Source organism: Loigolactobacillus iwatensis (assembly GCF_003950295.1).
Classification (GTDB): domain Bacteria; phylum Bacillota; class Bacilli; order Lactobacillales; family Lactobacillaceae; genus Loigolactobacillus; species Loigolactobacillus iwatensis.
In genome coordinates this window covers 1-57,671 of the sequence record NZ_RHNP01000008.1, presented here as the reverse complement: position 1 = coordinate 57,671, position 57,671 = coordinate 1, and the positions used below count along the sequence as shown (strand labels likewise).

Sequence of the window (57,671 nt, the reverse complement as noted above, 5' to 3'; positions counted from 1 at the left end):
CTTATTAGTTCCATTTCTTGAAGATGATTTCACCTTAGCGGATTATCTAAAATTAGATGATGGGGTGCTAACGACTTATTTTATTCATTGGCAGGATTCCAGTGACCCAATTCTCAGTGATTTAGCCTACCGCTTTTTAAATCGGCGCCCATTAAAATCGGCACAGGTAACTGAAGACACCAAGGATTTAGTACCAATTTTGCAAAAAAAGGTTGCCGCCGTCGGCTATGACGCTAATTATTACACTGCAATCAATAATAGTTTTGACCTGCCTTATGATGCGTACAATCCCAAAGCAACTAATCCAAAAACTCAAATTGAGATTAGCCAGCCAGATGGGAGTCTGATTGAATTATCAACCCTAAGTGATATTGTTGCGGCAATCAGCGGTAAATTTACTGGTGATGAACGCTTCTTCTTTCCTAAAGAAATGTTGGCGGAAACAACTGATAATCTATTTGCCGAAACCTATGATAGCTTTCAGCAACATATCTTAAATGGTACCTTAATTCACACTTCAAATTAGAACATGTCCTAGAAATTAGTTTTGGGGCCGCTGAAGCCACTGCTTAACTGCCCAACGATGAGTTGGTCGTTTTAGCTTTTGCTGAGCCTCTTTAACTGGCATCCAAGAAATCTGGTTAAAGTCGCCTTCCAATGGTTCCTGAATTTTTGAAAACTCTTTGCCGGAATAAAAGTGAGCCGGATGATAATAGCCACTGTGTCGAAAAGTTGAATAAAAGTATTCGCTAGCCGCGCCCAGATAACAATTGATGGTGATAGTTCCACCAACTTCTTCAATGAGTTCCCGCAAGATAGTTGTGGTATCATCTTCGCCGGCCTCAATACCGCCGCCAGGAAGTAAAAATGTTTTATTCGGTGGTGATACGACAAGAATGTTTTCTTCGCTTAAATCGGGGATGACAATATACGCACCAATTCGTTTTTTATACTGAATTGCTGGGTCTTTTTTACCAAAAACAATCTCCGGTGCCATGGTCAAGCCTCCTTAATATTCTAGTGTTCGTTTTTATGTTGCTAAAGCTATTTAATTGTTTTCATTATAACTAACTCGCTGCTGCTTGGGAAGATTACTAACCCAATTGATAACCATTAATTAAGAAGTATTTTAAAAAGCGTGGTAAGACTGAACAACTATTAATTGTTCAGTCTTACCACGCTTTTTACTTGATTGATAATCTTATTTTTAGATCACGTTTACTTTAATTGTTTAATGGCCAGCATTAATTCTGGACTATAATCATTTCTGATCACCGTATTAATGCCTTGCTTCTTTAAAACATCAAAGAAGGCTAATTGACGATTTCGTGAACTAGCTGCGTAACGGCTATCATCCTCAAGTGCTTGATAAGGAATCAAATTAACGTAAGCCAAATGATGAATATCTTTCAATAAGTTAACTAGCTGTAAAGCATCTTCCGGCTGATCGTTGACGTCCTTCAGCATTACATATTGGAACGTAATTCGCCGATTAGTCCGATCAACGTAAAAGTGAACCGCATTGAATAACTTATCCAAACTCCAGTCACGGTTGGTTGGTACCAAGCGACTGCGCAAATCATTACTAGGTGCATTTAAAGTAATCGCCAAGTTAACTTGAAGGTCAACATTAGCAAACCTTTGAATCTTATCAGCTAGGCCGTTAGTCGTCACCGTCATGTGGCGGGCACCAATTTCAAGACCCGCTTGATCATTAACGATTTTTAGAAAACCTAATACGCTCGTAAGATCTGCCAGTGGTTCTTGACCGATCACCATAATATGGCTAATTCGTTCATCGGTCCCTTTTTCATCCAAATAACGTTGCAAAGTTACCACCTGAGCAACTAATTCACCTGTGGACAAATTACGTTCATCATCGTCATCGGCCTGACTAGCAACATAAGCAGACAAACCGTAATCATGATGCATCAAAGTCGTTGTAATATTGGCACCATCTGCCAACTGAAATGAATAGTCAGTTGCTGCCTGTTGTTCCTTTTCTTTTACTAGTGTTAGTGGATTGAACGAAAAGCTCTCCGTTAATTTAGCTATTGTCGCCTTTGATAAATTTGTCATGGCCGCAAAACTAGCGGCCCGTTTATTATAGAGCCAATCCCAGGTTTGGGTTGCCCGGAACTTTTTTTCACCGGCATCAAGGAACCACTGAAGAAGTTCTTTCTTACTTAAGCCGTAAATGGTCGTTTTTATCATTTTTATATTTTCCTCACTTTTTAAGAGTCTACGCTTCATACTAATCTATGTTGGGTTAGCTTTCAAGCCAACCTCTGTTGAACAACAGAAATCACTACTGAAATTAAGCAAAAATTTTGTGCTGCTGTTATCTATTTGTATAATAGAGATAGATTCCATATAAGATAAGTGTTATCCAAGGAGGGCAAGTATGTTAAAAGAATTTCGTGATTTTATTATGCGCGGTAACATAATGGACTTAGCAGTCGGGGTTATTATAGGTGGTGCCTTTACTACCATTGTCAAATCATTGACAACTAACCTGATCAACCCAATTTTGGCATTAGTCATTGGTAAGGTTGATTTATCCAGTTGGGTTGTTAACGTTGGCCAAACTGAATTCAAGGTTGGTTCATTTTTAAACGATGTTATTAATTTCATCATCATCGCTTTTATCGTTTTCTTATTAATAAAAGCCCTGAAACGTGTACAAACGATGTCCGGCCATGAAGAACAAGAAGAGACGCCAGAACCAACCCAAGAAGAACTTTATTTGAAAGAGATTCGTGATCTTTTGGCCAACGAAACAACAACTAGTGGCACGCCCGGTGTCACACCAGACAAAACTGAATGATGTAGCAAAATCGTTAAATCGCAGGAAGTATAAAGTGTCATAGAGTGTTTGAAAAGGTGCTTCCACTAAATTGGCCGAAGAGAAACTAGTTAAGGCTTTTTCCAAACACGACCGAGACCCAATACAAAAGTTATCGTAACGAGGCTGGGACAAAAGTCCTGGTCTCTTACTATTTCCGAGCATTACCCTAGAACATGCGTCAAAAGCGACTTTTATCTCACGCCTGTGCTACCAGCTTTTTTGATCCTAATTATTGTTACCTAAGCAAAAATCCACCAATAATAACCAATGAAAAACTAATGGCCAAATGCCACCAACGATACATGGCAACTAAGGCAATGTATTCCCGCAAAGTTCCCCACAACAGATAATTAGGTGGTGTAGGTGCGCTAACTAATTGACAAGAAATGTGTAGCCGACGAGCGTAGAGTCCAGTTCGAAAAATATGAAAATTACTAGTTATTATCGTTAAATCATCAGAAATTAATTGCTTAGTGTAGCTAAGGTTTTCAAATGTTGACGTTGCTTTTGTCTCTTGAATAATTCGATCTCCCGGAATTTTTTGATTCCGCAAATATTCAGCCATGGCCGCAGCCTCTGTACGGGGTTCGTCGCTACCTTGTCCCCCGGAAACAATAATTTTAGGCTTGCTTGCCAGTTGCCGGTATAGCCGAACTGTCCGATCTAAGCGCCACTGTAAAACTTGCGAAACAGAGCCATCGCGGCGCAACCCTGATCCCAGAACTAATAGGTATGGGGTTGCCCGCCGTTTAAACGAAATGATATCCAGTAACGTCCCCACAATGTAAGCCACAAAACCAACAGCAAAATAGCCAATAATTAACCACGATAGCCTTACGCCCACTGAATTGGTAAAACTAAAAATAATCGTTATAATTAACCAACAACCGGCAATAAATAGTAAGCAACGTTGAAGTTTGCTTAAACGTAAATGGTAACTTAAAAATAGCATGCCCCAACCAATTGCGCCAACACTTAAATAACTGACTACCTGAATCAATATTAGACCAATATTTTTTAAAAGGAGCGGACTAGCCCCGTACCCCATCCAGAGTAAACAAACACAAATTAAAACCACAAGATAGCCATTAAGTACGAAGCGGCGATCATAACGAGTTAGGCCAAGTAATAAGATAGTCGAAATAATTAAACACATTAGCAACATATTCTCTCCTCCTTGATCACTAACCCATCACCACCATATTAACGCTAAGAATACGATTTTATCGATTTAAATTTATTGTCAGAAAACGGAGTGGAACAAAGACCATATTTTTGTTCACTGTGTCAAGCGAGTTAATCCAATAACCGTACTGTGGTTATTGAATTAGCTGTAGTTAGTACGTAAGTCCAGATGCTTGGCGCACGTTCGGTAATAATATTCGGAAACAGTAAGAGGCTAGGACTTTTGTCCCAGCCTCTTACTGTTTCTTTTATTTAATTACTTAGAACGTACTTTCAAACAATTTTACACAGTATTTAAAATACGAACTCGGTTTTACCACAATTGCCAAACCAGGTCATGTATGCAAATTATTTGTGCCTGTATTTTGGAATGATTTGGCTAAACGTACTCAGAATCTGAATGTTTCTCCAAGTACTCGCTAAGCATCCTTATGAAATTTATTCTCAAATAATGGACTAACTGGCTTATTTTCGTGAATCCGTTTAATCGCATCACCCATCAATGGGCCAACCGAAATTTGGACAACCTTATCAATTAATTTTTCTTTTGGTAATTGAATTGAATCCGTCACAACTAATTGCTTAATTGCGGAATCAGAAATTCGTTGAATCGCGGGACCAGAAAGAACTGGGTGTGTGGCACTGGCATAAACTTCAGTTGCGCCAGCATCCATCAAAGCTTGGGCACCTAAAGTAATCGTGCCGGCCGTATCAATCATATCATCAATCAGGATACACTTCTTACCCTTAACGTCACCAATAATGTTCATTACTTCAGCAACGTTAGCCCGCGGACGACGTTTGTCAATAATTGCTAATGGCGCCTTTAAAAATTCAGCTAGCTTACGTGCCCGCGTTACGCCACCATGATCAGGTGAAACAACAACGGCATCCTTATCAACACCATGTGTTAAGAAGTAGTCAGCAATCAAGGGCGCTCCCATCAAATGATCAACTGGAATATTGAAAAATCCTTGAATCTGTGCCGCATGTAAATCTAAAGCTAAAATTCGCGTGGCTCCGGCCATTTCTAACATATTGGCAACAAGCTTAGCCGTAATTGGTTCCCGGGAACGTGTTTTACGATCCTGCCGAGCATAACCATAATAAGGAATAACAACATTGATTGAAGCAGCCGATGCGCGGCGTAATGCATCAATCATAATCATCAATTCCATTAGGTTATCATTAACTGGTGCCGATGTTGATTGTATAACGTAGACTTGATCACCACGAATACTTTCTTCAATGTTGATCCGAATCTCACCATCACTAAACTTAGTAACAGTTGTTTTGCCTAATTCAACACCAACTTCTTGCGCAATCTTCTCCGCTAATGGCTTATTAGAATTCAAAGCAAAGATTTTTAGCTTCGGATCAAAATAATGTTCTGACATAAGAGCCTCCATTTATAATTTTAGTGCGCTTCAACAAATCACCAAATAATTCACTGTTTATCGAGTAAAACACTCAGTTCCAATGATATTCAATTTACAACAACAAATCAAGCGTCAGTTAAAAAACTAATATTATTTTCATGAAAGCCTAATTTTCTGGCTCATGTGGTAATTTATCCCAGTAATTTGGTTTGTTCACCTGCCGCGCACGTGCAATGGCCATATCGTGAAAATCAACATTGGCCGTAATCGTTGATCCAGCCGCAATAAAGGCGTGATCGGCAACCTTAACCGGCGCCACAACATTAGCGTTACTACCAACAAACGCCCAATCACCAACGTCTGAATGGTGTTTATTCAAACCATCATAATTAACAAAGACAACCCCGCAACCAACGTTGATGTGTTGCCCTAAAGTTGCGTCACCAACATAAGTGAGGTGTCCAACCTTTGTGTAAGCGCCAATCTGAGCATTTTTAACTTCACAAAAGTTCCCAATATGAACGTATTCGCCAATCTCAGAGTTAGGCCGAAGATGACTCATTGGACCGATATTACTGTGCGCATGCATAACCGATTTTTCAATCGTTGAACTCGTTATCGTCACGTCAGCGTCAATCTTAGCATCGCGTAATTCAGAGTGTGAACCAACGTAGCAATCTTCACCAATTTCGGTTTGCCCTTTTAACAACACACCAGCCTCAATTGTTGTGTCGGCCCCAATCTTAACCCCAACATCGATCCGCGTCGTTGTTGGATCAATTAGCGTGACCCCATTGGCCATATGTTCGGCGTTGATCCGTCGTTGCATGACACGTGTTGCGTTAGCAAGTGCCCCACGAGTATTAACACCCATGGATTCTTCAAAATCTTTCATTTTAAAGGCTGAAACAATTTCACCTTTTTGTTTCAATATTCCAATAACATCGGTTAAATAATACTCACCTTGGGCGTTGTCATTACCAACCTCATGCAATGCAGCAAATAATGTTTTGTTATCAAAACAATAAACACCGGTATTAATTTCATTAATTGCCGCTTCTTCTTTACTAGCGTCCTTTTGTTCAACGATCTTTTCAACAACACCTAAATCATTACGAATAATTCGGCCATAGCCAGTTGGGTCATCCGCAACTGCGGTTAAAACAGTCGCCTTAGCACCCTTTTCTTTATGGTACTCAAAGAGTTGTTCAAACGTCTTGGCGGTGAGCAGCGGTGTATCACCACTGACGACTAAAGTCATACCGTCTAGATCACCTAACACTGGCTCTGCGCGCAATACGGCATCGCCAGAACCTTTTTGTTCTGCCTGTAAAACGTACTCAGTTCGTTTACCCAAAGCCGTTTCAACTTCATCGGCGCCGTGGCCGACAATCGTAACAACTTTGTCTGGATTAATCTGCTCAACTTGTGTTAAAACATGATCTACCATTGGCCGACCACAAACTGGGTGTAATACCTTAGCTAACTTAGATTTCATGCGGGTGCCCTGACCAGCCGCAAGAATTATTGTGTACCGAGACATCATTAAAAACGCTCCATTCTTATCCAATTCATTATTTTACCTCTTCATCATATCCTAGAAGAATTAAAGCAACAAGGTACTAGGCCAAACTTAATCGTTTTAATAGCTCGGTACCAAATTAATGTAAAGGTGCTTTGACGCCTTCAGTTTATCTTCCTCGGGAACAACCAGATTATAATGATTTGGTTGGTATTTTTGATCAAGGTATTTTTTGGTTGAAAAAATCAACTGATCAATTGCTGCCTTTTGCTTAGAACTTAGCTTAACAAAATTTTCAACGTGTGCTTTAGGAATAATTAGCATATCACCTTTTGCTCGCGGCTTATCAGCAAAAAAAGCGCCGGCTAATTCATTTTCTAAAACAAAATCTTCCCTCTGACAATACGCACAATCCATGGGCCTCAAACTCCCTTAATTTAATAATTAATCTATAACTCCTAATATAAACGTAAATTCAATTAAAACTAGCTTTGTTACACAAAAGTAATTTTAAAATACGATCAAGCGTGTGTTTGAAAATAAGCTTCAGATGAGAATGTTCTTCATTTCGTAGCGGAAGGCTCCTCCAGTCAGTTATAATAATTGACTGGAGGAGCCTTCAAGTACACGAAGCTCATACTAGGGAGTGTCCGAAAAAGCGCCCAGGGAATACCAATAATGGCTCAAGCTTACTTGGCAGCTACTGTGGACAACATTATCTACGGTTACGTTACTGATCCTCCGAAAATAGTCCGTAAAGATTGGGAGGTTATCGGCAGTGCAGAAAAAGACGCTAAGTTTAAAATGGCTACTATTAGGGTCGTTAATCACCAACACGGGGATTAGTTTTATTTGGCCACTAACAACAATTTACATGCATGAATACTTGCACGAAAGTCTAACTACGGCCGGAATTGTTTTATTTGCTGATTCATTATTTATGATCATTGGTAATTACCTTGGCGGCCTTTTATTTGATCGCTGGAATCGTTACTACACGACGCTTTGCGGTATTAGCCTGGCTACGATTGCCACTGGTTTTCTGATCTTTTTCCACGGTTGGCCCGCTTACCCACTCTTCTTAATTCTATCTGGTTTGGGTAACGGAATCGTGGCCACCTGTATTAATTCTTTTGCAACGGTTGTGGCCGGACGACCAGCCAGCTATGTCTTTAACCTTTTATATTTTACGAATAACTTAGGACTTGTCCTGGGAACACTGATAGTCGGTTTCATTTTGCCCTACGGAATTACTTACATTTTTGTCTTAGCATTCAGCTTATTCGCGCTATTTTTAATTGTTGCTGCCATTACCTACCGCGTTGATCCAATTAAGAATCCAATTAATAAGGCTAAGGCTGAAAATCAAGTGCTCAACAAACGTAGTCAACGCCAAATCTTTTTGCTATTATTCACCTTATTCGTTACTTGGGTGGCCTACGAACAGTGGCAAAGTAACATTGCCGCCTACATGGTTGCTCACCAAATGACCGTTAAAGATTACAGTCTTCTTTGGACGTTTAACGCCATCTTAATTGTTTTATTACAACCAATTTTAACTTATTTTGATCAGTTTTTACTAAAACATTTGCACGGCAGAATGTACCTTGGTTTTACACTTTTTGCGTCGTCTTTTGCCGTACTTCTAATCGCTAAATCATACCACCTTTTTATTTTGGCAATGGGTGTCCTAACGATTGGTGAAATACTAGCTCTGCCTGCCGTTTCCACCTACGTTGACCAACGTGTGACCTTAAGCCAAAAAGGACGTTACCAAGGTCTCGTCAACGTCTTTGCTTCGGCTGGCCGCGCCGTCGGTCCTTTAGTTGGCGCCACAATTATTGAATCCAGCTCCTACCAATTAGTCTTCATCCTTTGTGTGTGCAGTATATTACTGGTTACTGTGCTCTTTGCCTTTGGCAACCGAACAACGACTAAAGATGCTGCCAAGTAACCGATAATGGATGACGTGCGTGAACCCGGATCTTTGGCGCACATTCTAGAATAATGCTCGAAAATAATGGAAAAGGCCAGGACTCTTGTCCTAGCCTCTTCCATTATTTTTATCGATTCTGTCCTGTAACGGTACTAATTTGTTTAGTGTGACTTAATCGCTCATAAATTAATCGATCATTATGAAATAACATACTCACCAAAACGTGAACACAAAAGACAGCAGCTAAGATAGCCGTTACCAAAGTTAGTAATAAATAAAAATCGACTTGGCGGTAAGGTGCGTGTAATGCCGCCCTAGCCATTCTTGGAAACCAGTAAACAAATACCGGTAAAATTCCCAGATAAAGAACGCTTTGCCGGACTAACAATTGACCTGCCGTAATACTCGTTGCTTTGGCCTTATTACTCACCATTTGAATCCGGACAAACCATTTTCCAATTGTCATTCCATTAGTAAGCAACGGAATTAAGACGAAATAACCAAGAACCATCACAATGTAGATGCCAGTTAGATATTGTCTCAGTCCGAAAATACCCAACAACCGGTGAACAGCGACAACACCAGTAACTGTCGCCATTAAAACAATGCCCCAATCGATAATAAAGGCAATAAACCGACGAGTATAACTTACACGTTTTCCCTTTTTTGAATCAGCAATACTCATATCTGAATACGATGGGAATAACTTAATAAAAATTGGTGCCAAGAAATAGCCAAAGATACCACCTAATGTGTTTATTAATAAATCATCAACGTCAAATAGCCGATAAGGCCGTACGTACAAACCATATAAACCAGTTAACTGTGTGGTTTCAAAGAATAGCGTTAAACAAAAGGATAGTAAAATCGTCTGTTTTAACGAACGTTGAAAGTAATAACGCAGGTAAATGCCAAAGGGAATTGTTAATACAAGGTTAAAAAAAGGTTGTGTGAATCCTGGCTGCTTTAAGGCCGGTAAATAAGTACTTGGGTGTAATGGCTGTAATACTGTGTTGTCAAAGAATTGGCGAAACACCATTAATGGCTGTAAGTTATATTTTGGCGTGGTTAACAGCGCCACACTTGTCCGCGTTGGCAATGGTAAAATAATTAGAAAATAGGCCGACAATAAATAAAAGACAAATGTATACAGCACAAAAGCACGCCAAAAAGTTAACGCACCGTAACGCCGATACTGTAATACCAAGAACGGTATTGTAATAACCAACGCAAGCGGTGGAAAAACAAGTAAGGCCATTTTAATGGGAAATAAATAGCTGGCCACTCAATCACCCTCAAACTCTTTAATGTTTAAATGCGCGTTGTAAATAATTACCCGCCTTAACGTGGATAGTGTCGCTCTGACTGTTTACTTTATCAACTGATAATAATGCTGTGTAATCATCAATCGCCCGCGGACCATCAAAGGTTGATTCAGCAAATACTGTTATGCCGACTAATTCAGCCTCAAATTCAGTGATCAGGCTGCGCATACCATTAACGGTACCGCCACCCTTCATAAAGTCATCCACAACAAGTACTCGTGCACCACGAGGCAGACTACGCTTAGATAATTCCATTTTTTCAACACGTTCTGATGAACCAGAAACGTAGTTGACACTTACCGTCGATCCTTCCGTAATTTTGGAATCGCGCCGAACAATCACAAAAGGAACATTTAAGTACATTGAAACACTTTGGGCAATAGGTACGCCCTTAGTTGCAACCGTCATAACTGCATCAATCTTTTGATCAACGTACTGCGTGGCAATTAGACGTCCAACTTGACGCAATACTTCTGGTTGTCCCAGTAAATCGGACAAATAGACGTAGCCACCAGGTAATAAACGACTTTGTTCGGCCAAACGTGCTGTCATTTCAGTAATAAATTGTTTTGCTTCCTCTTCATTAATTGTCGGAATAAAACGGACACCACCTGCGGCCCCAGGCACGGTTTCAAGAATCCCCGTGCCCCGCGTTGCAAAGGTTCGTCGGACAATGCCCAAATCCTCACTTATCGATGATTTTGCAGATTCGTAGCGCTTTGCAAAGAAAGTTAGCGGAATCAACGTATGCGGTCTTTCCAGTAAATAATGAGTAATATCGATCAACCGTTCACTTCTTCTGATCTTCATAAGTACACCTCAATTTTCATTTTCAAAAGTTTGCTTACTCATTATAAAGATATTATTCTTAAAAAACTAGCGATTTACCCAAATTAGCCAAAATTGTTCGGAAATAATTAGAAATTAACCGAAATTTAACTTAAAAACAGGTAGTTAGTCTATTTAATCCCATCAATGATTTAATGTAAGGAGCGAACCAGATAAACCTCCTGGCAAAAGCCACGCATACTATTGTAAACGTGTTGGGCCCGGGATTGTTTATTACACAGGCCAAAAATGGTTGGACCACTGCCACTCATTTGAACAACATCGGCCCCAAATTGACGCATCTTAGCCGCTAAAGGCTGAACTTCTGGATGATGTTGACTCGTAATTGGTTCCAACACGTTACCCATCGTTGTTATCATCTTTTCATAATTATTCTGTTTAATTGCCTGCACTAATTGCTTAATTTCAGGATGATTGAGTTCTTCATTATAGGCAATAACGCGCAAAATACTTGGTGTGGAAACACTAACCCGGGGTTTAGCCAACACCACCCAAAATGGGGGTAATTCAGGAAGTAATTGAATTAAATCACCACGACCGCTAATGAAAGCCGTTTGCGAAAAAACACAATAGGGAACATCAGAATCAATTTTTAGCCCTAAATGTGCCAAGGTCGTTAAGGATAAATTAAGGTGCCACAACCGATTTAAACCGCGCAAAACGGCCGCTGCATCAGAACTACCGCCGCCCAAACCAGCCGCTACCGGAATCCTTTTTCTGATTCGAATCGTTGCACCTTGCGTAACCTGGTAGGTCTTTTGCAATAAGTAGGCCGCTTGATACGCAAGATTACGGTAATCTTCAGGCAAAAAACCACTATCTGTATTAACCCTAATTTGACTAGTTGCGGACAAAGTAAGATCAACGTAATCAGAAAGGTCAACGGAAGACATCACCATCTGCCACTCTTGATCGCCATTTTTGTATTGAAAGGGTGTATCTAGGCCTAAATTTATTTTGGCCGCTGCCTTCTCCGTAATCATTGCTTTACCCCCAGCCGTTTTTAATTTGTTTCTTATTATACTAATCTTTCAGTAATTAAAAAAGGCAAAAAAAAATAAGCAACAGCAGTTAATGGATCTAGGCCAAACAGCCTAACAAACTGCAATATCACTCACTTAAATTATTATTTACGATGCAACGTTTTGCTTGTCATCATCGAACTTAATTTCAATAGACTTTGTAAGAAGATCCGCATAGCTATATGAAACACGTTCAAAAGAATTTTCTTCTTGATCTAAATCTACAACAAATACTGCAGGATAAGTTTCGTGAAGAATTCCTTTTCGCTTAGTGATTTTCTTGCGTCCGGCTTGCGCAACGACCATCATTTTTTGTCCGACTTTGCTATCGAGATTTTCCTTAATGCTCGCTAGTGTAATTGGCATTCGTTTCACCTCTTCTTAAGATGATTACTAGTATAACACGATTTTATAAAATTTGCAATTATACCACAAGCCGTTTTTCGTTGCAACTTAAATATCCTAATAAATTCGCTAGTACCAGTTACAAATTTATTGCGTTTGCCAAACGAACAAAATCAGTAATACTTAATTGCTCGGCACGCTTCCCGGGACTAATGTCAACTGACTTTAAAGCCGCTGTCAAATGCTCACGGGTCGATTCATCCTTCCCGTAAAGCGCCAATAAATTATTCCACAGACTCTTGCGCCGTTTGGCAAAGCTTCCCTTAACTAGTCGCGAAAAGGCCTTAAAGTCATTGGCACTTTCCTCCCGAGCAGTTCGCTTGGTTAATGAAACAATCGCTGAATCAACATTAGGTTGTGGTACAAAAACTGTCTTTGGCACGATATGGGCAATATCAACCTGCATGCGGTACTGAACGGCAACCGTTAACGAGCCATAAATCTTGTTTCCCGAATCAGCGGCCAAGCGTTCCGCAACTTCCCGCTGCATCATTACCACAATTTGCGTGAAATCTAGATCACTATCTAATAACCGCAGTAAAATAGGCGTCGTGATGTAATACGGTAGATTAGCAACTACTTTAATCTGGTGCTTCCCATCCAAATGGTCACGAACAAGTGTCGCTAAATCACTTTTTAAGACATCTTGATTAATCACCGTTACATTTTTATAAGCAGCCAACGTATCGGCCAAAATTGGAATCAAGCGTTGATCAATTTCCAGCGCAAGAACCTCATGAGCACGTTGCGCTAGCTGTTCAGTTAGACTACCGATTCCTGGTCCGATTTCAATGACATCATCAGTCGTAGTTAAATCAGCCGTAGTAATAATTTCATTTAAAATTGCTGGTTCAGTTAAAAAGTTTTGGCCAAGACTTTTTTTAAACGATAAACCATAAGTGTCTAAAATTTCTCGCGTACGACTGCGAGTTCCGATCGGCCGTTCATCCTCTGCCATTATTGTCCTCCTAAATTCTATTTAGTCTATTTTGCATCAAACCGCAAAATCCTATTTTCGGAGGATATCCATTCTCCTAGCACAAAAACCGTGCAGTCGAAACATGGCCCTCCTAAATTCTATTTGGTCTATTTGCATCAAACCGCAAAATCTTATTCTCGGAGGATATCCATTCTCCTAGCACAAAAACCGTGCCCTGGAAACATGATCCTTCTAAATTTTATTTGGTCTATTTTTATTCATTTAGGCCGTTATCTTCTTGAATCTGTTTCATTGCGGTTGCAAATTCTGCCTCACTAATCTGAAATAACTGTAATCGTTTATATAGTTGTTTACTGTTAGTATAGCCAATTTGTAAAATATTCCCCAGTTGTTGTCGCCGGGCCTTCGCGTTCGGACCTGCCGTCAATCCCATTGCCTGTAAGACTTGCCGCGAAATAATGGGCTTAGCAGTGGGCATTTGCGTGTATAAATGCGCTAAGGCGTGCTTAATGGCCTTGTTGCCAGCATGTTCAACCCCTAAGCTACTTTTATGCTTTTCCGGCTGAGCTTGCCCTTGAGACAAAAAGGCGTGTTTGATACCGGGAACCTTAGCCGAAATTGTTTTACGAATTTTTTCTCCAGGTGAATCAGGATCGGTAAACACGATTACACCGCGCCGCTTTTGAGCCGTTGCAATGGCGGCCAACGTAGCATCACTTATTTCTGAGCCATTGGTTTCTATCGTATCAGCATTTACAACCTGCTGTAGGCGCCGCGTATCATCGCGTCCTTCAACCACAATAATCTCTTTAATCTTTTCCTCAACCATTGGCCACTACTCCAAAAAATTGGCTTGCGTTACGGTAACTTTGTGCTGCAACCGTAGCAACCTCCTCTTGCCGTAATTTAGCAATTGCCGCAACGACATAGCGCGTGTACCCTGGTTCATTTTGTTCGCCCCGGTGTGGTTCTGGTGTTAAATATGGGGCATCCGTTTCAACTAAAAAACGATCAGCCGGCACTAATTTTGCGGACTCGTGCACTTCAGGTGCATTTTTAAAACTAACAACGCCGCTAAAAGAAATCATTAAACCAAGATCCAGAAATTTTTGTAACCATTCGGCGTTACCATTAAAACTATGCATAACTCCGCCAATATCCCGAATATCGGCCGCTTTTAAAATCTGATAAGTATCTTCAAAGGCATCCCGTGTGTGGATTGAAATTGGTAAATGCAACGTCTTAGCAAGCTCAATTTGGCGAGTAAAAATTGCTCGTTGTTGTTCATGATGTTCCTTATCCCAATGGTAATCTAGGCCAATCTCACCTAGGGCGACCACTCTGTCATCCTGGAGTTGCGCCACTAACTGATCCTCAACTTGCTGATTATAAGTCAACGCCTCTTCTGGGTGCCAACCAATCACGGCGTATAAATTGGGATACTGATGTGCCAAATCAAGTGCTCCTTGATTCAAAGTTGCGTCAGAGCCGACAATTGCCATTTTTGTCACGCCTAGATCTTGAGCATGCTTGATATATTCTGGTACTTTCCCCGCAAACGCCGGATCATTTAAATGTGTATGTGAATCAAATATCTGCATTTTTTATCTCTCTTTCTAGATACGTTTCCGCTAAATAAAAAAAGAATAGCCGCCATTTTAAATAAGTTTTCTTCAGTATAAAAGCACTGACGTGGTTCTGCAAATTCTATTTCACAACCAAATCCAGTTTACTGATCACTCTTCAAAATAGCTACTATTCTTTCTGTCTAACTAATTAACGCACCTGCAGGAATCGAGTCGCTAACCGTTATTAGTTGGACCTTGCCTTCATGCTCGGCGGAAAGTAACATGCCCTGACTCAACTGACCACGCATTTTACGTGGTTTCAAGTTAGCAACGATTATCACGTGCTGCCCGACGAGCTTTTTAAATTCAGGATAATATTCAGCAATTCCCGATAAGATTTGCCGATCTTGATTATCACCTGCATCCAACCGGAATTGTAATAATTTATCAGCACCTTCAACTTTTTGGACTTGCTTAATTACCGCAACTTTAAGTTCATTTTTATCAAAATCATCAATTTTAATCCTGCCCTTGGTTAGATTCAATTCCGTTGTTGTGGGATCCCAAGTGGCGGTTTTTGCTACTGAACGATCTTTTTTGTTGGTACCGACCGTCTTTTTCATCTGTTCTTGAATATAGGCAACTTCAGCGTCCATATCCAATCGTGGAAAAATTGGTGTTCCCTTAGCAACAACCTTAGTGTTTGCTGGGAAATTGCCGTAAACTAACTTTTTCGCTGTATCATCGGCAAAATCTAAGCCTAATTGCTGGAACATTTCCTTTGGTGCGTGTGTCATAACCGGCTGCAATAGCAAAGCAACTATCCGTAAAGTTTCCGCCAAATGAACAAGAATACTATCTAAAGCAGGTTTCTGGGTTGGGTCCTTAGCTAATTTCCATGGCTCTGTTTCATCAATATATTTATTAGCCCGGCTAATTAAGCGCCAAACCTCATCTAGTGCGTCTGAAAAATGCAGCGCCGTCATGTTGTCATCGTATTTCTGCAACACTTCATTGGCAGTCTTAGTCAGATCGGCATCAAAATCAGTCCCGTTATCCACCCAAGCCGGAACCTGACCATCATCATACTTATTGATCATAGCAATCGTTCGGTTAAGTAAATTACCTAAATCATTAGCCAAATCATAATTAATTCGCGCAACAAAATCTTCCGGCGTGAAAACGCCGTCGTTGCCAAACGGAATTGCACGCATCAAATAATAACGCAAAGCATCAAGCCCATAACGTTCAACTAACATTTCTGGATAAACAACGTTACCCTTAGACTTAGACATTTTACCGTCCTTCATCATTAACCAACCATGGCCAAAAATTTTCTTTGGTAACGGTAAACCTAATGCCATCAAAATAATTGGCCAATAAATTGTGTGAAAACGAACAATTTCTTTACCAACTAATTGAACATCTGCCGGCCAATACTTTTTAAATAAGTGATCATCAGGCGTTCCGTAGCCTAAAGCCGTTATATAGTTTAATAAGGCGTCAACCCAAACATAAACCACGTGCTTATCATTACTCTTGATTGGTACTCCCCAATTAAAAGTTGTCCGTGACATTGCCAAGTCTTCCAGACCCGGTTCGATAAAGTTCTTCAACATTTCCTTTTTACGTGAAACTGGTTGAATAAAATCAGGATGCTCATCATAATACTTAACTAACCGATCAGCGTATTTACTCATTTTGAAGAAATAAGACTCTTCTTTAACTAGCTGAACTTCGTGGCCACTTGGTGCTTTACCACCAATAACCTTACCATCAGCATCCCGGTAAACTTCGGCCAACTGTGATTCCGTGAAGTATTCTTCATCGGAGACCGAATACCAGCCCACATATTCACCTAGATAAACATCGCCTTGCTTAATCAGTTGTTCAACAATGTTTTGAACAGCCTTAACGTGATAGTCATCTGTCGTTCGGATAAATTTATCATTAGAAATTTCTAGTAATTTCCACAATTTTTTAACGTCAGCCGCCATGCTGTCAACGTATTCTTGCGGACTAATATTCATTTCCTCTGCTTTTTGTTCAATTTTTAGACCATGTTCATCTGTGCCGGTTAAATAAAAGACATCATACCCCTGTAATCGCTTATAACGTGCTAAAACATCACACGCAATCGTTGTGTATGAATTACCAATATGCAGCCGACCGGATGGATAATAAATTGGTGATGTGATATAAAATGTTGGTTTCTTTTCTGTTGTTGCCATATAATCTAACTCCCTTAATTCAGTTTAATGAGCGTTGTGCACAAATGAGCGCAAGCCATACTAACCCGCCGTTTTAAACGTTAGGGCCTTTTCAAAAGTATACCATAAAAGACTCTGCGTCATCACGCTATCTTCGTGGTGTTACCTGACGAAAGGCGCAACCCATAACATGATCGTTAATCAGCCCAGCAGCCTGAATAAATGAATAAGTTGTTACTGGGCCCATAAATTTAAAGCCACGTTGCTTCAAGTCTTTAGCAATTTGCTGGGATAATTCATTTTTAGCCGGTAATTCTTTTGCATCAGTAATCTGATGTTCGATTGGTTGGTCGGCAACAAATTGCCAAAGATAACTAGCAAAACTGCCTTGTTGGCTTTGAATCGTTAAAAAAGATTGGGCATTGATTACAGTTGCCTCTAATTTGCGACGATTGCGAATAATTGCTGGATCAAGCATGGCCGAATCAATTTCTGCTAATGGCATTTGAGCAACAGCCTGCGGATCATAGTCATGAAAATACCGATGAAAGGCCGCTCGCTTTCGCAGCACAATTAACCAACTTAAACCAGCCTGGTACGTTTCCATACAAAGTAATTCAAAAAGCGTTCGGTCGTTATGGGTTGGTCGACACCACTCTTGATCATGATAGGCCTGCAACAAAGGATCAGCTTCTGCCCAAGTGCAACGTTGAATCGTCATACTCATTCTCCTTTTTTAATCTAAAATAAATCAATTTGCTGGGGATTGAGGCCCGTAAATTCTAGCCCTAATAGTTTCTTTAAGGCTAAGGCGTTTCCTGCAGCGTCGCCGCCAGAATTATTATTAAAAATAACACAAATTTCCTTGGTTGTGGCCGTCAAGCGTTGAATATCCGGCACTAGCGCTTGTAATTCACTTTCACGGTAACGATAAAGCGTCCGCTGGTTACGCCAATTACGATCCTGATTAGCCCAGCCACTAAAATTCCGACCGTGCAAACGAAAAATTGCTAAATCATCATTAGTTGCCACTGGGTAATACGGAACGCTTCCTGCCGGCGTCTGTGGTTCATCCACAATAACGTGGCTATAAGTAAGTTGCCTTAATAAATTTAAAGTTCGTTTTAAATAAATTTCTTCATACCAAGTTTTATTCCGAAATTCAACGGCTAAGGGCAAATCAGGTAAGAATTGACGAACTTGTTGTAAATACAAAATATTTTCTCTCGAAACCCCAAAGTACGGTGGAAATTGTAACAGGATCGTCTTGAGTTTTCCGGCTTCAACAAGCGGCCGACTATTATCCCTAAATTGTTGAAATACAGCCTCCACACTTGGCGCCCCTGTTTCTTGATAATCACGGTGGCGCGTCATGACCTGATTGGCCTTAATAATAAATTGAAACTGTTCCGGTGTCTCTTGTGTCCATTTAGCGAAAGAACTTTGCCGCGGAATTCCGTAAAATGGCGTATCTAATTCAACACAGGGTAGAAATTCACTATACTCTGGTAAAGTTAACTTACGTGCTTGATCGGCACCCACTAAGCTACCATGTTCCGTCCACGTTGTTAAACCGATCGTAATCACAGCAACACCCTCCAATTCCAAAACCATACTTTACAAAAAAAGAGTCTGGAAAATCCCCAAGCTCCAATTACTCATTTTACTATTTTAATCCTCATCCTACGATTTTAACAACGTTTGAATTGCTGAACAATCGCTGCTTCTTGCTGATTCAATGGTCCCAACATCGTGATTAATTGTTGGCCGCTAATACGATAATTACGGTGTATTTTATTCAGGGCAACCATGATAATCGCCGTTAAAAAAGCGACCAAAGATGCTCGATTACGCGTAAAAGAAACTGTGAATAACGTTGGGCTAGTCTGAAAGAAGATTTTAAGTACCACGTACACTGTAAGGATACCAACAAAATACTGCAATCGTTTGGTCCGCCGCATTCGAATCATCAATAACTGAAGCGCCAGTAACAGATCATCGTGCACCACTTTAATCCGTGCCTCCTTGATAAGGTAACCGCGCAATTTGCTTAAAGTAACCGTGTTGAGCAATATCCTGTTTTAAATCGGCCATCGTAAATTGATGGTAAAAGGCCCGGTAACCCGTGTCAGCAAGCGTAAATAAATCCGTCAACGTGGCCTCAATATTACGGCTAATATCGCTGCCCGCACCACTGGCCTCCGTATTGCCAGTCGTAAAACGAGCGTAACTAATTGTTGGCGGAATCGTTAAATCGTAGAGTTCTCCAACGTTAATCTCCGCAAGTGTCCGGTCGAGTTGATAACCACCGTTTTTCCCAACAACACCGCGAATATAATGTTGCTTATGTAAAACCGATAGAATATTTCGAATCATTACCGGGTTAGTCGTCATGGAAACGGCTAATTCACGGCTTGAAATAACGGCCGGCTGTTTTTGCTCCAAGTAAAGTAAGCTATGAACAGCAACAGAAAAATCTAATCTCATTTTTAATTTACACCTCCCATTTCTTTAGCAAAATTTCCACAGCAAAGTACTTCCTTGCAATTAATAAAATTGTGCGATCTATAATCTAGGGGGTAATTTGGAAAGACACCAAAAAAGCTGCTTTTTAAATACGCTTACACTAAATTAGTCAGATAAACACTATTAAAAGTATTTTCTAAACACACCTTAGATTGCAACTTTCTGTTTGCTTTTCTGAACGTTATAGTCAAACCAGGTTCTCTCAAGTAGCTCCTGTTGTTTAGTTACATTATCAGTGGTGTCACTTTAAAGTCAACTAATCGTTCATCAATAAAGTTCGTGTTGTAACGCTGCTTTCCCCCAGAAAGTGCCGGACGCAATATCCGTTGAAAATCTGCTACAACGCCTAAATTAGCAGATTGGGTTAACCAATCTAAAGGAAAAAAATTCAAAATTCCTTCACGCGTCATTTGTGGGTAGATTGGTGGTGCTGCTTTAGTTAGTGCGGCCAAGTAAACGTAAATACTATCAATGTAGCGCCCATCAATATGCCAATCAAGAATCCCGGCCAGCGCTAATTGATAGTCGTTAGGCCGAAATTGTGTTTCTTCCTGTATTTCACGCTGCATTGCCACATCTGCAGTTTCGTGTGGTTCAACCTTACCACCAACACCATTCCACTGCCCTGGATAGGGCTTTTTTAACCGATTGATTACCAAAATCTGTTCTTGTGCGTGAACAATCGCTAAAGTATATTTGTAGGTCATCTTATTGCCTCCGCTAGGGCCATTCTAGCATAATCCAGGTTGTGTTTGAAAAAGCAGATTCCTGCGGTTGCCATGCTTCAACTTGGCGGTTTTCGCCGTAGTTGAATGGACAACGTATAGAGTATCTAGATTATTAGCGTTTTGTGCTGCGATTCGGACTTCGGTCCACCTTAGTCCGATCGACAACGTCAGTAATCTGCATAAACGTGTTTGAAAAAGCAGATTCCTGCGGTTAGCTACAACAGCCAAATCATCTGTTTAAGCTAATCCTCAGAGCCATGCTTCTTGCGGCATGCACTTTGCCACAAGAATGGCCATCGCTCGTAGCATCAAGATTATTAGCGATCCTGGCTAATAATCCTCAATTGCGAAGTAGAATCTAACCGCTTTTTCAAACACTCTCTAGTCCTTACTATCGTAATCGTTTAATCACATTAGCCTGATACTGCTTAGACAGCAATATTGTGCTACGGTACCAGTCAGTTAAATAAGGTGCCAGCGTCTGGTCACTTAAGTTCTTAGTTTGTGCCTGAATAACTTCTGTCTCGCGAGTTGGATTGGTTAGTGACATTTTCTGTTGATGTTTAACCGTAGCAATTTTCTTAGATACGGCTAGTCGCTGCTCAAATAAGGCCGTTAACTGCCGATCAATTTCATCAATCTGTTTACGTTCTTCTTCTAACATATAGATGGCCCCTCTCCTTAATAAAAAAAGCAGCCAGAAGCCACTTTCCATCCGTTATTTTAAATTTATTTTACTGAATTTTCATTTTTAACACAAGTCATGCCGCTATAACTTGTCAAAGACGTCAATAGCGTTGGCCTGCACCATTGTAAACTTAAACGGTAAATCAAGCTTTTCTTCATTAATTGCTACAATTTCTGCATTAGGCCGAGCATAATTTGTCAGCATCGAAAACGGCGCCACTCGAAATGACGTTCCACAAATGACAATTAAATCAGCCTTAGCAACCGCATCAATTGCTGTGCTGACTGCTCGTTCATTTAAGCTTTCGCCATATAAAACAATTTTAGGCCGTAAAATACCGTCATCACTTTTATGGTGATAGTCCTGCAAATATTCCTGGTAAGGAACGGTTTGGTGACACCGCTGACAATAGACTTGGTACAAATTGCCATGAAATTCCACCACGTGCTCAGCTCCAGCCGCAGCGTGTAACCCGTCAACATTTTGCGTAACAATCATACCCTTAGCATTGCTAATGGCTGCCATTTTTTCGTGAATAATATTCGGTTTAGCAGCAGGATAATACATATTTTCCTTTACAAACTTATAAAAATCGGCGGGATGATCAATTAAATTATCGTGACTCAATAAATACTCCGGATTTTGCTGATTTGCGTACAGGCCATTCTTTGACCGGTAATCCGGAATTCCCGAAGGCACTGAAACACCTGCTCCAGTTAAAAAAGTGACGTAGCGCGCCTTTGTTATTGCTTGCTTTAAATCAAACATAAAAAAGCCCCCCTAAATTTTTAACGCAACGTAAAAGCCATATTAATTTTTTCCATTAATTCTTGAACCGATAGTGCGTAAAGCTTTTTAAAATAGGCCGCGCTATCCTTTTCATTCTTGGGTGGTGTTACCACAAATGTATTTTGCTGATCATTTTTGCCTAAGCCAATGTAAGCACGTTCGTTTGAGCCTTTCGTTGTTAATTCAGAATGAAAAACGTCAAAGACTTGTCGTACTTCCAGCCTTGACTGGCGATCAGAAAAGACACCGGCCAAGGTTGTAAATTGATCGTGGTGTGCTACTGGTAAACCGGCGCTTTCCAACCACTGATCAAAGGCCCGAAATAAATTAACTACCGTTCGCCGTAACGCAAACGGTGATGTAATTGGTTTGGCACTAACTACTTGGTATAGCTGTTTGGCAGCGGCGTACGCCACAGTGTAGCGTTGCGTAAATAAATCATCAAAAAACTCAGTCTCACCCTGATAAAAAACGAGCGCATCCAACAAACTAACTGCTCGGAAAACTAATAAGCGATCGGTTTTTTTAGGATCTTCAGGCGTGACAACATCGAGAATGCCCTTCAAATATTGGTGCTTAACCGTATCTGTCAGTAAATCATGCTTGCGCTGTTCATTGACAACGACAACGTGACAAACAGCATTATATAAATCAGTTGCCGTCGCCATTAATTGTTGGTCTAGTGCCTCATCGTTAGTTGTTAAATTAAAATAAATCTGCGGGTAGCCCTGCATCACCATCAATAAATGTAATAGTTCATGTGAGACAGTGTAATCAACATTAGTCGCATCGTTCACCAAAATAGCCAAACTACCATCTGGATTTAAAACTTGTTGGGCTTGATCATGCCGTAGATAGCCACTACTTTCATCACTTACTTGAACTTTAACCTCACCAGTAAAGCGTTGGCGAACTTCTGCTAATAAATCTAAAACTGGCTGTGAAAACTGATCTTCTGTCATAGCTGACTCCTTCGTTATCGTAGTTTATCTTCTTCATCATAGCAAAGCTTTTAGTGATTGTGAACTGGGAGTGTTTGAAAAAGCGTCTAAGTTCGGTAGATTGATCACAACAGCTAGATCACCTTTTATAAACGTGTTTACATCCGATTAGTCAGAGCAATACCATAAAAGTATCTTCCAAACACGCCACTAGTTTGACCATTAAATCACACTTTTTAAAGCGCTTTCGTGATATAATTGGTTCAATGAATTGGGGTACACTACCCTGATCCTAAATAAACGGGGTGATCATATGTCTGAACAGAACCGAAATGTTGTTTTATATTTGATCCAAAGTCTTGATGGTTACATTGCTGAAGAAGATGGCGACATGGCTTGGTTACAACAATTAGATACAACGGAAGCAGACAGCTCTTACCAAAGTTTTTACAGTACAATTGATACAGTTATTATGGGCCGTAAAACCTATTTACAAGCAAATAACTTAGCTGGCAGTTACCCTTACAGTGATAAACAAAATTACGTTTTTTCAACAACGCTTCATGATACTGAAGACCGAGCAACAGTTGTAGCGGGTAACGTTGCCCAATTTGTCCGCCAATTGAAGAATGAATTGGGCCAGGACATTTGGTTAGTTGGTGGTGCGGATCTTTTTTCTCAGTTACTTAAAGTACATCTAATCGATAAATTGGTTATTACAATTGCACCAGTCTTGCTGGGAAAGGGAATTCCACTACTCAATACAAATTTAAAGGATGTTCCACTGGCACTTCAAAAAGCACAAAAAATTGGTCAATTAGTTCAGCTAACTTATCAAATCGAACCACAATAACGCCAAATAAAATAGGGAGACCACTAAAACAAAGAATTGTTTTGGTGGTCTCCTTATTTTATTTCACTTTGTTTTAACACGATCGAATTTTTCAAGTACCGCACAGACCAAAATCAAAGTTAGAAAAACAAAATTATGAATAATAATGTGCCCGGCTCCTAACCAATATGCCGCTAGTGAAAAGGAACTAACCCAAAGTACGCAAAGTAACGTGATACTCACCCAAAAATGTAATTGACAGTAATTAATAATATGTCGCATTACAATCACTCCTTCTTAAAAAAACAAAACTATTTGCTTTTAAAGACAGCGCTTTCTTAATTAAGTATACGCGCTTTATACAGCGATAACCAGTGCGATTAGTCTACAAAGATGCTAAAAATAAATTTAGCCTAAAACCTAATCAAATGACGCCCTAAGCTAGATTGAAAAAAGTTATTTCCAAACGTTCTCTAATCACCTTTTAGAAACTACCATAATCGCCGCGTAAAAATAGCGTCAGTCGTTGTAAGTAACTGAAAAGCAGCGTTCCCACAATAACAATCAGCGTAATCAGTACTAACGAAACAGTATATGTATTCATTATTAAAAATAATAAGATTGCAACCAACATATTTTTACTATAGTAAGAACGTCGGTGCCAAAATTGTTGTAACCACATTTTATTCGCCTCCATAATTAGCCTATCAAGCTTCAAGCGGTCTGTCTTAGGGCTTAGGGCGGATTCACTAGCCATTAATAAGTTGGGTAATGGTCCCACCATCAAAAATAGACAATCGCTTTCTTTTTTCTTGCGTTATAATATGGTTGATATTAAGAAAGGTGTGGAAGTTAAAATGGCAACTAAAGTTTATACTGACTACTTCTTTGATGAACCTGCTTTTAATACTCACGATGGCGGTTATATTCCACTAGAGGTTTATGACGCCCCAGAAAAGCCACTAGCAGTTCCACCGCTCTTAAAGCCTGATAAAGAAACGGCAACGGATACGTACTACACCGTTGTTGCTCAAACGGGCGAATCACAGCTTGTTCCCGGTGCTAAAACTAAAACTTGGGGTTACAACGCACCATTATTAGGTAAAACCATCGTTTTTCAACGTGGCAAACATATTCACATTAATTTAAAAAATGAACTTCCTGAATTAACAACTTTCCATTGGCACGGCTTAGATGTTTCTGGACCCATTACTGATGGCGGTTGTCACGCTCCTGTTTATCCTGGTGAAACTAACCAAATTGATTTCACGCTTGAACAGCCCGCTTCATTATCATGGCTTCATGCTCACCCCTGTCCATCAACTGCAGTCCAAGTCTGGCACGGACTAGCGACTGGCGTCATTATTAAGGACGACGTTGAAGCCAAGCTACCTTTCCCACGAAATTATGGTGTTGACGATATTCCGTTAATTTTACAAGACCGTCGTTTCCACGAAAATAATCAGTGGGATTACAAGGCTGACTACGATCCAGATGGCGTTCAAGGTCCAACTGCCTTGATCAATGGCACTGTTAATCCATATTTTGACGTAACAACTCAGCGGTTACGTCTCCGTTTCTTAGACGGTGCTAATCGCCGTGAATGGCGCTTGCATTTCAGCGACGACCTTGAATTTACCCAAATTGCTTCTGATGGGGGTATTTTACCTGAGCCGGTTCACCTCACCAAGCTAATGTTGACTTGTGCCGAACGTGCGGAAGTTATCGTTGACTTTGGTAAATATAAGCCCGGTGATGAAGTCACACTCTACACAGATGACGTTCCTCTGGTTAAATTTAAGATTCATGATTTCAAGCCTGATAATACCAAATTACCAGACCACTTAGTGACGATTGACGACCCTGATCCAAGTCCGGATACACCAATTCGTAAAATTACGATGGATGGTATGGATGAAGAAGTTGCCTTAAACGGCAAGAAATTTGATATGTCACGAATTGATGCGCGTCAAGAAGTTGGTACCGCCCAATACTGGGACATCACCAATACTAATAGTACAAAAGATGGCATGGTCCATCCCTTCCACGTTCACGGTACGCAGTTCACAATTGTTTCGCGCAATGGCCACGAACCTTATCCAAACGAACATGGGCTAAAAGATACTGTTGGGGTTAACCCAAAGGAAACTGTCCGAATTAAAGTTCGTTTCAATTTAACCGGCGTTTACATGTACCATTGCCACATTATTGAACACGAAGATGGCGGTATGATGGCCCAAATTGAATCTTATGATCCGAAGCACCCACGTCAATATCATTTAATGGATATGGACACTTTGATGAACGCGTTTGCTAAAGAGCGCGGTGTTGATCGTAAAGATTTATGGATGCCTGGTATGTAAGCATTAATTGAGTTTGTTTCAAAATCTACTAAAAATAAAAGATAGACCAAAAGATAGTTAACTTCCAGTCAAGCACAATCACCAAATAGTTTAGTCCGCTAAATTATTCCGTAATTGTGCCTGACTGAAAACTACTGGCTTCTGGTCTATTTTTTGCACTATTTTTAATTGAAAATCATTTTGAAGCCACTTTTTCAACTAATTTGCATACGATTGGTTCAACCTGTCCTCAAACAAATTCCAGTTTTTTCTTAATGAACGTAACTTTGCCAGAAATTAAATAATAATTTTAGGCCGTAACCAATAATGATCACCCCACAAATTCGGTTTAGCAACAATAAAAAGGATGTTTTTAAATGTGTTCTAAAAATTATGATTAAGCCGGTTAAGCTAGTAAACCAAACCAGCGAGGCAGTCATTACACCACCAATAAAAAAGTCTCCTTTAGCACCTGGTAACGACGCGCGAAAAGCCCCTAATAACATGGTGCCATCAATTAGGGCCTGCGGATTCAGCCAGGCCACCGCAAAGGCCGTCCCCGTTGCCTGCCAATAGCTAAACGTTGGCCTAGTTGTTGCCGTATTTACTGTGACCTCCTGCGCCTTTAACAAAGTCAGACCAATATAAATAACAATTAGGCCACCTACTAACAAGATGGCCGCCTTTAACCAATGAAACATGGTCAATAATTGACCGATACCAAAAAAGCAGGCCAATGCAAGTGTGACGTCAAAGAAGGTCACAATTAATGCAACTCGAAAAGCACGTCCTTGCGGCTGGGTTAAGGCCGTATTAATCACGAACAGATTCTGCATTCCAATTGGTGCGATGTAGGCCACACCAAATAATAATCCTTGTAAATAAGTCATTTTAAAATTATCCCACCAAACTAAATTACTTTAAATTATGCCAAACATTTTCTAGGCCGTGTTTGAAAAATACTTTTATTTGTATTTTCCTGACCAAGTTGGTGTAAACCTGTTTGGAAAAACACTTCCTAGGTGTTTGACACAAACCTGAGTTTAAGTTATTTTCAATAAGAATTACCCAGCCAAATTAAATAATTAACCCAACCAAATTGAAAAACGAAGGTCTTAAAATGAAATTAACAATTAATTGGCAACCTGATCCGACTAAAAAAGCGCCCCTTTATCAGCAAATAACCGACTATTTTTTAAAACAAATCACAATGGGCAACTGGGTTGTTGGCGACCAATTACCTAATCAACGTCACCTAGCACGACAATTTAACATTAACCGCAGTACTTTAGCAACTGCAACCGCCATGCTGCATTCTTATGGCGTTATCAGCGCAACAACTGGCGGCGGAACAAAAATAAGTAGTAACACATGGTCACTACTAATGTCCCAGCCAGCACTCAACTGGCATAATTACACCTCTTCTGGACAATTTGTTCCCAACCAACCAACGATCCAAACGATTAACCAACTAGAAACAACTGATTTCACCAGATTAAGTACTGGCGAACTAGCCCCTAGTCTATTTCCCAAAAGATTAATGCGCCAAGCCTTGACCACCGTGACAGCTGAGCTTAACAGCCTCAATTACTTACCGCCGGAGGGCCTATATGAACTACGGGTGGCACTTGCCGATTATTTAAAACAGTGGCAAATTAAGGCCAATCCAGAAAACATCTTAGTTACTTCTGGCTCTTTACAAGCACTACAACTGATTTCGGTTGGTCTATTAACTCATGGTGCGACTATTTTTACCGAAAAGGTTAGCTATTTGAATTCATTAGAAGTTTTTCAATCGGTTAAAAGTCATTTGGTCGGACTACCGTTTGATAATGAAGGCGTTGCGTTTTGGCAAATTCCGCAATCTAACGCACAACAACTTCTCTACACCATCCCAAGTTACCAAAATCCAACAGGGCTCGTCATGTCGCTTAAGCGCCGCCAAGATCTACTTGCCTTTGCGGCCAAACGCCACCTGCCAATCATTGAAGACTCGGCGTACCAAGATCTTTGGTTCACTAAACAACCACCATTACCGCTAAAGAGTCTTGATACACACCAGACTGTTCTTTATTTAGGAACCGCCTCAAAATTTTTGGCACCAGGATTACGCCTCGGTTGGATTGTGGGACCGCAAGCCATTATCCGCCGTTTGAGTGACGTTAAAATGCAAACTGATTACGGTGCAAGTTCATTGGCTCAATTGACATTAACCAAGGTTTTACAAAGTTCCGCTTTCCCCACTTATTTGGATGATATTCGCGAACAATTGAAACAACGCTGCCTGCTGGCTCTAACTGCTCTACAGGATTATTTAACCCCTTACGCAACTTGGCGAAAACCAACGGGTGGTTTTTATATTTGGCTACAACTTAACGCAGAAATTTCCGTTAATAAATTATTTCATCAAGCCATTGGCAGTAAAATTCTGTTTAATCCGGGCAAAGTTTACGGCAATCAGGCAACCCAAATGATTCGCCTATCCTTTGCTTATACTGAGCCCATAATTTTTCGAAAAGCAATTTGCCAGCTTCAACAGTTGATTAAGCAACAGCTGGCGACCACGGACTGACAGATTGGGTTTTGAAAAAACTTTTTTACTATTTACCTGACCAATTTAGTTTAAGCGTGCCTGAGAACTACTACTTACGACTGATTTTTAGTCCCAATCCCGAAAAATACTTGACCGCGACGCCAGTGGTTACCTATACTATATTTAAATTAATACTATACGACGTATAATATAGTTAGGAGAATAGCTATGAAAATTCAAGTTAGCACGGAATTACTTGATGGCTGCGTGTTGGCATTGCTTGCCGAAAAAGATTATTACGGCTACGCAATCACACAACGAATTCAGCAAACAATCCCAATTTCTGAATCCACCCTTTATCCAGTACTACGCCGGCTGCATAAGGAAAGTTGGTTGGAAACTTATGATGAGTCATTTAAAGGCCGTAACCGTCGTTATTACCGCCTAACCAAAGCAGGAACTAAACAGTTAGGGGTAATTCGCAACGACTGGGAAAATTACAAACATAATATTGACTGGCTGTTGAAAGGAGATAACCATGGATAAAGAGACCTACTTAGAACAACTAAAACAACAACTGACGCCATTAAATGCGGACGAATGTGCTGATGTAATCGATTTTTATACCGAATATATTGAAGATGCCGAATTGACAACCATCGAAGAAATCACAGCAAAACTTGGTTCACCAAAACGGCTTGCTCGTAAGACTTTGGCCGACTACTCAATTCGCGCTACTGAAGAAGAACCAACTGTGACCACACCCAAACATAATGCACACTTAATTTGGTTGATCTTACTAGCCGTCATGGCTTCCCCAATTGCAATTCCTTTAGCATTGACCATCGCACTTTTTTTTGCGTTAGGAATCTTGATGTTCTTCCTTTGCTGTGGCCTTCTTTTAGTGATGACACTAGCGGCCGGCGTTGTTAGTGTTTTCAGTACTATCGCCGGCGTGAGTGTTTTATTTGGCTCTTTCGTTACGGGTATTTTTTATATTGGTGTTGGTTTGGCGGCCTTAGGAGCCACTATTTTAATTGGCCTTCTCAGCTACCTCATTCTCAAAGTCCTACTTCAGGCCGGCGCCACCTTCACCAAATTTTTATACCAAAAAATCCGCCAGCATTCACAAAGAAAGGTGGCAGCCAAATGAAACGACTTTTTAAATGGAGTGCGCTGCTCTTAATTACCGGTGTCATTTTAATTGTACTCGGCCTTCTTTTTGGCGCCCACAAAAACGTCGGTTACTATGATCATGGTTTTAGAATCATTGAAAAAACGACTAAAACTCGATCGTTGTCAAAAATTGATAACGTTAGGATTAATACCAGAGATGCCGATATTACCGTAAAGACGGGCAAGAACAGGCAACTTACCACAAGAACCATAAAAACTGGCCAACCACAGGTCACCGTTAAAGATGGCCATTTAACCGTCCGGGTAAAAAGAACGCCAGTAGCTAAGGCCAAATTAAATTTTGACGCAAATGATAAGCCAGTTGAGGTCATTCTAACGTTACCTAAAGATGAATTAAACCACCTTAAATTATCCACTACTAGCGGTAATATCTACGTTAAAGATCAGGCCAGTAAAAACTTAAGTGCAACCACGGACAACGGAAGTTTAGCCATGAAATCTGTTAAAGCTAAGCAGTCAAGTCAGCTACATTCGCGCAGTGGTGCAATCCGGTTTAACACGGTTCAACTAAAAAATAGTCATGTGACAGCCGAAAGTGGTGAACTCACCATTGTTAAAAGTGAGCTGACCGAAACTAATCTGGCCAGCGCTTCCGGTGATATTCACCTCCGGCACAGTAAAATTCACGGCCAAATAAATTTACACACCAATAAGGGCAGTATTGGCGTGCAGGCCACTCCAACCACTGGTTACGTTATTCACAGTAGTGATTCTAAATATAATGACTTTTTCGGTAAATCCTTCAAAAAGTCACTTGTTAAAAATCAAAATGCTAGAGACACCCTTAATCTAGAAACAAAAAATGGAATCGTTAAAGTTATTCGTTAAAAAATCGTGAAGTTAACTCCACGATTTTTTTGGCCAAATACGTTATACTGTAGTCAGTGTAATTCACAAAAAAGAAGGTATAGTCAATGTTTGAAAATAATCGGAATCGTTTTGCAACTTATGGTGTTATCGCTCAAATTCCTGGTGAATTAATTGATCAAGTTTGGTCGATTATCGATAATAATCTACAGGGTATTTTTCCACTTGGTCAAACACTTGCTTTTCAGTTAACCAATCATAACGGCACTATCAGTTACGATTACATTCAAGACAATGACGTAGTAGCAAGCTTTGACACTGACTTTCCGTCCGATCCTGGTTATCCAGATTTACTGCTGGCCTACGATGATGGTGAAAATCAAACGATTCTATTACCAGATGAAGCCAATAATAACTAAAAAATGCTAGTCGCAAGGTAAAAACCTGTTGACTAGCATTTTTAATTTTCCGAATTAAATAATGTCTCCGGAATAAATAAATTACCTAAAGTGGCTGCCATAATTGACTTAATCGCGTGTAATCGATTTTCAGCCTCTTGAAAAACTAATGATTGGGGACCGTTAAAAACATCATCCGTAATTTCTAACGCCGAAACGTTAAACTGCTCTTCTAATGATTTTCCAACCTCAGTTTGATCATCGTGGTACGCTGGCAAACAATGTAATAAAATCGTTGTTTTTTTACCCGTTGCGGCCAATAATTTGGCATTAACTTGGTATGGTAGCAGGGCCTTCACTCGAACAGCCACATCTATTTTTTCACCCATTGAAATCCAAACGTCCGTGTAAATAGCATCGGCACCATTAACTGCAGCCTCAGGATCAGTCGTCAAAGTAATGTTACTACCACTATCAGCGGCCGCCTGTTTGGCCAGTGCCACAACTTTCTGGTCTGGTTGTAATTCTTTTGGACTACCAATTTGAATATTAACCCCGAGTTTGGCTGCTGTAACCAACAACGAGTTTCCCATATTATTACGACCATCCCCAACGTAAGCCAAGGTTAAGCCTTTTAGCTGACCAAATTGTTCTTTCAACGTCATAAAATCAGCAATCATTTGCGTTGGATGCCAAGTATCAGTTAACCCATTCCAAACGGGAACGCCGCTATAAGCTGCCAACTGTTCAACCGTTTTTTGTGTAAAGCCACGGTATTCAATACCGTCAAACATACTGCCCAAAACTTTGGCCGTATCAATCGTGGATTCTTTTTTACCAAATTGAATATCATTTTTCCCTAAAAATTCTGGGTGCGCCCCTAAATCAGTGGCCGCAACAGTGAACGCCGACCGTGTCCGCGTGGAAGTCTTCTCAAACAACAGCGCAATATTCTTACCTTGCAAATAAGGGTGCGGGATGTGCTGCTTTTTTAATTGTTTCAAGTGGCAGCCAAAATCAATCAAGTAATTTAGCTCGGCGGTCGTGAAATCAATTTCTTTTAAAAAACTTTTATTTTGAAAATGGTTCATAGGACACCTTCCTTTGCTTTTGAGTTTTAGAACTTAAAACCTGTTCGATTTTTTGTAAACCAAGCATTAAATCAGCAGCATCCATCACTAATGGTGGTAGTAAACGCAAAGTATTATGTTTCGCCGAAAGTGTCAGCAAACCATTTTGTTGCAGTTCTTCAATAACATCACCGACGGCAACAGTTTCGTCTAAATGAATTCCAATCATTAGACCCAAGCCTGTAACACCAGTAACTACAGGTAAAGTTATAATTTCATTTTCTAAAGTCTGCCAAACTTGCGTCGCTTTAGTTTGTACACCTGCCAAAAATTCAGGTGTTAGTTGTTGTAAAACGGCCGTAGCAGACGCCAAGGCAATTTTATTGCCACCAAAGGTTGAGCCGTGACTACCCGGTCCAAACGCAACCGCCAAATTAGATTTACCAATCATTGCACCAATTGGCAAGCCGTTCCCCAATCCTTTAGCAACGGTCACAATGTCCGGGTCTAGCTCATAGTACTGGTAGGCAAACCGTTTGCCCGTTCGCCCAATACCCGTTTGCACTTCGTCAATGATCAATAATACTTGTTGCTCGTGACAGGCTTTGGCCACTGCCTTTAACCATTGAGCCTTGGCCGCGTATACGCCACCTTCACCTTGAATAACTTCTAAAATTACTGCTGCCAAATCTGGTTTAATCTGTTCAATCGCCGCAGGATCATTGTAGTTCGCAAAAGAAATTCCCGGTACTAACGGCGCAAATCCGGTTTGAATTGCTGGATTTCCGGTCAGTGACATTGCCCCGTATGTCCGCCCGTGAAAACTATTGTTAAAAGATAATACGGCACTTCTCCCAGTATATTTGCGCGCGAGTTTTAAGGCCGCCTCGTTGGCCTCAGTTCCTGAATTACAAAAATAGACCAGTCGATCCTCAGTTCCAACTAATTGGTGGGCCACCTCATCTTGTAAGTGACTTTCATATAAATTAGATGTATGCCAAATTTTTGTTAATTGGTGGGCCACACTCTTTTGAATCAACTCGTTACTATAACCAAAATTACAAACGCCAATTCCACTTGTAAAATCCAAATAGGTTTTATTATTATCATCAGTTAAATGCCAATCCTCACCCGCGACAATATCTAACGGGAAGCGATTATAAGTTGGAAAAACGTACTTCATAGAATTACCTCCTAAATACTCTTATGAATATTTTTGTGTCTTACACAAAAATCTTATTATCGTAGGTTGTCCATTCTCCTAGCACAAAAATCGTGCACTCGAAACATGCTAAATATTTTCATACCGCTAAATAGGCTTTAGTCCGTTGCAACAGTTGTCAGTGTTGTTCCAGCATGTGCTAGATCATCGGTAATTAAGGCCTGTGCTACCCCTTTATTTAAGGCCTGAAATGCTGCTTTGATTTTAGGTGCCATCCCCGTCTTAATGATCTGTTTACCCAAAAGTTGTTGTGCCTTTGGCCAGTTCAAATGGGACATTACTTGCCCTTTTGTCATGACTCCTGGTACGTCCGTCATTAACACTAATTTAGTTGCGTTTAGCTGACTGGCAATTTCTGCGGCCGCAAGATCAGCGTTTACGTTTAGCCAATCTCCGGTCTTTGTTTGCGCTAACGGTGCCAAGACAACAATTTGTTTCTGTAATAACTGCTGTAATAGTGGCAAATTAACTTGGGTAATTTTTCCAACTTCTCCATATAGTGATTGATTGAGTGTTTCACCAACCAATAATTGCTGATCACTAGCATTCAGACCGACAGCCAATAAGTGATTAGTACTTAATTTGCTTAATAATTGTGGTTGAATTAGACCTAGCAAAACAGCCTTGGTCACTGCTAAAACAGCCTGATCAGTCACACGGATACCGTTAATTTTTTTTACTGAAAGGTGCAACTTCTTACTCCACTCCGTGATAAGTGGGCCACCACCGTGTACAATCAGGATTTGCTTCCCCGCTTCACGCCACTGTCGTAGCTGCTTAAAAAAGTGAGCATCAAGTTCAGTAATAGCGTTTCCACCAACTTTAATGACAATTGTTTGCGTCATTTCTAATTCCCCCGATAGCCGTTAATTATGGTAACTGGCATTAATTTTGACGTAATTATAGGTTAGATCACAACCCCAGGCCTGGCCACTCGCAACACCATTATGTAAATCAACCTCAATTATAATTTTTGGCTTTGCTAGCGCCACCTTCATCGCTGTCTGATCAAAGGCGACTGCTATGCTGCCTTTAACCAGTGCTTGCCCATTCATTTGAACGGCGACATTGCCAATATCTAATTTGGCGTCGGTCTGACCAATTGCACCCATAATTCGACCCCAGTTAGGATCCTCACCAAAAATGGCGGCCTTAACCAAATTAGAACCAACAATTGCCTTGGCCACTTTTTGACCATCTGCTTTATCGGCCGCGCCATGAACATTCACTTCCACTAATTTAGAGGCCCCTTCACCATCGGCCGCAATTTTTTTGGCCAATTCACCTAAAACATAGCTAAAATTAGCTTTAAATTTAGAATAATCTAAACTACCTGACACTAATGTTTGATTACCAGCCAGCCCATTTGCCAGTGCGACCACCATATCGTTGGTTGACGTGTCCCCGTCCACCGTTATTTGGTTAAAAGTCTCATCAACTTGCTGACTAAGCAATTCTTGCAGTTGAGTTCCAGAAATTGCAGCATCCGTGGTCACAAAACCCAACATTGTAGCCATCTTTGGGTGGATCATCCCGGACCCCTTTGCAAAGCCACTGATTGTAACTAGCTTACCGTCAATTTTGCATTGAACACTGCAAGTCTTTGGTTGTTTATCCGTTGTTAAAATAGCGTTGGTAACCGCAGTTGTTTTGGTTAGTTGTAACTGTTTGATACCTGCCGTAATCAATTCCATCGGCAGTGCTTTACCAATTAAGCCCGTAGAAGCAACGCCCACTAGAGCTGGTTTCAGTTTCAATTTGGTGGCCGCTAACTGTTGCATCGCCAATGCATCCGCTTCACCTTGGGCTCCTGTACATGAATTAGCATTAGCGCTATTCATGACAATTGCTTGCAGGACATGCTTGGCATTGATTGTTTGTTTGGTCAATTTTGTTGGAGCAGCCTGAAATTGATTAGTTGTATAAACACCTGCGGCTTGCGCTGGGACTTTAGAGTACAACCAACCTAGATCATTTTTCACTTGCCGTAATCCAGCGTTAATACCGTCGCTATAAAAACCAGCGGGCCAGGTAAAATCAATAATCTTCATTTCAGTTTCTTCTTTTATTTCTTGCATCTTGCTTCAATCCTCTCTTAAGTAAAACTGCTAGGGCAACATTGGTCTTTGCGGTAAACCACTTGCTATTGGAAATGAAAACAGTTGATTAAAATTTTGAATTGCTTGCCCGCCAGCACCCTTCAGCAAATTATCAATCACGCTGACAACGAATACTTTTTGTGTAACGGGATTAAAAACGACACCAATATCACAAAAGTTCGTACCAATAACTTGTTTTAAAGTTGGTAGCTGTTCAGTAAAGATACGAACAAAAGGTTGCTCCTGATAAGTATCCTGAAAAGCGTGTTGTAACTCTTGCGTAGTCACGCCTTGTTTAACCGTGGCGAAAATTGAGCTCATAATCCCGCGAGTAATGGGTAGTAAGGTGGTTGTAAATTGAATGGCCGGCACTTGTGAATTCCATTCTTGTAGTTGTTGCATAATTTCTGGAATGTGCTGGTGTTGGTTGACTTTATACACTTGCAAGTTCTCATTTGTTTGTGTGAAGTGTGTGTTGGCAGCCAATTTTTTCCCGGCTCCTGAAGTACCTGATTTAGCGTCAACGATAATCGAATCTGGTTCAATTAAACCTTGTTGAACTAATGGTGCCAACCCCAACAACGTTGCAGTGGCGTAACACCCTGGATTAGCAATGTACGTTTGACCACTTGCTTGATGAAACTCGGCCAAACCATAATGAGCTTGCTGTAGTGCAGCCTGATCAGGTGCCTCTTTGTGATACCACTTTTTAAAGGAAGAACGACTTCGTAACCGATAATCACCAGAAAGATCAATCACCGGAAAGTTAGCGGCAATAAACGGTTTCGCAAGTTCAGTTGTTACCCCCGCCGAAGTTGCGAAAAAGATAACCTGATCAACCGCCATAATTTTTTCAGCGGCAAACGGTTCAATCATGGCCTGGCTACCAATAAACTGGGGTACTGCTGTAGCTAGCGACTGTGCCTTGGCATTTTTATGCCCGTATAAATCAACTTGATTTACTTCTGGATGTTGCTGCAATAACTGATATAAAACCATGCCACTGTATCCCGTGACACCAACTAGCGCGACGTGCATAAAAGTCACCTCATCAAAACTTTAAATTAATATTTAATCACTTTTTCTGTATGCCAATTACAATATACCAGTTTCACTTAAAATGCAATGATTTTATATTTTTATTCAAAAAATAGTCATTTTATGGTTATTATTCCGCTTTTAGTGAATAAAGTATTGACTATTTATCAAAAATGCCGTTTACTATTAACAAAGATAATTAAATTTAAATGAATATAAAATGAAAGGTAATGAATTTTATGAAACGATATCTCATTTTAGAAGACGGCACGACATTTGCTGGACAAGCATTCGGAGATTTAACTAAAGAAGTTAGTGGTGAAGTTGTTTTTAATACCGGAATGACTGGCTACCAAGAAGCGATTACCGATCCATCCTATACAAATCAATTAATTACTTTTACCTATCCATTAATTGGTAATTACGGAATCGATCAAAATCGTAGTCAGTCACTAAAGGCTACTTGTACAGCAGTGATTGTGCACCAACTTGCCGAGCAAAGTTTCCATTATACAAGTCAAGAAAACTTAGATGATTTTTTAAAGGCACAACAAATTCCGGGTATCAGTGGTATTGATACCCGGGCCTTAACCAAACATTTACGGCAACACGGAACAATGACGGGAATTTTAAGTAATCAAGCACAGGTCGTGAACTTCACCAAAGCAACACAACAAACACTCACAGAAAAAGAACCAGCCTACCAAACAAAATATTATTCTACTAATACGACCAAACATCACGTTGTGTTAATTGATTTTGGCGTTAAACAGGCCATTATTAACAATTTACTGGCCCATGATTGCTCCGTCGACGTTGTTCCTTACACTAGTGATTTCGCAACGATTGCTAACTTAAATCCTGACGGCATTTTACTTTCCAATGGTCCCGCCGACCCCACTGATTATGCAGATAGCCTACCATTAATTCAACAATTACAAACGCATTACCCCCTCGCCGGGATTTGTCTGGGTCATCAATTATTTGCGTTGGCCAACGGTGCAACTACCTATCAATTAAGTTATGGTCACCGGGGGCTTAATCATCCGGTTAAAAATCTGATAACTGGTAAAACAATCATGACGAGTCAAAATCATGGTTATGCTGTCGCCGCCGATTCATTGGCAACTACACCACTGCAAGTAACGCAAATTGAGGGTAACGATGGCAGTATTGAAGGACTAAAACACGAAACACTACCTGCCATTTCCGTTCAGTACCACCCTGAAGCAAATCCCGGTCCAAGTGATGGTAATTTATTTTTCAACCAGTTTAACCAACTAATGACGGAAGGAGTTTTGCAGCATGCCTAAGAATCATACAATCCATAAAATTGTTGTTATCGGTTCCGGCCCAATCATCATTGGTCAAGCCGCAGAATTCGACTACGCTGGCAGCCAGGCCTGCCTTAGCCTAAAGGAGGAAGGTTATGAAGTTGTTTTGATTAACTCCAATCCAGCAACCATCATGACCGATGATGAAATTGCCGATAAAATCTACCTTGAACCATTAACGCTAGATTCAGTGAGCCAGATTTTAGCCAAGGAAAAACCAGATGCCTTATTACCAACTTTAGGCGGCCAAACAGGTCTCAACCTTGCCGTTGAACTAGATGACGCCGGCATTTTAGATCGCTACCAAATTCAATTATTGGGTACCAGTTTAAAAACAATTAAACAGGCAGAAGACCGCGAAGCTTTTAAAGAACTCATGCAAAAACTCCACCAACCAGTTCCAGAAAGCTTAACTGTTCATTCAATTACGGCCGCCATTACTTTTGCCAACAGCATCCATTACCCAGTCATTGTTCGCCCGGCTTACACTCTAGGGGGTACTGGTGGCGGTATTGCTAGTAACCAGGCCGACTTGGCCAAAATAATGCAACGTGGTCTAACGCTTTCACCAGTTAATGAATGTCTCGTTGAAAAGAGTATTGCCGGCTACAAAGAAATCGAGTACGAAGTGATGCGCGATAATTTAGGCGATAAAATTGTGGTTTGCAATATGGAAAATATGGATCCTGTCGGCATTCACACTGGTGATTCAATCGTTTTCGCACCTTCGCAAACCTTGACCGATCAAGAATACCAGACACTACGTAAGGCCTCCCTGCAAATTATTGACGCTTTAGATATTAAAGGTGGATGTAATGTTCAATTGGCACAAGACCCAACTAGTGCCCAATATTACATTATCGAAGTCAATCCACGAGTCAGCCGTTCGTCCGCATTGGCCTCAAAAGCAACTGGTTATCCAATTGCCAAAATTGCCGCCAAAATTGCCGTTGGTTTAAATTTAAGTGAAATTCAAAATCCAGTAACTAAGACAACTTTTGCGGCCTTTGAACCTGCACTGGACTACGTAGTCGCCAAAATTCCACGTTTTCCTTTCGATAAGTTTCCCGATGCTGAACGTACATTAGGTACACAAATGAAAGCTACTGGCGAAGTTATGGGCATTGGAATTACGATTGAAGAAGCCCTTTTAAAATGCGTTCAATCGTTGGAAATTGATTCTAATTACCAAATCACCTTGCAACCGAAAGAACAGCCACCACACGCCGAACTTGTTCAACAACTAAAGCACGCAACTGATGTCCGTTTATTTTACTTATTTAGTGCCCTGCAGGCTGGTTTAGCAGTCACGGAAATTCACGCTTTAACCCAGATTGATTTATTCTTTTTAACAAAGTTAGACCACATTTACCAACTTCAGCAGACGTTAAAAATTAAGCCAACGGCCACTGCTATTGGTCAAGCCAAACAATTTGGTCTTAGTAATCAAATGATTGCAGCCGCAAGCGGCCTAACTTCTACAACCATTGAACAAACACTGACGAAGCAGTCCTTAAAACCTGTTTACAAAATGGTGGATACTTGTGCTGGTGAATTTGCCAGCACCACGCCCTATTTTTATAGTACTTATTTTGCCAGTGAAAACGAAAGTAAGCCATTAGGTAACAGTGTCCTCGTTATCGGATCTGGTCCAATTAGAATTGGCCAAGGAATTGAATTTGATTACACAACTGTCCACTGTGTCCAATCAATTCAGCAAAATGGCTATAACGCGATTATCATTAATAACAATCCAGAGACCGTTTCAACAGATTTCTCCATTTCCGACAAACTTTACTTTGAACCATTAACGCTAGAAAGCGTCATGAACGTCGTTAAACTGGAGCAGCCACTTGGTGTTATTGTTCAATTCGGTGGTCAAACTGCCATTAATCTGACGAAAGATCTCGTTAGCAATGGTGTAAAAATTCTTGGCACATCATTAAAGGGAATTGAACAAACTGAAAATCGCAAACAATTTGAACAGCTACTACAATCGCTTGCAATCAAACAGCCTGCTGGGGCAACTGCGACTGACTTAGCAACGGCAAAAAAAATTGCGCAGCAAATCGGCTACCCAGTAATGGTTCGACCCAGTTTTGTGCTTGGCGGCCGGGCAATGGCGATAGTACAAGACGAACAAGCCTTAACGGGTTATTTAAAACGGGCGCTGACAGTTGCTCCAGGGCAGCCAATTCTAATTGACCATTACATTAAAGGCATTGAATGTGAAGTCGATATTTTAAGTGACGGTAAACAAGTTTTTATTCCTGGAATTATGGAACACTTGGAGGGCTCTGGCGTTCATTCTGGCGATTCAATTGCCGTTTACCCCCCACAACGTTTAAGTGCGTCTCAACAAGCGACAATTGTTGCTACTGCCATAAAAATAGGTGAGCAAGTTCACTGTGTCGGAATGATGAACATTCAATTTATTGCTGCCGATCAACTTTACGTCATTGAAGTTAATCCCCGGGCCAGTCGTACGGTGCCTTTCATGAGTAAAGTCACTCACCAACATTTAGCCAAAATTGCAACCAGCCTAATTCTTGGTAAAACACTAGCCGACCTACACCTACAACCTGGTCTAGGTAAAACGCCAGGAATGGTAGCCGTCAAAGCGCCAGTTTTCTCGTTTATGAAGTTACCAGCAATGAAAACGACCTTAAGTCCAGAAATGAAATCAACGGGCGAAACCATTGGGCAAGGCAAAACCTACCAGCAAGCATTAACCAAGGCACTTTTAGATAGCTATCATTTTAGACCGACCACGACGGCCAAAATTGTTTTACTAGATACTAGTTTTCAGTCCGATTCCATACTAAAGAAACAACTACTTGCCAAAAAGATGACACCAATTTTAGTTAGTCAACTTCCAGTAGCCGGTTGGCAGACAATGGCACCTACCAAACTAGATTCGCTAACAACTGCGGATGTCGCCTTTGTTGGTGCTTGCAACGCTGATGCAACTACGACGGATCCCCTGGTTTATTACGCGTTAAGTCACAACTTGTCCCTTTTCACTGCTAAAGACACGATAACCGCTGTGACTAATTTAATTGAACACTAATTAATAACTGACTAAGTTGTTGTTTGAAAGGGAGACAAAGATCAGTTTTGGGTTCACGTTCTAAAGTAATGTTTTCAGGCCAGAAAGGTAGGGAGTGGGACAAAAGGCGATTTTGGCGCACGTTCTAGAGTAATGTTCGGAAATAAATAGAGGCTAGGGACTTTTGTCCCAGCCTCTACCTTTTTATATGCCTATTTTTTAATATTGTCACCTAAATCGTCAGTCTTATCCTTTAAATCGGCCGCCGTTTCTTTGGCTTTGCCTTTAGCCTGATCCGCCTTACCTTTGGCCTTTAGTTCCTCATTGTTAGTTAGGTCACCAGTTTTTTCTTTGATCTTGCCTTTTACTTTATCGAGTTTTCCAGTCATAAAATGACCCCCTTTAATTTGTTAACTCAAGTATGACAAATTAAGGAAGGCCAGCGCCAGAAATATGCTGACTAGAAACCATCTTTTCAGGGATATTTTAAACTTGTAAACTCTATTTAATCAATACCTCGCCAAACATATTGTGCCCGTTGTCCGCCAACTAGTTTAGGTCGACTGCGTAAATAGGTCACGTGCGCGGCCCCATCTCTTTAATTGAAGTCCGAACGGGGATCTGAACAAATTTAACGTGCATTCCGATTGAAGTATCACCGATATCCAATCCTCCAGCAGCAACAATGTGTTCCACTTCTACTGGATCAGCAAAGCGTTCGTACGCTGCCATTTGTGCCGCTCCACCGGCGTGTAATGCTGATACAACCGTTACCTGATCAAAGCCACGTTTTTCGGCTTCAGTTCGCTCCAGTAGTAATGAGCGATTAATGTGTTCACACCCCTGAACGGCCAAATGCAAATGACGCTTCTTAAACACCGTCATTAACACGTCAATAACGGCCCGGCCAATCGCAATCGAAGAGTCCTTACCAATCTGTTGTCCGTGAATTTCACTGGTACTGCAGCCAAGTACAAGTAACGAATCCTCAGGAAAATTGGCCTGATCTAAGAACTCAGTTACCCCCTGTACTAATTGCTGGCGAATTTTCGTTAAATCAAAAGTTGCCATTTTGTCACCTCATTAATAAATTTGACTCTATTCTACCATGTTAAATGGCAGAATACGTCGCCCAATAATTATGCGCTTAATTTAGATACACGTTAAATTAACTTAAATGGACAAAAAAAGTGCCTTAAATCAGGCTTAAACCTGATTAAACGCACTCTTTCACTCGTTACCGTTACCTAACTATTTGCATTGTTATCGGCAATCTTTTGTTCAGAACTCCCAAGGTCAACGATCTTAGTTGTACCGTTAGTTGTTTTCAAATGTGCCGTTGTGTAACGGAAAGTTTGAATTCGGGGTTGTTTACCAGAACTTGCCAAATAATGGGTTGTATAGGTCACATCAAAATTAACTGTGGCATCAGTCAAAGACTGGGCCTGAACCTGGTTAACCTTAACGGCAAAATCTGTGTAATCAATATTGCTAGTTGGCATCTGGGCTTGTTGAATAAATTTATTCAAACGTGAATACCAATCAGCACTAGCTCCTTGTGTAAAATAATTAGCCAACTGTTGATTGGTCTGGTAACTTTTATTTTGTCCGTGGGTTTCAGTGCTAACCGTTTTGTAGAGCTGTTCTAAAGAATTTTGCGCTTTAGTTGTTGTCAAGAATTGTGGTAAGGAAGCATCAATCGTCTGACCGTCACTATTTTTAGAAATTGTAGCAGCTTTTGACTGATATGTTTTAGAATTTACCGTTTTCTTGACTGCTACTTTAAGACCTGGCTGCCAAGTCAATGAATCCAACTTAAGCTGGCCATTCTTTAGATCACCCTTTTTTTCATTGTTAACGTAAACCTGCCCGTCAGCGACATTACTCTGAATAACCGGCGCCACTGGCTTCAACGTTAAATCGATGGTCTGTGCGTCGGCCGCTAAAAAAGTCGGATAAGCTGTACGTTTCAATGTTTTATTTTGCGTCTCACCTGTAACGGTTAGCGTGTACTTGCCGGGAATAAACGGTCCAATTTTTTGAACCGTATTTTCCTTTTTCGCCGTCATATTTTGTCCATCTAAATAAATCGAGGGTGACGGAATATCGGTCTTAATCAGGCGGTAAATTGGTTTAATCTCCAATTGATATTTATCAAAAATAAACGTCCGACCTGTTTTAACGAAGGATAAGGTCCCATCCGTCGTTTTTGAATTAGTTTTCAGTTGTTTTTTACTAGTAGACAAATAATTCTTATTAGCCTTTAAATAGCGAACAAAGGGCCGACTATTACCAAGATTCAACGTTAGGCTCTTATTTGAACTGACCATAACATCACTAACCATACTTGGTTTCTCGGTTGCTAAAGCAGTAAAAGTACGGTCCAATTGCGCCTGCCGACTATAGTGTGCTCTTCCCCAAAAGAAAGCAATTAACAAAACGACAATCAGCGCAATCAGCACACCTAACCAAGTCCTTAGTGAACGCTGCTTTTTCGTGTTAGAACTACGCTGAACCTTTTCTTCAGAATCAGTCTTCTCTTCATTAGTTGCCTGTTTTGACTCTTTTTGGGTAGTTTCTGTGGAAGAAGTGGCCTGAGAATCATCCTTAACTGACTCTATTGGCTGTTGCTTCACCATTTTCTTTGCTATCGGCCGCTTAACCGGCGCTTGTGAATTATCAGTTGTTTTGGGCTTTACTGCCTTTTTAACAGGTTGATCGGTCTTCAACGCAGGTGCCTGCTGCTCCTTATCTTCTGCGGCTGAACTACTTGCGATCTTGGATTGTTCTTGATCGTTTGAAACTGCCCGAACCTGATCAACCAAATCCGAAATATCTTTTGTTTTATCTAAAGCATGCGTTACCCGCCGACTTTCCATTGCTGAACTAGCAACGGATTCACCCTTTTTCGGAGTCAACTTAGGTTCTTCTGCAGCAATTTGGGTGCTTGCTGCCTTTAATTTTTTGAAAATTTCTTCAGGATTTTCTTCAGAATTAATTTCTGATAAAATATCGGCCGCTGAAGTTGCAACATTATTAGCTGAATCAGCAGCCTTTTGCTTATTGTTTACCGCTGTTTGTGTTGTCTTTTTCTTTGCCACTTCAGATGCCGGCTTATCATCTGGCGCTGTCCCTGTCGTTTGCTGTCGATAGGCAACTAAATCAAAATGACAGTTGGGACATTTTTGATCAGCAGCAGTGATTGGTGCACCACAGTTAGGGCAAAAGAACTCTCCTGCGCCTAGATCGCCCAAATCAGTCGCAAAAAGGTGCGTATTTAATTTCAAATGTGCCAATCGATTCATTCTGTGACTCCTTCTTCTAGGCCAAAATCCGAAATTTCGTTAACTTATAATTGTTTAAAGCACTGCTATCATTATTTAAAAACCGATTAATTTGTGCAACTACCGGTCCTTAACCCATCAATAAATATCGGGTAAATTCAAAAAAATGCTACCTTTAGAATAGCATTATTTAGCCAGCGCTTCAATTTCAATTTTCTTAAGTTTACCGGTTATTCAAGTGCTGCTGGTGCTTCCTGTAATTCAACTAGTTTCTGACTAATCTCAGTTGTGATTTTGGCCTCAACTTCAGTCGGTTTGGCCAAAAATTCGGTCACGGTTGCCATTTCATCGATCCGCATCCCCGATTTGTTTAAGTTTTCCGCGGTCGTAATTAAATATAGCCTAACGGGAACCTCATCTTCACTATTGGTCAATAGTGCAATTTTATCAACTAACTCAAATGGTAAATTGATAATACCAGCCTGTAATTCAATCGTTGCTGGCACTTCAAATGGCAGCATTAATTTAAATTGACTGATTTGATTTTCTTTTAAATTTGAAAGCAAGAATTGGTAACCTGGCGCTAATAATTTAGTCATGTCTTTTTTCAAATCTGCTTGTTTGATTTCAATCTGGTCACTGGTAAATGTTTCTGCCCTGACCTGATCCAAAAAATCCTGTGTCTTAATCTTCATTTTGATTTCCTCCGTATGGCTCGGCCAAACTAACTAAGCCAATGCTTTTAAAATTGGTGTCGCACCGTTAACAACAGTAATAATTTTTTCATTAGCCGGTTTAATCACAAGTTGAACTAATACTTCGGCAACGTCTTCACGGGTAATTGATTTACCCGCCGATTTATCAGGATCAACTGTTACTAGTCCAGTCGCCGGATCATTCGTTAGAGCTCCTGGACGCAAAATTGTATAGTTAAGTTGGCTCCGATTAATTAACCATTCATCGGCGTAATACTTGGCAACATAATACGGTCGAATACCTGATTGCGGCCAAAAAGTACGATCGGCCGTTCCCATTGCACTTACCATTAAATAATGTTTAACTCCAGCAAGTTTTGCCGCCGTCATCGTCTTGACGGCACCATCTAAATCAATATTGAGTGTACCATCATAGCCAGTCTTGCCACCTGAACCGGCCGTAAAGATTACCGTGTCACAATCTGAAAATGCCGCTGCCATTGTTTCTGGTAAATCAAGCAAATCAAACTGCCGACTTTTAACGCCAATTTTCGTAAACAAGGCCGCTTGTTCCGAATCACGAATTCCGGCAATAACATCCTGCCCGGCTTGGTGTAACTTAGCAGTTACCATCTGACCAATCTGACCATGAGCACCAACTACAAAGACTGTCATAATCGTTCCTCCTCGTATTATATAAATATAGTTGTTATCTTATGTGAATCAATTATTCTTTTCTTCCAATGAACGCGGTTTGGCAACTGCAAGGATGAAAACTGTACTCAAAATCAGCACTGTTCCAATAATTTCGGCTAAACCAAACTTCAAATGTAAGTATAACACCGAAACGGCGGTTGCAGCTAAGGGTTCAAATGCATCTAGCAACCCAACTGCGGTCGCCGAAATATACTGCAAACTCGCTAAGTAAACAAAGTAGGCTACGACTGACCCTAAAATAACGATAAACCAATAGGCCAACTGACCCCGCCAATCAAGTCGCGGGACATCACGCCAAATTGGCTGACGAAAATTAAACAAAATACCACCAATCGTCATTGACCAACCTGAAACGGCTAGTGAACCATATTGATCCAATAAGCCCTCTGGTAGCAGTACATAGGCAGCCGCGGCAATACCCGTTACAATTCCCCAAAAAAGGGCGGCTGGTGCCACAGTTAATTTGGTCGGGTTACCCCCGCTGACTAATAAGTAAGTGCCAACTAAAGCCGCAATAATAGCAATAACGTCTGGGCGCCGCGGTTGTGTGCGATAACGAAAAGCAATGTAAAGCACGATAAAAATTGGTGATAGAAACTGTAAAATGGTGGCAGTCGCCGCATTACCCACCGCAACTGCTTTATAGTAAACGTATTGCATCGCCGTCATGCCAAAAATCGTGAAAATTAAAAGTTGCATAATTGACCGCCGACTGCGCCAAATACCTAATATTTGGCGACGTTGTGCTGGCCAAAAGCTACCTAGTATCAACAAAATCACGCCGGCAATTAACATTTTAGAGCCAATCAACCAGTCCAAGTTTACTCCATAGTCATCAAATAAAAGCTGTGCAACTGGACCAGCAATCCCCCAAAGGATGGCCCCACCTGAAGCCAACAAAATTCCCTGTGTTTGTCTTCCCATTAACTTACTTACCTTCCTTACTGCTAATTATTCAGTGAAACCAAAGCGTTTAAAAATACCTTTACTAGTTTCTCCCTAGCCAATTTAGTGGAAACATGTTTGAAAAAGCAGATTCCTGCGGTTGCCATGTTTCAACTTGGCGGTCTTTGCCTTAGTTGAATGGACAACGTATGAAGCATCTAGATTATTAGCGAGTTGTGCTAATAATCCTCAATTGCGGAATAGTAGCTACAACAGCCAAATCACCTTTTTCAAAGGTAATTCGTCTGTTTAGGCTAATCCTCAGAATCTAACCGCTTTTTCAAACACTCTCTATTAATCTTCATCTTCTGGCATAATAACTGCTTGATTAACCTTTGCTGCCGCCACCAACTCTGAACTATCCAATCGACTGGCAATGCCCCAGCGGTAAAAGATCAGTGCCACTACCGTGATGGTTAAAAAATCCCACGGATAATGCAACCAATTAATGCCACCAAATCCTTTACTACCAATAAAAGAAACAACGGACAGAAAGGCCAAGTATACGATTAACCACAAGCTTCCTTTCACTTGTTCCCGCCATAACTTCCAGCCATAGCGGTGCTCGTAATAAACGTAAAATGGTAACCCCAACAAAATAACACAGATCACTTCTACAGTTGTGGGCCACATTGCCCAATAAGTTGCCAGACTTGCTAACACAAAGGCAAGTGGTGCCATTACGTGTAGCCATTTTGATTTAAACGGCCGCTTAAAATTAGGCCGCATTTTTCGTAGTGAGATTGCCGTAACTGGTCCGGTTAAATAGGCGATTAAGGTAGAAGTTGAAATGACACTGGCCAAAGTACTCCAATTCCGAAAAACACTAACTAACAGCATACTGACAAAAAGGTCCACCAACATGGCAAAGCGCGGAATTAAGTAACGCCGATTCAAACGGCCTAACCAGCCTGGCATGTGCCTATTTTGCGTCATTGCGGCCAAGGTCCGTGCGGTCGTTGCGGCAAAGGAAACACCAGTTCCAAATGGCGAAACAAAGGCGTCTAGATAAAGTAATAGTGAGAGCCAATATAGCCCTAACATCATCGCCAAATCAGCAAATGGTGATTGAAAATTCAACCCATGCCAGCCAACTCGTGCCAATAAGGAAGGTCGAACACTTCCAATAAAGGTAACCTGCAGTAATGTGTAAATAACTGCGCTAATGGCCAACGAAATGGCAATTCCACGTAAAATATTTTTGTGTGGTCGTTCAATTTCACTTCCCATATTAATTACCGTTTGAAAAGCGTTATACGAAAAGATAATTCCTGAGGCCGTTGTTGCCTCAAAAATGGCCGAACTGCCATAAGGCGCAAAAGTTTGCCAATTATGCCCAAAGTTGCTTGCATGAAAACCGGAAAAAAGCAATAGTAAAATAGTTAAAGTAGGAATCAGCATTTTAAAAATGGCCAGTAAACTAGTAAAACGCGTTAATAGTTTGACTGACCAAAAATTTAGTAATGTGAAAATTAGCATGAAAATAAACACGACTCCAAGACCAGCCGTCGTTACATTTCCCTTGGCCAAAAAATGGTGTGTCCAACTCGCCCACGACCAGGGCCAAGAACTCATATACTGGACGGCCGCAACCGCCTCAATTGGAATAATTGTAACTAATGAAACCCAATTAGCCCACGCTGCAATAAAGCCAAGTAGTGGTCCGTGACTATACTGGGCATAGCGGCTCATCCCTCCACTTTCGGGAAACATCGTACCGAGTTCAACGTAATTAAACGCAATTGTGATAATAACTACTGCGCCGATTATCCAAGAAATAATCGCTGCCGGACCAGCAACACGCGCGGCCTCACCAGAACCAAAAAGCCAGCCGGAACCAATAATTGAGCTTAAGGCCAACATCACCAGCGAAAACAACCCCATCTTTTGCCTTTCCATAATAATTCCCCCGTAAAAAGATATTTACTTATTGTATTCTTTTTTTACAAACAAAAAAAGAGGCCTAGTCTAGGCTAGTCCGTGTAATTTGCAGAGACTAGTCGTCAAAAAGAGCCACTTTTTATTTAATTTTTATTTAAGCGCTTGCCAAACCCAATTTTCAATTTCTGGTAAATCTTCGCCGTTTTCGCGAATATAATCGTGGTGTTTTTGTAGTTGCTGATCCATTTGCTGAATGAATGCGGCGGCCTTATCTTGGTATCCGGCAACATGCATCATGATGTCCTTGGCCAAATGATAACGATCCAATTCATTAACTACCCGCATATCAAAAGTTGTCGTGATGTCGCCTTCCTCACGGTAACCATGAAACATCACGTTTCGGTTATGGCGATCATAGAAAATTGAACGAATCAGATCTTCAAAACCATGGTAGGCAAACAAAACGGGCTTATCAGCCGTAAAGTAATGATCAAACTCTTCATCACTTAAACCACGTGGATCCAATTTGGGGCTTCGTAACTTGAGTAAATCAACAACGTTAACAAAGCGAATCTTTAATTCTGGAAAACTATCGTGAAGTAAATTAATGGCAGCCAGGCTTTCCATATTAGGCTCTGTGCCAGCGGCCGCAATAACAACATCAGGTTCACTACCTTGATCAGTTGACGCCCAATCAATAATTCCTAGCCCCTGCTGAGCAAGCATTGTCGCTTCATCAATTGAATAAAATTGCGGCCGTGGTTGCTTTGAGGTGATCAAGATATTAACTTTTTCGCGACTATTGAAGATTAGCGGGCTTACCGCCAATAGTGAGTTTGCGTCGGCCGGTAAATATTCCCGGATGAATTCCGGTTTCTTTTCGGCCATATGCGTTAAAATACCTGGATCCTGGTGTGTATAACCATTATGATCCTGTTGAAAACTTGTTGAAGTCGAAACAATGTTTAATGATGGATAATCGTGGCGCCAATCAAGTTCTGCGGCCTTACGAATCCATTTGAAGTGCTGGGTTAGCATTGAATCCACAACGCGTAAGAAAGCCTCGTAACTTGTAAATAAACCATGCCGACCAGTTAATGTGTAGCCCTCATTGAAGCCCTCGGCCTGATGCTCGGACAATTGTGAATCAATAATCCGTCCTGCCGGTGCTAAAGCCTCATCTTGCGGTTCTTCAATTTTCTCTAACCACTGCCGTTTAGTGACATCAAACAGACTGTATAAGCGATTAGACATCGTCTCGTCCGGTCCAAATATCCGGAAATTAGTTGGATTTAATTTAACTAAATCCGCAAGGTACTGCGACCAGATTAACATGTCTTGCTGAACTTGTGTCCCCCGCTTTGTATTATCTAGAGCATATTTTTTATAGTCAGGCAAACGTAGATCATGGGGATCAATTCCCCCATTCGTAATTGGATTAACCGCCATCCGCCGCATTCCTTTTGGCGCTAAATTGCGTAATTCAGGCTTCAAGCTACCCTTTTCATCAAATAATTCTTCTGGCCGGTAAGATTTTAACCAAGCAGTTAATGAATCGCTATGCTCCATATCATTAGCATCCACCGGAATCGGAATTTGGTGGGCCCGGAATGAGCCTTCAATTGGTTCACCATCCCAAGTTTTAGGCCCAGTCCAGCCCTTGGGAGCACGGAAAATAATCATTGGCCATACTGGTTGGGTTGGATCGTTATTGTCCCGCGCCTTTTTTTGAATTGCCTTAATTTTTTCAATTGCTTCATCCATCACCGCAGCCAATTCAGGATGCATTTTTTCAGGAGCATCACCTTCAACAAAAAGCGGGTCCCAGCCTGCACCTTCAAAGTACTTAGTTAGTTCCTCATCCGTTTTTCGCGCTAAAATAGTTGGATTAGAAATTTTAAAACCATTCATATTAATAATCGGCAAAACAGCACCATCATTTATTGGATTAATAAAGGCATTACTAAACCAAGATGCGGCCAAGGGTCCAGTCTCAGTTTCACCATCACCAATAACGGCTGCGGCAATAACTTCGGGATTATCCAAAATGGCCCCTGTTGCGTGAGACAAAGTGTAGCCTAGTTCGCCACCTTCATGGATTGACCCCGGTGTTTCTGGTGCGGCGTGTGAAGCAATCCCACCTGGGAAGGAAAACTGTTTAAATAACTTTTTCATACCCAATTCGTCCTGTGAAACTTCCGGATAAATATCACTATAAGAACCATCAAGGTAAGAATTTGAAACCATTACTTGCCCACCGTGACCTGGTCCTTCTAAATAGAACATATTTAAATCATATTTATTAATAACTCGGTTCAAATGCGCATAAATAAAGTTCTGTCCAGCGATAGTCCCCCAATGGCCGATCGGATGTACCTTCACGTCAGTATCTTTTAATGGCCGTTTCAGTAATGGATTATCCCGTAGATAGAGTTGCCCAACCGATAAAAAGTTAGCGGCCCGCCAATAAGCATTCATTAACGCAAAGTATTCAGGTGAAGCGTAGTCAACAGTTTGCTGTTCCATAATTGGTAGCTCCTTTAGTTTAAATTAGTTTTCGTCATTTCATTTTCTATAATACCAATTAATAATTAAAAATCAACTTTTATGATTATTGGTACGCTCCAATAATCAAAACAATTTATTTTTGGCGAAATAAAAAGATTTACTCCGGTTTCAGCCAAAGCAAATCAAAATTCTACTATCTATCTGCGCGTTATGTGCGGCTGAGACAAAAGTTCTAACCGTTTATTGTTTCAGAGCATTACTTTAGAATGTGCGCCAAACCATCTTTTGTCCCACGCCCTAGATGAGCTAATCTTTCGGTTCAATCGAAACGAAGGAATTAAACTTAAGGTACGCGTAATGCAAACGCATTGTTGAATATTCAATTGGCGTTCCGTCATCAAGAAAGAAGATGCCCGCCATGATACCGACCGGTTCAGTCGGTTTCAACCGTAATTGTTGTTGGTCTTCTTCGTTGGAAGGTGCCGCCGAGATTGTTAAATAGGCTTTCGTTACTGCCTGCTTTCTCTTTTTCTGTAAAAAGTTAAAAATTGATTCTTCCGCAATTTTTTGGTTTAATTCTGGCAGAAATTTAATCGGTAGATAGCTTAACTCAATCATAAACGGTACGTTATCCAATAGCCGCAAGCGCTTAATTCGGTACACGAAGTCATCCTTTTGAAGAAATAAATCCCGCGCTAATTCTTCCGTCACCTTAACGACATCAAAGGTCAACAACTTAATGCCCGGTTTTTTTCCGGCCATTTGTAAATTGTCGGTAATACCTAGATTAGCTCCCTCATAATTAAACACTGATTGGTTTTCTAAATAAAGTGGATTAATAAATGTACCCGAACCACGCTTTTTAAAAATAATACCGTCATTGGCCATAATTGCTAGGGCCCGCTTCACTGAACTACGACTAACCTGATAAATAGCAGCCAAAGAGCGCTCGTCTGGTAATTTCATGTCTGGGGCATACTTTCCGGCAAAAATTTGTTTTTTTAAATCACGAATAATTTTTTGATAAACTAAATCAGCCATTTATCTTTCTCCTCCCACTTGATTAGCCAGAAAATCACCTAGAACAGTATTAAAGGCCTGAGATTGCTCGGCCATGACGATGTGCCCTGCTTCCGGAATAACAACGGCCATCCCTTTTACTGCCATTTTTGCGGCAACTTGAGCAAATTCTGGTGGGAAAAAAGGACTGTTACCACCGGCAATAATCAAGGTTGGACACGTCAGAGAAGATAATACATCGCGCCAATCTTGAAGACCATGATCTAACAAAAAAGGTAAGTTTAGCTTTGCGTCATAGGCCTGCTGTTTGGCTGCCTGTTCGACTGCCTGAAACGTTTGATCATCAATGTGTTTAAAGGTGGAATGACCAAACGGCCTTTTCAAATAGGAAATAAAGTTTTCTTCAGTTAACGTTTTAAAACCGTAAGACCAAGTTTGATCATTGATCATTTTAGGCGATTGATCGACATCGACAACTGCTCGCACATTTTGGTCACCAAATAGGGATATATAAGCAAAAATAGTTGCGGCCCCCATTGAATTTCCCACAAGAATCACCTGTTTAAGTCTTAATTGTTGAATAAGCTCGGCTAGATCCATTGCGTGCCGTGAAATTCGGCGCCCCTTTACCGTTTGTTCAGATTGTCCTTGGTTACGACAATCCAAATTAATCACCCGGTAATGTCGGGCAACAAGGTAAGAAATTTGTTGCAACCAAATTTCTTTATAGCCACCAATTCCCGTTAAAATTATGATTGGCCGTCCTTGGCCCTCATCGGTATACGTCAGGCGTACAAAATCATTTGTTGTAAAATTCATTGTTTAACCACCAATTTTAAATCGTTTTCTTCTGTAAATTAGCATACCGTTTTTTAAATTTTAACTCAATGACACTTTTTCAAACACGTTTGCATTAGATTAGTCAGAAAAATACTAATAAAAGTAATTTACAAGCACAATCTAAGTTTTGCTGCTAGGCAACCTTTGACATTGGAGGTATGATAGGAGTATTACTTAGATTATTTAGAGAACGTCTAAAAAAGTGCTCAAATCCTATTTGCAATTGAAAAGTAGCATCTGAACTCTTTTCCAAACACTTCCTAGTTGAACAATAGTGTCCTTTAGACATATCTAAATTAACGTTGGTTGTAGCGTACTATAAGATCATTTTAAGATGTACCTACTTAGCCTATGTCACTTATTCTTGGAGGAATCTTTTTGGTTTTTAAAAAATTTCAGAATGTTAATGAAATCAAGCGATTAATCAATCGCCAAAATAGTTTACAAAAGCGTGCCCTCACCCTACTTCAAAAAGGCGAACCTAATAAGGGGGCCTTACTGCAACAACTTAACAAAAATATCGGTCAACGACGTCGAATGACGCAAGAGATGATCAACGTTATGCTAGATATTTTTAAAACGGAGAAAATCACAAGTGTGCCGGCTGGCAGTTTCTATTTATTCTCTAGAACAACACTTAACCCCCACGATCGTGAAACAAACGAATTATTGCTACAGCTAAACAAGCAAGACACTTACGTTGTTACACTTACGGCTGGCAAATCTGATCAATTATTTGCTAGTCCCAGACGTGCCTGGTTATTTACGCTAGCCGGTGATCACATTAGCTTGCGACTGCCCACACAAAATGATGCTGATGCGCTACACCTTGAACTACCGGATAGTGGTAAATCAACTAAGGATAGCAGTAATTCCAAAAAACAGGTTGCTAAAAAACCGGCACCCCAAAAACAAATATCTAAAAAAGCGATTACTAAAAAGCCTAGCAGCCAGGCCCCAAAACAGCCAAACCAACGAAAGCAAGTGCAGCACAGCACTAAACCTCACGTAAGCAGCACAAGTAGTGAGTCACAAATTCCTAGTAGTGCTGTTGCAAGATCGCAATCATTTGCCACAAATTCGGCAAGTAGTGTTGCTCAATCCAGTGCAACGCCTGCACCTGTTGCTTCTGCGGCCAGGCTGATTACGACACCGATTGCCACTTCAACTGCGCCAAATTCACCAGCTAAATCTGATGATATTGCTGCTCAACCTGCAAAAAAGGCGACGATTAGTACTTCTCGTGATCCCAAGGAACTCATTACTGAATTAGTTGGGGCCGGTCAGGCTTACAGAGTTATTGGCCTTGATTACGGGAAGATCAATATGATTACGGCCACCGATGGTATGGACCACTTACTTCAGGTTCCGGGGTCAGTTATTTCAAACCATATCTTAGAGTATCAACACGCTATTCGCCAATTACAATTAGGTTCCATTGATCTCGACGATGACGTTGAATTGGCTCGTTTAACCTATATGCTTAAACGCTACGTACTTAAATCCTGCCGTAAAATTGTCAGTCGTTTAGTTGAATTTTATGGCAACAACGTTATCTACGTGACGGAAATGCACCCAAGTTTAAAGACTGGCCGGCCACAAAACATTATCTTAAGCCCCGATTATTTCTACAAAGCACTGTTCACCGTTTTATTTGAAATGGTGGGTGATCAGGCAGCAGTAATTCAGGTTCCCAATAACGAAACCTCAATTATTTGTCCTTGGTGTGGCTTTACTAATGCTGATAATCGTCAAAAAGAAGTTCATCAATTTAAATGTTTGAACTGCGGTCACACGATTAATGATGACCAAGTCGCGGCAATTAATATTCGGCAACGCGGCCTACGTCAGATCTCAGAATTAACTAAGCACTTGAGTGTTACACCAACTAAAATTAACGTTAGTGAAAATTAATTATAGAAGTTACGTCAAAGAATCCAGCGTAGGTGGCCGTTTGAACCGGCCAGCATGGATTTGACTTGGCGTAACTTCTATTTTTTGGCAAATGGACCTTTTCTTGAAGTCCTTTGCCACGGGCGCTAAACTAGTAAGTGTTTGGAAAAACACTCAGTTTCTACTCCACAAACAATTATTCGCGAAAATCACTCACAGGAAGTGGAACAAAAGTCGTTTTTGGTGCACGCTCCATACGCCAGCGCCGGAATGGAACCTAACTAAATCTGCCTACGTGTAATTTAGTAGCCAAGCGGGCATAAGCATTATTTTTAGTAGCAATATAATTTAATTTAAATATGAGCGCTACAACCCACTAGAGTAATAATCGGAAATAGTATCCGGCTAGAATCTTTGTCCCGGCCCCCATTCTTGTGGCAAAAGCCTGACTAGCACTAGGAATAAGGAGGAATTAGTTTTGCAAAAATCACGGCGGCCACTTTATTATTTACTGGCATTTTTAATACCCTTAATAACTTTAAGCGTTGCTTTTATGCAATTGGGTTTGGCCCCTTTTGGCTCCCATAATTTATTAATTAGCGATATGGGTACCCAGTACATAGCTTTTTTCACAGAATTACGTCGCCACTTATTAACTCATCAATTCAGTTTTTATTCGTTTTCACTTTCGTTAGGTGACAGCGCGTTTCCACTGTTTGCTTATTATCTAATTAGTCCGTTCAATCTTATATTGCTTCTTTTTAAGGCTTCCGAAGTTCCAGTGGCCATTAACTTTATTATTTTGTTAAAAATTGCAACGATTGGTTTAAGCATGGCTTACTACCTACAACGTGTTTACCGGAAAGTCAGTCTGACCACTTTATTATTTAGTACTGCTTATAGTCTCTGTGGCTTTGTGGCAATGTATTTCTATGACATCATGTGGCTAGACGCACTAATATACCTACCACTAATCACTTTAAGTATCGGTCATCTTTACAACACAAAAAAAACTGGCCTTTATTTTTTCACACTTGCTTTAACAATTATAACGAACTACTACCTTGGTTATATGACTTGCTTATACGCACTTTGTTACTTTGGCTACTTATTAGCAAATGATAAACCAATAGATGTTTCGTGGTCGCATTATCTTAAGAAAAAAAGCCGGTCCATCATTCAATTTAGCTTGACATCACTTTATTCTGGTTTGGCGACCGCCGTTATTTTATTACCGGCACTTCTTGGTATGCTAAAAACGAGTAAGGAGCGGCTTAGCTTAACAAGTTTCTTACCCTACCCCCAGTTTGGCCTGGAGATTTTCACTCAATTTGGTATTGGTGGTAGCAATTATGCGGGTCGCTTGCACCATCCGCCAAGTCTATTTGTCGGATCATTAATGTTTTTATTATTAATCATGTTCTTCCTAAGTCCACAAATTAAGCAACATCAAAAAAATACCGCTGGCGTTTTTCTTGGATTGATTGGCCTGAGTCTTTGGCTCCTACCAATCAACACTATCTGGCACATGTTTCAGCAACCCAACGGTTTTCCCTTTCGCAATGTTTACATGTTTTCCTTTATCACTATCAGCCTTGCTTACCAAGTTTGGCTAACCAAGCCTTGGCGTACACCGCGACTAGTTTGGCGCAGTGGTACAATTGCCGCCATCCTTTTGAGCATTGGTTATCTTAGTGCTAATTTAATTCAATTTTTTGTTAGACATTACTTCAATGTTCGTTACCCATTTTTTGTCAGTAACCGATATTTGCTTTGGTCACTAATGTTCATTTTATTTAGCACTTGCCTACTAACGTTTCGGCAACACCATTTGCCCATGGTAATCTTGGCCCTATTATGCTTAAGTGAGCTGGTGTTGAATTTTACGACTGCTCTAACAACTGCACCACTGGGTAGTCAACCAATTTACGCTAAAAATTACGAAACCGAAGCCCGTTGGATCAAGAAAAGCCGTGTTAGCACATTTTACCGTCTGAATAGTCAAAATTCACTTATTAGTCGCGCTTTTCGCGAGCCCTACAATAACTATAATGACGCCGCTCTTTTTGGCTTTCGTGGTATTAGTATGTACAGTTCTACCCTCAACAATCAAACTCGGACAATGTTACTTCGCTTAGGATTGTTTAGTAAGAATGATCGCCGCATCAGTAATGAAGGGACAACTGCATTTACAAATATGCTACTGGCCGAACAAAAAGAACTTAGTATGACCACTAATTCTTATAAACTGGCTAATCATCCTGAATCACTAGGATTGGGTTTTGCCGTCAACAAAGATTTGCGTCACGTTCGGTTAATTAAAGGTGATCCTTTGCTTAATCAAAATCGTAGTCTGCAGAGCATGCTTGGAAATCAAGTTAACTACTTTCAGACACTTACGGTTGTTCAGCGTAAGACAAGTCAATCTAAATACTGGCACCATTATGATCTACAAATGAAGGTTCCAACAAATGGACCGCTTTACGCCTATTTTCCAAATATTCCTGTCGATCACGTTTCTCTACACGTTAATGGTCGGAAAAAGCGAACCCGAATTAAAATAACTACTCACGCAAATCTTGCCTTAGGAACCTTTAAAAAGGGACAGATCATTCACGTTCAATTAAAAACGCCTAAAAAATTAGGTAGAATCACTAATCGTTTTGCCCAGCTTGATCAAAGTAAGTTTCAAACGGCCGCAACAACACTACGGGCCAATACACTACAATTACAGTCGGGCTGGCGTAACCATAATTTAAAGGGTCAAATTCAGGTCCCCGCTAATCGAACTAGCCTATTTCTCTCAATTCCTTACGATCAGGGTTGGCGGGTTCGCGTTGACCACCGACCAGTTAAAACCTACCGGGTCATGGGTAATCTTACTGGCATTTCTTTAAAACCAGGTCAACATCACGTTCATTTAACCTACCACGTCCCTGGCCTACGCCGTGGTCTTTTGATTAGTTTTCTTAGCCTAATCATGTACGGAATAACTGCCTTATTGTTCCACCAACATCGCAAAAAATAAAGGCTCTCTGTCAAATCCTGTTGATAGCCAATTTTACAGCGTTAGAAGTTAGGCAACTTCTAATGCTGTTTTTTTATT

53 protein-coding genes and 1 pseudogene (1 of these 54 running past the window's edge) are annotated in these 57,671 nt (G+C 40.7%); 14 read left to right on the top strand and 40 right to left on the bottom strand.

Going from position 1 to position 57,671, the window contains the following annotated elements:
• A protein-coding gene (locus EKM98_RS03840; protein WP_125980673.1) for an HD domain-containing protein crosses the window boundary here: on the top strand, window positions 1–526 show its 3' portion. Its footprint begins 827 nt before the window's first position; only the last 526 of its 1,353 coding nucleotides appear in the window; the start codon falls outside the window, past its left edge; its stop codon occupies window positions 524–526.
• A gap of 15 nt (window positions 527–541) precedes the next feature.
• On the opposite strand, the gene EKM98_RS03835 is transcribed toward EKM98_RS03840, so the two are convergent.
• Both EKM98_RS03835 and rlmN read right to left on the bottom strand, forming a co-directional pair.
• A complete protein-coding gene (locus tag EKM98_RS03835) occupies window positions 542–997 on the bottom strand; it encodes an NUDIX hydrolase (protein WP_125980672.1) in 456 nt (151 codons plus the stop codon).
• 221 nt (window positions 998–1,218) lie between these two features.
• The gene (rlmN, locus tag EKM98_RS03830) at window positions 1,219–2,214 is read right to left on the bottom strand and encodes a 23S rRNA (adenine(2503)-C(2))-methyltransferase RlmN (protein WP_125980670.1); all 996 of its coding nucleotides are present in this window, start codon (window positions 2,212–2,214) and stop codon (window positions 1,219–1,221) included.
• 190 nt (window positions 2,215–2,404) lie between these two features.
• Here rlmN and mscL point away from each other — a divergent pair, with 190 nt between their 5' ends.
• Window positions 2,405–2,827 carry a large-conductance mechanosensitive channel protein MscL gene (gene mscL, locus EKM98_RS03825; RefSeq protein WP_125980668.1) on the top strand — a complete coding sequence of 141 codons (423 nt, stop codon included), beginning with the start codon at window positions 2,405–2,407 and terminating at the stop codon, window positions 2,825–2,827.
• A 256-nt stretch (window positions 2,828–3,083) separates the two neighbouring features.
• Here the strand turns inward: mscL and EKM98_RS03820 are convergent, their stop codons facing one another.
• The 4 genes from EKM98_RS03820 to EKM98_RS03805 all read right to left on the bottom strand — a co-directional run bounded on the left by EKM98_RS03820 (window position 3,084) and on the right by EKM98_RS03805 (window position 7,351).
• On the bottom strand, window positions 3,084–4,013 hold the full coding sequence (locus EKM98_RS03820) for a YdcF family protein (RefSeq protein WP_125980667.1): 930 nt from the start codon (window positions 4,011–4,013) through the stop codon (window positions 3,084–3,086).
• Between the two features lie 439 nt (window positions 4,014–4,452).
• Entirely contained in the window at window positions 4,453–5,430 is a 978-nt protein-coding gene (locus tag EKM98_RS03815) for a ribose-phosphate diphosphokinase (RefSeq protein ID WP_068281177.1), read from the bottom strand.
• 148 nt (window positions 5,431–5,578) lie between these two features.
• On the bottom strand, window positions 5,579–6,958 hold the full coding sequence (glmU, locus tag EKM98_RS03810) for a bifunctional UDP-N-acetylglucosamine diphosphorylase/glucosamine-1-phosphate N-acetyltransferase GlmU (protein ID WP_125980665.1): 1,380 nt from the start codon (window positions 6,956–6,958) through the stop codon (window positions 5,579–5,581).
• A gap of 96 nt (window positions 6,959–7,054) precedes the next feature.
• Window positions 7,055–7,351: an HIT family protein gene (locus EKM98_RS03805; protein ID WP_125980663.1), complete on the bottom strand. Its 297-nt coding sequence runs from the start codon at window positions 7,349–7,351 to the stop codon at window positions 7,055–7,057.
• 361 nt (window positions 7,352–7,712) lie between these two features.
• Between EKM98_RS03805 and EKM98_RS03800 the strand changes: the two genes are divergently transcribed.
• Window positions 7,713–8,888 (top strand): MDR family MFS transporter, encoded by a 1,176-nt coding sequence (locus EKM98_RS03800; protein WP_125980662.1) that lies wholly within the window; start codon window positions 7,713–7,715, stop codon window positions 8,886–8,888.
• Window positions 8,889–8,997: 109 nt separating this feature from the next.
• Here EKM98_RS03800 and EKM98_RS03795 read toward each other — a convergent pair whose 3' ends face one another.
• From EKM98_RS03795 to EKM98_RS03720, 16 genes are all read right to left on the bottom strand, one after another.
• Window positions 8,998–10,155, bottom strand: a complete 1,158-nt coding sequence (locus EKM98_RS03795; RefSeq protein WP_125980660.1) for a VanZ family protein — start codon at window positions 10,153–10,155, stop codon at window positions 8,998–9,000.
• A gap of 19 nt (window positions 10,156–10,174) precedes the next feature.
• Complete coding sequence (gene purR, locus EKM98_RS03790) at window positions 10,175–11,005, bottom strand: pur operon repressor (protein ID WP_125980659.1); 831 nt, start codon at window positions 11,003–11,005, stop codon at window positions 10,175–10,177.
• A 170-nt stretch (window positions 11,006–11,175) separates the two neighbouring features.
• On the bottom strand, window positions 11,176–12,027 hold the full coding sequence (ispE, locus tag EKM98_RS03785) for a 4-(cytidine 5'-diphospho)-2-C-methyl-D-erythritol kinase (RefSeq protein ID WP_125980657.1): 852 nt from the start codon (window positions 12,025–12,027) through the stop codon (window positions 11,176–11,178).
• A 147-nt stretch (window positions 12,028–12,174) separates the two neighbouring features.
• The gene (locus tag EKM98_RS03780) at window positions 12,175–12,432 is read right to left on the bottom strand and encodes a Veg family protein (protein ID WP_068225582.1); all 258 of its coding nucleotides are present in this window, start codon (window positions 12,430–12,432) and stop codon (window positions 12,175–12,177) included.
• Window positions 12,433–12,550: 118 nt separating this feature from the next.
• Complete coding sequence (gene rsmA / locus EKM98_RS03775; protein WP_125980656.1) at window positions 12,551–13,429, bottom strand: 16S rRNA (adenine(1518)-N(6)/adenine(1519)-N(6))-dimethyltransferase RsmA; 879 nt, start codon at window positions 13,427–13,429, stop codon at window positions 12,551–12,553.
• Between the two features lie 235 nt (window positions 13,430–13,664).
• On the bottom strand, window positions 13,665–14,240 hold the full coding sequence (gene rnmV, locus EKM98_RS03770; RefSeq protein WP_125980654.1) for a ribonuclease M5: 576 nt from the start codon (window positions 14,238–14,240) through the stop codon (window positions 13,665–13,667).
• The gene (locus tag EKM98_RS03765; RefSeq protein WP_125980652.1) at window positions 14,233–15,012 is read right to left on the bottom strand and encodes a TatD family hydrolase; all 780 of its coding nucleotides are present in this window, start codon (window positions 15,010–15,012) and stop codon (window positions 14,233–14,235) included. The genes rnmV and EKM98_RS03765 overlap by 8 nt, the downstream gene beginning before the upstream one ends.
• A gap of 167 nt (window positions 15,013–15,179) precedes the next feature.
• Complete coding sequence (gene metG / locus EKM98_RS03760; protein ID WP_125980651.1) at window positions 15,180–17,210, bottom strand: methionine--tRNA ligase; 2,031 nt, start codon at window positions 17,208–17,210, stop codon at window positions 15,180–15,182.
• 127 nt (window positions 17,211–17,337) lie between these two features.
• Window positions 17,338–17,910, bottom strand: coding sequence for a DNA-3-methyladenine glycosylase I (locus tag EKM98_RS03755; RefSeq protein ID WP_125980649.1), 573 nt, complete (start codon window positions 17,908–17,910; stop codon window positions 17,338–17,340).
• A 20-nt stretch (window positions 17,911–17,930) separates the two neighbouring features.
• On the bottom strand, window positions 17,931–18,776 hold the full coding sequence (locus tag EKM98_RS03750) for a DUF72 domain-containing protein (RefSeq protein WP_125980647.1): 846 nt from the start codon (window positions 18,774–18,776) through the stop codon (window positions 17,931–17,933).
• 104 nt (window positions 18,777–18,880) lie between these two features.
• Window positions 18,881–19,198: a hypothetical protein gene (locus tag EKM98_RS03745; protein ID WP_125980645.1), complete on the bottom strand. Its 318-nt coding sequence runs from the start codon at window positions 19,196–19,198 to the stop codon at window positions 18,881–18,883.
• Between the two features lies 1 nt (window position 19,199).
• Complete coding sequence (locus tag EKM98_RS03740) at window positions 19,200–19,676, bottom strand: Rrf2 family transcriptional regulator (protein WP_125980643.1); 477 nt, start codon at window positions 19,674–19,676, stop codon at window positions 19,200–19,202.
• Window positions 19,677–19,939: 263 nt separating this feature from the next.
• The gene (locus tag EKM98_RS03735; RefSeq protein ID WP_125980641.1) at window positions 19,940–20,422 is read right to left on the bottom strand and encodes an NUDIX hydrolase; all 483 of its coding nucleotides are present in this window, start codon (window positions 20,420–20,422) and stop codon (window positions 19,940–19,942) included.
• Between the two features lie 412 nt (window positions 20,423–20,834).
• Window positions 20,835–21,107 (bottom strand): chorismate mutase, encoded by a 273-nt coding sequence (locus tag EKM98_RS03730; protein WP_125980640.1) that lies wholly within the window; start codon window positions 21,105–21,107, stop codon window positions 20,835–20,837.
• Between the two features lie 105 nt (window positions 21,108–21,212).
• On the bottom strand, window positions 21,213–21,899 hold the full coding sequence (locus EKM98_RS03725; protein WP_125980638.1) for an NAD-dependent protein deacylase: 687 nt from the start codon (window positions 21,897–21,899) through the stop codon (window positions 21,213–21,215).
• A 20-nt stretch (window positions 21,900–21,919) separates the two neighbouring features.
• Window positions 21,920–22,882, bottom strand: coding sequence for a hypothetical protein (locus tag EKM98_RS03720; RefSeq protein WP_125980636.1), 963 nt, complete (start codon window positions 22,880–22,882; stop codon window positions 21,920–21,922).
• Window positions 22,883–23,174: 292 nt separating this feature from the next.
• Here EKM98_RS03720 and EKM98_RS03715 point away from each other — a divergent pair, with 292 nt between their 5' ends.
• A complete protein-coding gene (locus EKM98_RS03715) occupies window positions 23,175–23,714 on the top strand; it encodes a dihydrofolate reductase family protein (protein WP_100070837.1) in 540 nt (179 codons plus the stop codon).
• 63 nt (window positions 23,715–23,777) lie between these two features.
• Here the strand turns inward: EKM98_RS03715 and EKM98_RS03710 are convergent, their stop codons facing one another.
• Both EKM98_RS03710 and EKM98_RS03705 read right to left on the bottom strand, forming a co-directional pair.
• On the bottom strand, window positions 23,778–23,975 hold the full coding sequence (locus EKM98_RS03710) for a hypothetical protein (protein ID WP_125980634.1): 198 nt from the start codon (window positions 23,973–23,975) through the stop codon (window positions 23,778–23,780).
• 202 nt (window positions 23,976–24,177) lie between these two features.
• On the bottom strand, window positions 24,178–24,375 hold the full coding sequence (locus EKM98_RS03705) for a hypothetical protein (RefSeq protein ID WP_125980632.1): 198 nt from the start codon (window positions 24,373–24,375) through the stop codon (window positions 24,178–24,180).
• A 175-nt stretch (window positions 24,376–24,550) separates the two neighbouring features.
• On the opposite strand from EKM98_RS03705, the gene EKM98_RS03700 reads away from it, so the two are divergent.
• Window positions 24,551–26,056, top strand: coding sequence for a multicopper oxidase family protein (locus tag EKM98_RS03700; RefSeq protein ID WP_125980630.1), 1,506 nt, complete (start codon window positions 24,551–24,553; stop codon window positions 26,054–26,056).
• Between the two features lie 251 nt (window positions 26,057–26,307).
• On the opposite strand, the gene EKM98_RS03695 is transcribed toward EKM98_RS03700, so the two are convergent.
• Complete coding sequence (locus EKM98_RS03695) at window positions 26,308–26,925, bottom strand: LysE/ArgO family amino acid transporter (protein ID WP_125980628.1); 618 nt, start codon at window positions 26,923–26,925, stop codon at window positions 26,308–26,310.
• 230 nt (window positions 26,926–27,155) lie between these two features.
• Between EKM98_RS03695 and EKM98_RS03690 the strand changes: the two genes are divergently transcribed.
• From EKM98_RS03690 to EKM98_RS03670, 5 genes are all read left to right on the top strand, one after another.
• Entirely contained in the window at window positions 27,156–28,607 is a 1,452-nt protein-coding gene (locus tag EKM98_RS03690; RefSeq protein WP_125980626.1) for an aminotransferase-like domain-containing protein, read from the top strand.
• Window positions 28,608–28,796: 189 nt separating this feature from the next.
• Window positions 28,797–29,114 (top strand): PadR family transcriptional regulator, encoded by a 318-nt coding sequence (locus EKM98_RS03685; protein ID WP_125980625.1) that lies wholly within the window; start codon window positions 28,797–28,799, stop codon window positions 29,112–29,114.
• Entirely contained in the window at window positions 29,107–29,721 is a 615-nt protein-coding gene (locus EKM98_RS03680; RefSeq protein WP_125980623.1) for a DUF1700 domain-containing protein, read from the top strand. Before EKM98_RS03685 ends, EKM98_RS03680 begins: the two co-directional genes overlap by 8 nt.
• On the top strand, window positions 29,718–30,593 hold the full coding sequence (locus EKM98_RS03675; protein WP_125980621.1) for a DUF4097 family beta strand repeat-containing protein: 876 nt from the start codon (window positions 29,718–29,720) through the stop codon (window positions 30,591–30,593). The genes EKM98_RS03680 and EKM98_RS03675 overlap by 4 nt, the downstream gene beginning before the upstream one ends.
• An 86-nt stretch (window positions 30,594–30,679) precedes the next feature.
• Window positions 30,680–30,991 carry a DUF960 domain-containing protein gene (locus EKM98_RS03670; protein WP_068225604.1) on the top strand — a complete coding sequence of 104 codons (312 nt, stop codon included), beginning with the start codon at window positions 30,680–30,682 and terminating at the stop codon, window positions 30,989–30,991.
• A gap of 41 nt (window positions 30,992–31,032) precedes the next feature.
• Here EKM98_RS03670 and argF read toward each other — a convergent pair whose 3' ends face one another.
• The 5 genes from argF to argC form a co-directional block, all read right to left on the bottom strand.
• Complete coding sequence (gene argF / locus EKM98_RS03665; protein ID WP_125980619.1) at window positions 31,033–32,061, bottom strand: ornithine carbamoyltransferase; 1,029 nt, start codon at window positions 32,059–32,061, stop codon at window positions 31,033–31,035.
• Complete coding sequence (locus EKM98_RS03660; protein WP_125980617.1) at window positions 32,042–33,223, bottom strand: acetylornithine transaminase; 1,182 nt, start codon at window positions 33,221–33,223, stop codon at window positions 32,042–32,044. Before EKM98_RS03660 ends, argF begins: the two co-directional genes overlap by 20 nt.
• A 137-nt stretch (window positions 33,224–33,360) precedes the next feature.
• Window positions 33,361–34,107, bottom strand: a complete 747-nt coding sequence (gene argB, locus EKM98_RS03655) for an acetylglutamate kinase (RefSeq protein ID WP_125980615.1) — start codon at window positions 34,105–34,107, stop codon at window positions 33,361–33,363.
• A 21-nt stretch (window positions 34,108–34,128) separates the two neighbouring features.
• The gene (gene argJ / locus EKM98_RS03650) at window positions 34,129–35,340 is read right to left on the bottom strand and encodes a bifunctional glutamate N-acetyltransferase/amino-acid acetyltransferase ArgJ (RefSeq protein ID WP_125980613.1); all 1,212 of its coding nucleotides are present in this window, start codon (window positions 35,338–35,340) and stop codon (window positions 34,129–34,131) included.
• A 30-nt stretch (window positions 35,341–35,370) separates the two neighbouring features.
• Complete coding sequence (argC, locus tag EKM98_RS03645; RefSeq protein WP_125980610.1) at window positions 35,371–36,399, bottom strand: N-acetyl-gamma-glutamyl-phosphate reductase; 1,029 nt, start codon at window positions 36,397–36,399, stop codon at window positions 35,371–35,373.
• Between the two features lie 239 nt (window positions 36,400–36,638).
• Between argC and EKM98_RS03640 the strand changes: the two genes are divergently transcribed.
• Together EKM98_RS03640 and carB are read left to right on the top strand one after the other, a co-directional pair.
• A complete protein-coding gene (locus tag EKM98_RS03640; protein ID WP_125980608.1) occupies window positions 36,639–37,712 on the top strand; it encodes a carbamoyl phosphate synthase small subunit in 1,074 nt (357 codons plus the stop codon).
• On the top strand, window positions 37,705–40,803 hold the full coding sequence (gene carB, locus EKM98_RS03635) for a carbamoyl-phosphate synthase large subunit (protein ID WP_125980606.1): 3,099 nt from the start codon (window positions 37,705–37,707) through the stop codon (window positions 40,801–40,803). The genes EKM98_RS03640 and carB overlap by 8 nt, the downstream gene beginning before the upstream one ends.
• 191 nt (window positions 40,804–40,994) lie before the next feature.
• Here carB and EKM98_RS03630 read toward each other — a convergent pair whose 3' ends face one another.
• The 10 genes and pseudogenes from EKM98_RS03630 to EKM98_RS03585 form a co-directional block, all read right to left on the bottom strand.
• Complete coding sequence (locus tag EKM98_RS03630; RefSeq protein WP_125980604.1) at window positions 40,995–41,171, bottom strand: CsbD family protein; 177 nt, start codon at window positions 41,169–41,171, stop codon at window positions 40,995–40,997.
• 116 nt (window positions 41,172–41,287) lie between these two features.
• Window positions 41,288–41,853: pseudogene (locus EKM98_RS03625) on the bottom strand (TIGR01440 family protein).
• 176 nt (window positions 41,854–42,029) lie between these two features.
• The gene (locus EKM98_RS03620) at window positions 42,030–44,087 is read right to left on the bottom strand and encodes a zinc ribbon domain-containing protein (RefSeq protein ID WP_125980602.1); all 2,058 of its coding nucleotides are present in this window, start codon (window positions 44,085–44,087) and stop codon (window positions 42,030–42,032) included.
• A 209-nt stretch (window positions 44,088–44,296) separates the two neighbouring features.
• Window positions 44,297–44,761, bottom strand: coding sequence for a hypothetical protein (locus tag EKM98_RS03615; RefSeq protein WP_125980600.1), 465 nt, complete (start codon window positions 44,759–44,761; stop codon window positions 44,297–44,299).
• Between the two features lie 33 nt (window positions 44,762–44,794).
• Window positions 44,795–45,436, bottom strand: a complete 642-nt coding sequence (locus EKM98_RS03610) for an SDR family oxidoreductase (protein WP_068225616.1) — start codon at window positions 45,434–45,436, stop codon at window positions 44,795–44,797.
• Window positions 45,437–45,484: 48 nt separating this feature from the next.
• A complete protein-coding gene (locus EKM98_RS03605; RefSeq protein WP_068225617.1) occupies window positions 45,485–46,402 on the bottom strand; it encodes a DMT family transporter in 918 nt (305 codons plus the stop codon).
• A 315-nt stretch (window positions 46,403–46,717) separates the two neighbouring features.
• On the bottom strand, window positions 46,718–48,322 hold the full coding sequence (locus EKM98_RS03600; protein WP_068225618.1) for an APC family permease: 1,605 nt from the start codon (window positions 48,320–48,322) through the stop codon (window positions 46,718–46,720).
• Window positions 48,323–48,454: 132 nt separating this feature from the next.
• Entirely contained in the window at window positions 48,455–50,830 is a 2,376-nt protein-coding gene (locus EKM98_RS03595; protein WP_068225619.1) for a phosphoketolase family protein, read from the bottom strand.
• 288 nt (window positions 50,831–51,118) lie between these two features.
• Window positions 51,119–51,853: a GntR family transcriptional regulator gene (locus EKM98_RS03590; RefSeq protein ID WP_125980598.1), complete on the bottom strand. Its 735-nt coding sequence runs from the start codon at window positions 51,851–51,853 to the stop codon at window positions 51,119–51,121.
• Window positions 51,854–52,651 carry an alpha/beta fold hydrolase gene (locus EKM98_RS03585; RefSeq protein WP_125980596.1) on the bottom strand — a complete coding sequence of 266 codons (798 nt, stop codon included), beginning with the start codon at window positions 52,649–52,651 and terminating at the stop codon, window positions 51,854–51,856. It lies immediately after the preceding gene.
• A gap of 399 nt (window positions 52,652–53,050) precedes the next feature.
• Here EKM98_RS03585 and EKM98_RS03580 point away from each other — a divergent pair, with 399 nt between their 5' ends.
• Both EKM98_RS03580 and EKM98_RS03575 read left to right on the top strand, forming a co-directional pair.
• Window positions 53,051–54,586, top strand: a complete 1,536-nt coding sequence (locus tag EKM98_RS03580; protein WP_125980594.1) for a zinc ribbon domain-containing protein — start codon at window positions 53,051–53,053, stop codon at window positions 54,584–54,586.
• Window positions 54,587–55,043: 457 nt separating this feature from the next.
• Entirely contained in the window at window positions 55,044–57,593 is a 2,550-nt protein-coding gene (locus EKM98_RS03575; RefSeq protein ID WP_125980592.1) for a YfhO family protein, read from the top strand.
• Window positions 57,594–57,671 lie beyond the last annotated feature (78 nt).

Bases quoted from the DNA above. Each gene is read 5' to 3' on its own strand.
- EKM98_RS03835 (WP_125980672.1), bottom strand. From the start codon at position 997: ATGGCACCGGAGATTGTTTTTGGTAAAAAAGACCCAGCAATTCAGTAT.
- rlmN (WP_125980670.1), bottom strand. From the start codon at position 2,214: ATGATAAAAACGACCATTTACGGCTTAAGTAAGAAAGAACTTCTTCAG.
- mscL (WP_125980668.1), top strand. From the start codon at position 2,405: ATGTTAAAAGAATTTCGTGATTTTATTATGCGCGGTAACATAATGGAC.
- EKM98_RS03820 (WP_125980667.1), bottom strand. From the start codon at position 4,013: ATGTTGCTAATGTGTTTAATTATTTCGACTATCTTATTACTTGGCCTA.
- EKM98_RS03815 (WP_068281177.1), bottom strand. From the start codon at position 5,430: ATGTCAGAACATTATTTTGATCCGAAGCTAAAAATCTTTGCTTTGAAT.
- glmU (WP_125980665.1), bottom strand. From the start codon at position 6,958: ATGATGTCTCGGTACACAATAATTCTTGCGGCTGGTCAGGGCACCCGC.
- EKM98_RS03805 (WP_125980663.1), bottom strand. From the start codon at position 7,351: ATGGATTGTGCGTATTGTCAGAGGGAAGATTTTGTTTTAGAAAATGAA.
- purR (WP_125980659.1), bottom strand. From the start codon at position 11,005: ATGAAGATCAGAAGAAGTGAACGGTTGATCGATATTACTCATTATTTA.
- ispE (WP_125980657.1), bottom strand. From the start codon at position 12,027: ATGATTACGGAGAAGGCAGCGGCCAAAATAAATTTAGGCCTAGATACA.
- EKM98_RS03780 (WP_068225582.1), bottom strand. From the start codon at position 12,432: ATGCCAATTACACTAGCGAGCATTAAGGAAAATCTCGATAGCAAAGTC.
- rsmA (WP_125980656.1), bottom strand. From the start codon at position 13,429: ATGGCAGAGGATGAACGGCCGATCGGAACTCGCAGTCGTACGCGAGAA.
- rnmV (WP_125980654.1), bottom strand. From the start codon at position 14,240: ATGGTTGAGGAAAAGATTAAAGAGATTATTGTGGTTGAAGGACGCGAT.
- EKM98_RS03765 (WP_125980652.1), bottom strand. From the start codon at position 15,012: ATGCAGATATTTGATTCACATACACATTTAAATGATCCGGCGTTTGCG.
- metG (WP_125980651.1), bottom strand. From the start codon at position 17,210: ATGGCAACAACAGAAAAGAAACCAACATTTTATATCACATCACCAATT.
- EKM98_RS03755 (WP_125980649.1), bottom strand. From the start codon at position 17,910: ATGACGATTCAACGTTGCACTTGGGCAGAAGCTGATCCTTTGTTGCAG.
- EKM98_RS03740 (WP_125980643.1), bottom strand. From the start codon at position 19,676: ATGAGATTAGATTTTTCTGTTGCTGTTCATAGCTTACTTTACTTGGAG.
- EKM98_RS03735 (WP_125980641.1), bottom strand. From the start codon at position 20,422: ATGACCTACAAATATACTTTAGCGATTGTTCACGCACAAGAACAGATT.
- EKM98_RS03730 (WP_125980640.1), bottom strand. From the start codon at position 21,107: ATGTTAGAAGAAGAACGTAAACAGATTGATGAAATTGATCGGCAGTTA.
- EKM98_RS03725 (WP_125980638.1), bottom strand. From the start codon at position 21,899: ATGTTTGATTTAAAGCAAGCAATAACAAAGGCGCGCTACGTCACTTTT.
- EKM98_RS03720 (WP_125980636.1), bottom strand. From the start codon at position 22,882: ATGACAGAAGATCAGTTTTCACAGCCAGTTTTAGATTTATTAGCAGAA.
- EKM98_RS03715 (WP_100070837.1), top strand. From the start codon at position 23,175: ATGTCTGAACAGAACCGAAATGTTGTTTTATATTTGATCCAAAGTCTT.
- EKM98_RS03710 (WP_125980634.1), bottom strand. From the start codon at position 23,975: ATGCGACATATTATTAATTACTGTCAATTACATTTTTGGGTGAGTATC.
- EKM98_RS03705 (WP_125980632.1), bottom strand. From the start codon at position 24,375: ATGTGGTTACAACAATTTTGGCACCGACGTTCTTACTATAGTAAAAAT.
- EKM98_RS03700 (WP_125980630.1), top strand. From the start codon at position 24,551: ATGGCAACTAAAGTTTATACTGACTACTTCTTTGATGAACCTGCTTTT.
- EKM98_RS03695 (WP_125980628.1), bottom strand. From the start codon at position 26,925: ATGACTTATTTACAAGGATTATTATTTGGTGTGGCCTACATCGCACCA.
- EKM98_RS03690 (WP_125980626.1), top strand. From the start codon at position 27,156: ATGAAATTAACAATTAATTGGCAACCTGATCCGACTAAAAAAGCGCCC.
- EKM98_RS03685 (WP_125980625.1), top strand. From the start codon at position 28,797: ATGAAAATTCAAGTTAGCACGGAATTACTTGATGGCTGCGTGTTGGCA.
- EKM98_RS03680 (WP_125980623.1), top strand. From the start codon at position 29,107: ATGGATAAAGAGACCTACTTAGAACAACTAAAACAACAACTGACGCCA.
- EKM98_RS03675 (WP_125980621.1), top strand. From the start codon at position 29,718: ATGAAACGACTTTTTAAATGGAGTGCGCTGCTCTTAATTACCGGTGTC.
- EKM98_RS03670 (WP_068225604.1), top strand. From the start codon at position 30,680: ATGTTTGAAAATAATCGGAATCGTTTTGCAACTTATGGTGTTATCGCT.
- argF (WP_125980619.1), bottom strand. From the start codon at position 32,061: ATGAACCATTTTCAAAATAAAAGTTTTTTAAAAGAAATTGATTTCACG.
- EKM98_RS03660 (WP_125980617.1), bottom strand. From the start codon at position 33,223: ATGAAGTACGTTTTTCCAACTTATAATCGCTTCCCGTTAGATATTGTC.
- argB (WP_125980615.1), bottom strand. From the start codon at position 34,107: ATGACGCAAACAATTGTCATTAAAGTTGGTGGAAACGCTATTACTGAA.
- argJ (WP_125980613.1), bottom strand. From the start codon at position 35,340: ATGCAAGAAATAAAAGAAGAAACTGAAATGAAGATTATTGATTTTACC.
- argC (WP_125980610.1), bottom strand. From the start codon at position 36,399: ATGCACGTCGCGCTAGTTGGTGTCACGGGATACAGTGGCATGGTTTTA.
- EKM98_RS03640 (WP_125980608.1), top strand. From the start codon at position 36,639: ATGAAACGATATCTCATTTTAGAAGACGGCACGACATTTGCTGGACAA.
- carB (WP_125980606.1), top strand. From the start codon at position 37,705: ATGCCTAAGAATCATACAATCCATAAAATTGTTGTTATCGGTTCCGGC.
- EKM98_RS03630 (WP_125980604.1), bottom strand. From the start codon at position 41,171: ATGACTGGAAAACTCGATAAAGTAAAAGGCAAGATCAAAGAAAAAACT.
- EKM98_RS03620 (WP_125980602.1), bottom strand. From the start codon at position 44,087: ATGAATCGATTGGCACATTTGAAATTAAATACGCACCTTTTTGCGACT.
- EKM98_RS03615 (WP_125980600.1), bottom strand. From the start codon at position 44,761: ATGAAGATTAAGACACAGGATTTTTTGGATCAGGTCAGGGCAGAAACA.
- EKM98_RS03610 (WP_068225616.1), bottom strand. From the start codon at position 45,436: ATGACAGTCTTTGTAGTTGGTGCTCATGGTCAGATTGGTCAGATGGTA.
- EKM98_RS03605 (WP_068225617.1), bottom strand. From the start codon at position 46,402: ATGGGAAGACAAACACAGGGAATTTTGTTGGCTTCAGGTGGGGCCATC.
- EKM98_RS03600 (WP_068225618.1), bottom strand. From the start codon at position 48,322: ATGGAAAGGCAAAAGATGGGGTTGTTTTCGCTGGTGATGTTGGCCTTA.
- EKM98_RS03595 (WP_068225619.1), bottom strand. From the start codon at position 50,830: ATGGAACAGCAAACTGTTGACTACGCTTCACCTGAATACTTTGCGTTA.
- EKM98_RS03590 (WP_125980598.1), bottom strand. From the start codon at position 51,853: ATGGCTGATTTAGTTTATCAAAAAATTATTCGTGATTTAAAAAAACAA.
- EKM98_RS03585 (WP_125980596.1), bottom strand. From the start codon at position 52,651: ATGAATTTTACAACAAATGATTTTGTACGCCTGACGTATACCGATGAG.